Source organism: Metabacillus indicus LMG 22858 (assembly GCF_000708755.2).
In the GTDB taxonomy this organism is placed as follows: Bacteria; Bacillota; Bacilli; order Bacillales; family Bacillaceae; genus Bacillus_P; species Bacillus_P indicus.
Window position 1 is genome coordinate 1 of record NZ_JGVU02000006.1, and the last position, 57671, is coordinate 57671.

Here is a 57671-nt window from a genome sequence, read left to right on the forward strand (position 1 = left end):
GTGACAGCCGAAACCGTCTTTGAATGTCAAACCATGCGGTTTGACATAGTATCCGGTATTAGCTCCGGTTTCCCGGAGTTATCCCAGTCTTACAGGCAGGTTGCCCACGTGTTACTCACCCGTCCGCCGCTGACCGCAGATGCGGTCCGCTCGACTTGCATGTATTAGGCACGCCGCCAGCGTTCGTCCTGAGCCAGGATCAAACTCTCCGAAGAAAATTTGTGACTCATAAATGTTGCTGACTTAAAAATTTAAAACGTTTGGTACGCTTTTGGTTTTGTTTAGTTTTCAAAGATCATTTTCGCTTCCTGCGAAGCTTTATTAGAATAACATTTCACCTTTTCAAAGTCAAGCGTTTTTTTCACTTTTCTTTTTCTCAGGCACCGTTGCTCTCACGCGTTTTTCGCGGCAACGAATAATAATATACCACGCTGATTTCCCCATTGCAATAGCATTTTTATCTTTTTGCAAAAAAAAATGTTATAAATGAAAACGCGCAGAAATCAGCGCGTTTCCAGATGATTTTTTGAATGCAGCAAATCCAGGAGTTTTTGTTTAATTGATACAAATTCAGCTGAAGCGAAGAGTTGGTCCGTTCGCGGCCGGCCGAAAGGAATGTCTATATGTTCAATGATCCTGCCAGGTCTCGGGGAAAACACGGCAATCCTGTCAGAAAGAAAAATCGCCTCATCCATATCATGAGTAATAAACAGGACCGTTTTCCCGGATACCTCGCAAATTCTGATAAACCATTTCTGAAGCTTGTGTCTTGTCATGGCATCAAGCTTTCCAAAAGGCTCGTCCAATAATAGAAGTTCTTTGCCGCTCAAATAAGCCCGGAGGAAGTTCGCTCTCTGCCTCATCCCGCCAGAAAGCATGGAAGGATAGTGTTGTTCAAATCCCTCAAGCCCAAACTGAGAAAAGAAAGATAGAGCTTCGGAACGCGCTTTTTCTTTCCCTGTCCCCTGCAGCTCCAGCGGAAGTATGACATTATCAAGAATTGTTCTCCACGGAAAAAGCACATCGCTTTGAGGCATATACCCGGCGTGGCCTGTTTGATTCGTTATGTCTTTCCCCTTGTAATGAACAATTCCGCCGCTTGGCTTATTTACCCCTGCAATGATATCAAGAAGAGTGCTTTTGCCGCACCCGCTCGGACCAATGATGCTGACAAATTCCCCTTTTTCTACTATAAGATCAGATGGAAGCAGGACTGGCTGATCTTTCGAGTAAGTCTTGCTGACTCCTTTTAGTGTCAGCATGCTACTTTTCAGCCTCCGGAAGGAATTCATTTGTATAAGCCTCTGCCGGATCTATGTTTTCTTCAATCAGCTTTTGTTGATACATCCAGTCAGCGTACCGTTCCCAAACTTCTTCTTTTTGAATCCCCCATTGCTTTGCATCACCCTGATACTGCTTGCTGAGCCACTTTTGACTTTCCTTTGCAAGATCTTTATTTATTTCAGGCACATGCTTAATCAGAATATCTGCCGCTTCAATCGGCTTATCGATGGCAAACTCGTAACCTTTTGCGGTTGCCTGTACAAAAGCCTGTACCGTATCCTTTTCTTTCTTTATCTTTGTCTCGCTTGCAGCGAGTACAGGTGTATAGTAGTTCAATGCTGGATCAAGGTCTTTAAGATAGATGTAATTCAGTTCTATCCCCTTTCTTTTAGCTTCTATCCCGTCCCAGCCCTCAAAGATCCATTGGAAATCCGTATCCCGGCCGATTGATTTAAAGAAATCAGTTGCACCAAGTGTGACATAATCGACTTTGCCAAAATCTGCGTCATCCTGGTTCATAACCGCACGAATCACAGCCTCTTCAGTAGGCGATCCCCATCCGCCGTACCGTTTCCCTTCAAAATCTTCAGGCGAGACAATCTCTTCTTCCTTTAATGAAGCGAAAGCAGAAGTATTTTCCTGAATAATGGCCGCAATAGAAACGATCGGCACACCTGCTGACCGCGCATGTGTGATGTTTTCCTGGTGGCTGACCGCAAAATCGACCTCGCCCGATGCAACAATTTGATCTGCGCTGACTCCCTCGCCAGGTTCTACTATCTCAACTTCAAGACCCGCTTCTTTATAGAACCCTTTTTCAATCGCCGCATAAATGCCTGTATGATTTGTATTCGGAAACCAGTCCAGCATGACCTTCACTTTTTTTGCTTCTTCACTTGAGGCATTCTCAGCAGGAGCGCATCCTGTTAAAAGGATGGATGTGCTGAATAATATGACGAGCATTCTCCGCAGTTTTTTCATCGTATTCCTCCATGTCAGTAGTGTTTATTCGCTTTGTACTTCCAGGGCATCGCCGCTCTTGCCAGCAATTCAATGACTGCAAAAATAACCAGACTTAAAGCAACAATGACGATAATGATGGCAAATACCTTTTCTGTTAAAAAAGATTGAGAGGATCTAGTAAGGATAATTCCAAGGCCTTGACTCGCTCCCAGCCACTCTCCGATAACCGCTCCCATTACACTGTATGTTCCGGCTATCTTGAGCCCTGAGAAAAAATACGGCATGGAAGCAGGAATCTTCACCTTCAAGAAGAGCTGACGTTTATTCGCTCCCATGGTCTTCATCAGTTTGATCATATCCCTGTCAGCCTGACTGAATCCGTCTGCAAGATTAATGGCTATCGGAAAAAAGCAGACAAGTGCTGTTACGATGACCTTCGGCAAGATCCCGAATCCAAACCAGATAATCAGCAGAGGTGCCAGTGCAATAATTGGAACGGTCTGTGAAAGGACAAGGAGCGGTTCAACCGCTTTTCTGATCCAGAGGGAAAGGTCAATTAAAATGGCAATGGCCACTCCTGCAGCTGCTGCTATCAGGAGGCCGAGAACAGCTTCAGTAAGCGTCTGCAGAACGTGCACTCCGAGCGTTCCTCTCATTTCAAACAGGGTGATGAAAATGTCTGTCGGTTTTGGCAGGATCCACTTCTCAATTCGAAAAAGCAAGACTGCCATCTCCCAGAGCAGAAGAAAAACGGCAAGAACGGCTGCAGGCAGCGCTATTCCTGATATAGATTCAGCGATATTTTTGGAGTTTTTCATCCATCGTTACTCCTTCGGCAGGGCGGTAGTGAATTTTGATGTGCGTCATCACTTCACTTGCACCTGCCCCGATACAGGCATCCTGTGCCTGCTTTACAATTTCAAGCAGATGATTGAGTTCCCCCTCCATAACGGTCTCCATCGCGCCGACTTCATATTTGACACCTGACTGCTGCACAACTTCAATGGCTTTGTCGACAATCTCGTATGTATTTCCGTGTGCTGATTTCGGCAGTACTTGAAACGCAAGGTTTACACTGGACATCATGAATTCCTCCCTTTCTTTCTGTGAATCTCTTAGAAAATGCAAAAAAAGGCTGCCGGTTAGGGCAGCCTTAAGCATTCGCAAAGTTCATGGAAAATAGACTCTTTTCCTGTATCCCTCCGCTGGCATTACCCAGATCAGGTTAAAGGGTCGATACAAGAATCAGTATCCTCTCAGCCGAGTTCACTCAGCTCCCCTGCTTCTATAAGATTCATGGAAACTATAGCAAGTTTTACAAGACTTGTAAAGAAAGGAAAAATACTTTCCGCTATTTTCTGAAAAAAAATAGAATTTAGGCTTGTCGAATTTTGCAGTTTCCTGTATAGTAGTGTCTAAATCATATATCGCATTTGACCACTTGGGGAGCCGCCGGCTGAGAGTGAACGTTATGTTCTGACCCGTTGAACCTGTTAAGTTAAAGCTTACGTAGGGATGTGGCGATGGATTCAAGTGATAACCCAACCAAAGCAGTGCGTGGAAACCATCCGACATTCCCCGCATTGCTTTTTTCTATGGAGAAAAGGCCCCGGTCGAATGCCGAAAAGGGGTAAAATCATGCAAACAAATAAGCGCCTGGTTTTTTTATTGGAAGCAGCGATTCTTGCTGCAATCGCCTTTCTTTTAGATTTAGCGACAAGCTTTATCGGCAAAATGCCGCAGGGAGGATCGATTTCACTTGCAATGGTGCCCGTACTGATCATGGGATTTCGCCACGGTCTAAAAGGCGGACTGCTGACAGGCTTTCTCCTCGGCCTGCTGCAGACGGTCATGGGCTATACGACCATTGTTCATCCTGTACAGGGTTTTCTGGATTACTTTGTCGCCTTTACAGCGGTTGGTGCCGGAGGTATTTTTTATAAGCAAATTCAGAACTCTCTCCATTCTTTAAACAAAGGGCGCCTGATTCTTTATGTCACACTTGCCGCTTTCCTTGGAAGCTTCCTGAGATTTGCAGCCCACACACTCGCAGGCGCTGTCTTTTTCGCTGAGTTTGCAGGAGATCAGCCGGTGCTCCTCTATTCAGCAGGGTACAACGCATCCTACATGATTCCGACATTTATCATCTGTACGATCATTCTTGTGCTGATGCTGCTGACATCCAAAGCGCTGATCATAAATAGAAAATAGAGAAAAGCACCGGAAATCCGGTGCTTTTTATCATAATCTCTTCTTTTTCAGCATGTATTAGTAGTAATAGATTTCCTATTGGAGGCCATGAAATGAATCTCACATACTCACTCATGCTGTTTGCCTTTTTTCTATCCATCTTTCATTTTCTGTATGGCTACTTTGAAGCTCTGCGGATCAGCGGCGAAGATGGCCCTGTCAGAGGATGGTCGGTTGTTTTTTCATTTCCGCTCGGATTTGTTTTTGCCTATTTTGCAGCAGTTTTTAACCAGCAAATCTGAACAAAAGCGCAAGCGCCAAGGCCCGCTCCGATAGGCAGATAAGAATCCGGCGGAAAAGTCCGGTTTTGACTTTTTTGACGGATTTGTTCTGACAGAGGATCTAGGCGCTGGAGCTTGCCGTTGATAACTTTGTTATGTTATCAACAGCCTTTTATTTTTTATAATTCCTTTAACAAAAAGCAGAACCCGGCATATGTCTGCCGGGTCTTTTTGATGCCTCTGGCGGGATTCGAACCCGCACTCCTTTCGTAAGCATAGGCTAAGGGGAACACGCTTCCCTACGGATTTTCACCGGCAGGAATTTCACCTGCCTCAGCATAGTTGCTTTTCGGTGCTTCTGAAACCTTTGCCTTGCGACCCGGTTCTACTGTTTTCCGGCGCTCTTCCCTTCTAGAGCTACAGAGGCTTATTAAGAGTCTCTGTTTTCACAGAAACTCCCGCAAGAGTTTACAGCAGCTCTTCTATTAAACTCTCAACATACTCGTTCATGTTCCCAAATGTATATCCTGTCATTTGTGCTTTTGTCACATCCAGCGTCCAGTCACCCGGAAGACCGTACGGGGACGCGTTTTCTTTTGTCACTTCCCCTGTAATGACTGCGGCTTTGTCTGCAGCACTCTCAATCTTGCCGATCAGTTCCCTCAGGGAAAGATTGTCTTCAAACGCTATATTATACGCTCCTGTCAGCTTTTCTTTTCCTATAAGAAAAAGAAAACCTGCAGCATCTTCAGATGAAGTGAAGCTGAAAGAAACATTGTCATTTTTCGCGCCAATTGGCTCTTCCCTTTTCACTTTGTCTACATGAAATAAAAAGCGCTCGGTGTAATCATCGGTTCCGATAACCAGAGCAGGCCTGACAGCTGCAACAGGCACTTTTGCATTCTGGAACAGATAAGCTTCGGCACCGCGCTTTGCCTCCTGATAACCGGTCATTCCCCCGTATTCCTTGCGGTCTTTAAACGTCGGTTCGAACGAGAGCGGGTTAAAATCCGGTTCCCTTCGTCCTTTGCCGAATTCATAGACTGCCATTGTTGATGTAAAGATGTAATGCCCTACTTTATCTTCGAGAGCCTCATAAGCGGTTTTGGCTTCGAGCGGGGAGAAACAGGACTGATCATAGACAGCGTCCCATTGCCTTCCTTCAAAAGCCCGGGTCATTGATTCTTTCTTTTCCCGGTCAATGACAAGGCGCTCGACCCTGTCTCCAAAATCATCCCGGGTTCTGCCTCTTGTTGCGACCGTCACAACCACTCCCTCCTCGAGCAGTTTATGAACAAGCCTCTTCCCAAAAAACTGTGTCCCACCTAGTATTAACGCGGTTTTCAATGTATTTCCCTCTTTCATTATGTATTCAGCCTCGCTGACAAATCCTTGAGATTCCAGCCGTATGCCGTCTCCGGATAATCGGTACCTTCAATCGCGTATGTATCCTCTCCCACTTTTTCAGGGCTGTAGCGCTCATAGAATCCCTTTGACGGGTTGGCATTCATCACCCACAGCATCATCGTTTGATAGTTCAGGTTCATCAGCTCCTCTGCTGCCGCACGAACCAGTCTCTTTCCAACACCTGCACCTTGTGCTTCTTTCAGAAGATAGATGGCGTATAATTCGCCATCATAGCCGAATTCCTGAGATCTGGACGGACCAAATCCCGCAAACCCGACAATTTTGCCCTCTTCATCTTCTGCAACGAACACAGTATCCGGATTCAGATTCCGCCAGATTTTCTCTTTGCTCTCGTAAGTCAGACTATTTAAAAATGAATCTGCTACGATTCCCTTATACGTTGTCCGCCAGCTGTCGACGTGCACAATCGCAATTTGCTTTGCATCTTTTCTGGCAGCTTTTCTTATCAGTATCTTCATTTTTCAACACTCCTTGCTGATGAAAATTCGACAACATTCAATAAAAACCCTGTTTCAAAAGGAGTTTCTTTTTTTGCAGAGAATAAGTTTACTAGACCAAATCAATTGGAGGCCTACAGTGAAAATCGTACTTCATGCCGTCCTGTCCATTCTTTATATCGTGTACTTCACCGCTGTCTTTTACGTTTTGTTTCTTTTTTTAAATATCCCGGCATCTGTGATTTCCGGGACCATTATATGCCTGCTGCTCCTTGGCCTCTTTATCTATTCCGTCTACGAAATGATTCACAGCAAAGAAAGGAATCTTCTTTTTTTCAGAGGGCTGTCAGGAACAATCGCCCTTTCGGTAACAAGCATCAGCCTGATCATTACGCTGTTTTTCGTTGTGCTGATGAACATTATGACCACTCATGTAAATTACCAGAGCATCAGTCCGCGCGAAAAATTCGAATTCCAGGTCAATGCCTTCCTGCCGGTTGATCCTTACCAAGAATACAAAGACAAAGCACTGACAAAAACAATCTCACATTTAACTGTCTTTTACCCGTCACTGAAGAAAAAGGATCTTGAGCTAGTAGAAAATGAATATAAACAGGCAAGAGAAATAAGCACTCGCCTGCTCGGCGAGATTGAGGATCAGCCAATAGACCTTATTCTTTTAGACGAATCGCCTGACTCTCTGCACGAGCTTGATTATCTGGATTATATGGGTTTCTACGACCACATCAAAAAAACGATGGCTGTTGTCATTCCCGATGAATACAATGCCTCATCTCCTGTTGTGATTGAAACGTTTTACCACGAGTATTCTCATTATTATTTAGAAAAGACACTGGAGAAGCTCAGCATTGAGCCTTACAAAATCCCGATCTGGTTTAATGAAGGACTGGCTGAATATGCGGGGTATAACGGGAAAGAGGTACTCATCCCCCTGCAGACTACCGTTCCTTTCTACGATCTCATCAATCCGGGAGACTGGGCAAATGCCCTTGAAAAAAGCACGGAAGCTGACATTTATACTCAAAGCTATTATGCGGTAAAGATGCTTGCCGATGAATTTGGAGAAGAGATCATCCTCCAGCTGCTGAAGGAAACAAAAGCGGCCGGAAGCTTTGAAGAAGCCCTTAAAAATAAAACCGGATATACGTATGAAGAGTTAGAAAGAAAATTAAAAGAGCAATAAAATGGAAAGAGCACCAGGGAACAGCCCGGGTGCTCTTTTCCGTTTTACACGGCTTGTTGTTCAGGAATTTCCGCTCCTGTTTTTTTCTCAGTCATAAAAAGAAGCACACCGGCAACAATGATTCCGCCACCAATCACCTGCGTAAGGAGAACCGTCTCAGCCAAAAAGAAATAGGCCAGGATAATCGAGCCCACCGGTTCAAACAGAATGGCGACCGAGATGACATTTGTCGAAATCCACTTCAGCGACCAGTTAAACAGCGAATGCCCAAGCAGGGTCGGGACTAACGCAAGCAGAAGAAAATATATCCAGTCCTGTTGCGGATAGCCGCCGAGCGGATACTTCAGAGCCAGACAGTAGATTAGAAGTGTCACGGAGCTGACGGCATAGACGATGAACGTATAAAGCGTCAGAGAGTGCCTTTTCCTCACTCCCTGGCCAAAAAGAAGGTACGCCGTGACCATCGCACAGGCTGCCAGAGCAAGAAAGTCTCCGAACAGAGCAAGACCGCTGATTCTGAAATCTCCCCAGCTGATAACAGCACTGCCGGCAATCGCCAGCAGGGCACTGATTACTCCCCTGATTGAAACTCTTTCTTTAAAAAAGAAATACGTTCCGATAAAAGCAAACAGCGGCTGAAGCGTCACGAGAACAACCGAACTTGCCACAGACGTGTAGTTAAGGGATTCAAACCAGAGGATAAAATGAAAGGCAAGCAGCACCCCGGCCAGAGCGGAATAGCTCCAGTCTTTCCGTGACATCGTCTTTAGCTGCGGCAGACATTTTGCCAGAAAAAGAGGCAGAACAAGCAGCGTGGAAAAAAAGAGCCTGTAAAAGGCAATAACCGGCGCAGGAGCAGATGTCAGTTTTACAAAGATAGCGGATGTTGAAACAGCCGCAACCCCCACAGCAAGTGCGATATATGGATACAAAGTGGTTTTATTCATGTTTTTTCTCCTTCACCATTCACTCATTTCCATTATACTGCATGATGGACCCGGCAATTTGCAGAATATTATTTTCAAAACTTTCAAAAAATAGTTATAATGAAAGCGTAACCATTTTAATGTTCCGGGAGGTCCTATGCAATCACTTAAAAACAAAACCATCGGCCAATTATTGAAAGACACTGTTTCTGCATACGGAAATAGAGATGCAGTCGTCTATTCAAAGGAAAACATCCGCTATACCTATGATGAGTTCTATCGCGAGACAACTAAACTCGCAAAAGCGTTAATCGGACTCGGCGTAAAAAAAGGCGAAAACATTGCCATATGGGCTACGAATGTTCCTGAATGGCTGCTCCTTCAGTTTGCATCTGCCCGCATTGGGGCCGTGCTTGTCACTGTCAACACCAGCTATCAAAGCAGTGAACTCAAGTATTTGCTGCAGCAGTCAGACTCTGCCGCTCTCTTTCTGATTGACGGCTATAAAGGAACATCTTACGTTGATCTGGTCCGCTCCATCACGACTGAAACCTCTTCAGAAAACAGCTCACAGCCTGCACTCCCTTACTTGAAGAATCTCATTTACATAGGACAGAATGAAGCACCGGAGGGAATGCTCAGCTGGAACGACCTTCTCCTCCGCGGCATGAAAGTGACCGATGAAGAACTTGCAGAACGTGAGAGCCTGCTCACACCTGAAGGCGTTATAAATATGCAGTATACGTCAGGTACAACCGGTTTTCCGAAAGGTGTTATGCTGACGCATCATAATATCGTCAACAACGGGTTTTTGGTGGCAAGTGCGATGAATTTGACTCATGAAGACCGCCTGTGTATTCCTGTCCCGTTTTTCCACTGCTTCGGCTGCGTTCTCGGCGTGCTTGCCTGCGTTTCGGTCGGGGCGGCAATGGTTCCGATTGTGGAATTCGACCCTGACCTTGTTCTTCAGACGGTTGAGAAAGAAAAATGCACCGGGCTGCATGGCGTGCCAACGATGTTTATCGCGGTGCTGAACTCTCCAAATTTCAAAAAATACGATCTCTCCACGTTAAGAACAGGCATTATGGCTGGCTCCACCTGTCCGATTGAGGTGATGAAAAAAGTGATGAACGACATGGGTATGTCGGAAATCACAATCGCCTACGGACAAACAGAAGCCTCTCCTGTTATTACGCAGACGACAGTAACAGATTCCATCGAACGCAAAGTGGAAACGGTCGGCAAGGCACATCCGCATGTGGAAGTAAAAATTATCGATCCCGTTACAGGAGAAGAAGTGCCAAGAGGCGTGCAGGGCGAGCTTTGCACAAGAGGGTATCTTGTCATGAAAGGGTATTACAAAATGCCGGAGGCTACTGAGGAAGCTATTGATAAACAAGGCTGGCTTCATACCGGCGACCTGGCAACAATGGATGAGCACGGCTATATTGTCATCACCGGACGCCTCAAGGATATGATTATCCGCGGGGGCGAGAATGTCTATCCTCGTGAAATTGAAGAGTTCCTTTACCGTCACGAAGACATTATGGACGTTCAGGTGATTGGTGTTCCGGATGAAAAATACGGAGAAAGAGTGGCAGCCTGCATCGTTTTAAAAGAAGGCGCAGCACTTACTGCTGATGACGTAAAAGCCTTCTGCAGAGGACAGCTGTCCCATTATAAAATCCCTGAATACTACACCTTTGTCAAAGACTATCCAATGACCGCTTCAGGAAAAATCCAAAAATACAAACTCAGGGAGCAAGTGAAAAACGCATTGGCAAGGGAACTGTCTGAGAAAAGCTGAAAAGAGATTTCCTGCAGGCAAGTTTGATAGAATAACGGCAGAAGGGAGAGATCACCATGCTCGACTATACATTGAACGTAAGAGAAGAACTGATCAGAGAAACAGAACAAATGACAGATGAACAGCTGAACATGAAACCCTCACAGGATGTCTGGAGTCCTGGACAGATTCTCGACCATCTGTATCTGATGGAAACCGTCATCACAGGCGGCCTCAAGCACGTATTGATGAACGGCGAAAAAAAAGAGGCCTCTGAAAAACCGCTCCAACTGGTCATTGACCGCTCACGCAAAGTGCCGGCACCTGAAAACCTGAAGCCGGCAGAAGGCCCATTTTCAAAAGAAGAACTATTCTCAAAGCTTGACCGCTCGCGGCGTGAACTCATCAACTTTGCAGAAACAGCTCCTGAACAGGAACTGGAAGAAAAGGCGATGAAGCATCCGCATCTCGGAGACCTTTCTCTCAAGCAATGGATCGAATTCATCGGCTATCATGAGAAAAGACACCTGCTTCAGCTGCTCGAAGTGCGGAGTGCAGTTTCCTAAAAGAGAGACTTCTACAGAAACGCACTAAAAGCGCAGACATTGTCTGCGCTTTTTTTGTTCCTGATTATGTATTCAGGAGCCTCACCAGCAGTACCACTTCTTCCAGATTTCCCATGACTCTTTAGGAATTTGCGGGAAACAGTCTTCCCATTCTTTCTTCGTATACTTTTTCCAGCCCCATCCCCACCAGAACTTGGTCCAGCAATAATAATACTTGCCGTCATATTTGACGGTATTCGGCTGGTACTGATTCTGCTGACTGTTTCCATAGTCATAGTTCTTCGTCTTATCCCCGAAGAAATAAGAGAAAACCGAATCCAGCAACGAATCAAACGAGTTTTGCTGCGGCTGTGAGTAATTGTAGCCTGTCGCTGAAGCGTAAGTCGGAGCAAAAAGGACAGAAATCATAATAAAAGCGATAACAGCATGTTTCCATCTTTTCAGGGTATTCACTTCCTTTACAAAGTTTTCCTGACACTAGTAGTTTACACGATAAGTTCTCAATAGAGAACAAAATAGTTTAATAAGACTATGTAAATTTTCATTCTTTTCACTCATAACAGCCCCAATCACAACCATTAATGGTATTATTTAATAGGTAGTACTTACATAAAAGGAGCTTGGAACTGTGAAAAAAGGACTTAAAATTGCAGCTGCAGCTGTCATGGTGATGCTTGCGGCCGGGGTCATCGGCGTCTGGACAATGGTTTACTTGAAAAACACCAGTGCTGAAGAAAATTCTACCGCCGCTGAAACCAACTGGCGCCCTCAGCAAGTGCAGGATTATGGGGACACAGAAAATCCGGAATACGCTGATGCAGGTGAATTCATCAAAAAATTTCATGAGTTCTACAATCAAACAACCGGCTGGGAAAGAATCAATGATCTGAACATGCCTGACCAAATTGCCCGGGCTGAAGCAGCAAAGGCCTATGCCGGCCATTTCATTCCGCTGACGGAAGATCCTGCTTTAAAAAACGATCTTGAAGCCATCATCATGCATGCCGACAGTGTCATCGCAGGAAACACTGAGACCGTCCTGACTCTTCATCGTTATTTTCATGATTTAGATATTGCTGTAAACGGATATGTCCATGAGCAAATTTTCGGAGTCACCGAAAGCAAATAAAAAACAGTCAAAACTTTTTTCGTTTTGACTGTTTTTTCTATTGCAACATAGTGAATCACGGAGTATAATTTAGTATATCGCCAGGAACAACTGGCACTAATTTTATACGGGGCATTAGCTCAGCTGGGAGAGCGCTACGCTGGCAGCGTAGAGGTCATCGGTTCGATCCCGTTATGCTCCATATCCGGAAACCCTTGTGCAGCAAGGGTTTCTTTTTTTTGCACTCTTTAAAAGCCAAAAGACAGGAAGCACATCATGCGCTCCCTGTCTTTTCTATTCGTTTCAGCTCTTCTATTAAAACTTAAACTTCTTCAATTCTTCCTGAAGCTCTCCCGCAATATGACTCAGTGAGGCGGCAGAAGCAGAAACTTCCTGCATGGCTGTCAATTGTTCTTTTGAGGACACTGCAGCGTTTTGCGAATTTAAGGATGTATCTGTTGCTGCGTTTGCAAGCGAATGGATTCTTCCGTTTACGTGCTTTGAGTCACCCGCCATTTTCTTTGCGGATCTTGAAACTTCTTCGATTTTTTCTGAGACCAGGTGAATGGAAGCGATGATATTTTTAAATGCATGTCCGGCCTCATTCATCGCATCCGTCCCTTTTTTCACTTCGCCTTCACCTTGTGCCATTGATGAGATCGCTGTACTGGCATCGTTTTGAATGTGGCCGATTAATTCATCTATTTGATCTGCTGATTCTTTCGACTGCTCGGCAAGCTTCCTTACTTCATCAGCAACAATGGCAAATCCCCGTCCGTGTTCTCCTGCACGAGCAGCTTCAATTGCAGCGTTCAAAGATAACAGGTTTGTCTGCTCTGCAATCCCTGTAATCATCTCGGCTATTTTCCCGATTTCTTTTGAACGGTTTCCTAAATTAGATAAAAGGTGTGATGTCGTTGCAACTGATGTCTGGATGGCCCCCATTTGCTCAACGGCTTTGTCTACAAGAATATTACCGTCAGAAGCCTGTTTCGCTGCGGTCTGCGACTCTCTGGAAACATCTTCGGATGATTCGGCAATCTGGTAAACTCCTTTCGCCATTTCCTCCATCGACCGCACAGATTCATTGGCACTTTCAGAAGAGGTATTGGCATCTTCGGCAATTCCCTGAATTGTTGCCGTTACTTGCAGGGCAGACGCAGAAGAATGCTCTGCTGATGCGTCGAGCTGCTGAGAGGCTGCCGCTACCTGTCCTGATGTGTCTGAGACTCTCTGCATAAACGCCTTTAAATTGACCGACATTGTATTTGAAGCCACAATGAGGCGGCCGATTTCATCCTGGGACTGCGTCTGAATAAGATCGCCTTTGAGGTCTCCTTTAGAGATGGTTTCGAGTCTGTCCACGATGAGGGCAGCAGCCTTTGAAATTCCATTGGCATTTAAAAGACCAATAATGAGAGCTGCTGCAAAAGCGATCACAGAAGCAATAACAATGATTATTTTAGATTGGTTTGAAGACTCAATCGTTTCAGATGTCTGATCACTTGTAATCTTATTTTGTATTTTTACAACTTCTGCCCAAGCATCAATCGCTTCCTGACTGTACGGGAGACATTTCTCCTCCATCAGCTGCAGGGCTTTCTCTCGTTCTCCGCTGTCATATAGAGGGATAATTTCTTCAGTAACTAGCGTCCTCCATTTGATCGTCTTTTCATCCGCTTCCGAGAGAGCAGATTCCACTTCTTTTGAAATCTTTCCGTTTTGGATAGCCTCTTGCAATACTTTTTCGGTTTCGATCGCTTTTTCCGTTTCTTCTAAAAATTGCTTTTTGAACTCTTCCCTGTCAAATAAAATATAATCACGCGCAATTTTTGCCCTGTACGCCACGCTGAATGTCATCGAATTTGAAGATTCCAGAAACGCCAAATCATTTGCGGTGATCTCCTCTACATCATCAGAGATCCGGTTTATCGTCATATAACTGAACACGGCAATGATGACCAATAAAAGTAAAACAATCGCATAGCTCATTAAGATTTTCCATTTTATACTCTTCATATTTTCCCCCTTTTACCTTCATGCTTACCCTTACTCAATGCTTTTGCTATTTCAGTCCATCAGTCCCGTCTGTGCTGGCCGGTTGCGCTACTTGCTCCCGATCGTTAAAGCGCCCAATTATAAACGATCAATCTCTGCATTCCACTTATTACTTTCTACCTATATTATCGGACGGAAAAATCCTCTATTTAGCGGACAGCGCGTGAAAGCATAAAAAATTCTGAAATTAGTTAAGGCAGTTTTGAACCTGAGAGTTCAAAAAATTGAAAGCAAAAGGGGAGGACGGCTATAAAGTGCCGTCCTCAGTTAGAAGAGATAATCCGATGTTTCTAGTTAAACGACTTTCTTGAAAACTCTTGTAATCTTTTATTGCCAAGCTCAGCTACATACAAATTCCCGCTCTCATCAACAGCAATATCATGCGGAATTTTCATCTGGCCTTCTTTGCTGCCCCAAGTGCCGAATCGCTCCAGTATCGTTCCTTCTTTGTCTAAAACAATGACCTGGCTTGTAAAATTTCCTTCTGCGCCGTTCAGGGAATCGCCGCCGTCAACAACGTAAATGTTTCCGTCACTCGCAGCTTCTACACCAAACGGCCTGCCGATCTCCGGCATGTCCCAGCGGTCAAGATACTGTCCATTTTTATCAAATACCTGTATGCGTGCATTGCTTCGGTCTGCGACATAGATTCTGCCTTCGCTGTCGCTGCTGATTCCGTGCGGCAAGTTGAATTCTCCCGGCTCGTCTCCATGCTGATTAATCTGCCATTCCAGTTTTCCTTCTTTATCAAATTTAGCTATTCTCCGGTTTCTGTAGCCGTCCGAAACAGCGAATGAGCCGTCATCCATGACCGTTACATCTGTAGGGCGCGCAAATGTGTATTCGTCCATGAAAACAGGAAAGTTTGGAAGCAGATTTCGAATGCGGAGACTCCATTCCATACCCGTCCGGTACTCATTTCCGAATGATTGCATAAGCTTACCTTCCGGACTCAATTTAAAAACCTTATTTAAAGAAACGTCTGTCACCCAGATGTTATCCTCGCTGTCGATTTCAAGACCATGCGGAGATTTGAACATGCCTTCTCCCAAAGTTCTCTTAACTTTTTTTGTTTTTCCGTCCAAAACGACAATCGTTGGTTCTTTAATAACATCTTTTCCGCTGTACTCTCCGCTTGCTCTGTGAAAATAGTAAATATCTCCTTCAGAGTTAACCGCCACACCGCTTGCTTCACCAGCTGCGCTTTTCTCTTCAGGCGTTTTCGGCCAGAGAACTTCAGCTGAGTAAGTTTTTGTTTCCGGTATTTCAACCGGCTTTTCTTTAAAAATAACGTCTGATCCTCCCTGGCTGAACCATACGATTAATCCTGTGATGCTGAGTGCCGCCAAAAAGAACGAGTTCTTTTTATTCATTTGAAATATTCCTCCATATAAAATAGTAGTGCTTATCTCTTTGCACAGCCTATGATATCGCGGGATACAGCTTCCTGAAACGGACGCGGGATTGAACCGTTCTAAGACCTGAGTTGCAGAACAATAAAGCCCTCCTCACAAAGAGAAGGGCTTTCACAAGAGGTATTCTGCTATTCAAACAGGTATAGGAGTCAATTTACCCGAGCTCTTCTCCTGCTAAACAGCATCGTTCCTGCTCCAATCATAATCATGACTGCTCCAGCAGCTGTATAATTGTAAGTGGCGGTAGCTGTATCAGGCAGTTCATTTTTCTTAACAGTAACAACCGGAGTCGCGCTTTCTTCTGTTACCGGAGTTTTTTCATCTTTTTCCGTTTCGTTAACAGGTGTTTCTTCCTGAGGTTGTTCTGTCACAGGTTGCTCCTCAGCCGGCTCTTCTTCTTTTGGCGGTTCTTCTTGTGCCGGAGGTTCCTCAGCCGGAGGCTCTTCCACTGGCGGTTCTTCTTCTGCCGGCGGCTCCTCTTCTTCTTTAGAAAGGATGTTTTCGATCTTAAACGTTTTGACAGCTTCAAGCTGCTCCTGCGTTTTAACATACACTGTATAAGTGCCGTTTTCAGGTACATCGAATGTGTTTCCGTTAATTACATTTCCTGCTGCTGAAAATTTATCAGCTGTCTGCTCGCCTGGAAGCCACTTCATCTCTAGTACGTCCTGGTCTGCCGTTACTGTTACCTTGACAGGACCCTCTGTTTTTTCTGTTGTCGAGAAAACTATTTCTACAGTTGGAGCTGCAGGAACCAATGATGCCAGGGCTTGATCAGCAAGTGCTCCAAGAACCTGATGTCCTGCTGCATTAGGGTGGATGTCACCCGGAATGATATAGGCAGCTTGATTACCGGAAAAAGCGCTGTATGTATCCACAAGCAATGACCCTGATGCTGCTGCGATCGGATTTAATACTTGCTGATTAACAGTTAGAGTAATTTGCTCCCCTGCTTGATGCAGCGAAAGTAAAAAGGGATCTTCACTTGCTCCAAAGGGATTGTACATGTTGTAAAAAACGACAGGTGCGGTTTGATTGTTCTGTCTGATTGTTTGCAGGATGTTTTGAAGGTTCTGAGATAGCTGTGCAGATGCTGCAGCAATCTTCTGCTGAAGTTCTGGTGTGAATTCGATAGGAGTTTGGTTTTCGATCAATTCCTGCAGGCCTATTGCCTGAAGGTAATCGTTGCTTCCAATATTCAATGTGATGACATCTGCCTGCTGCAGAGCGAGTAAGGTTTCCTGGTTAGAGAGTGCTCCAAGAAGCTGTAATGATGTCCAGCCCGGAAAGCTGATATTGGCGACTTCTGCATTGCCTTCGTTAATCAAGTAAGGAAATGCCTGGCTTGAAGGCTTTGTTTTATCTTCCTGAAGGTTGTAGCCAAAGGTGATTGAATCTCCTAAAGCTGCGACAAATAGCTTGTCCTTCCCGCTTTCCTGCGCAAAGCCGATAGATGCTGCAAAACTGCTCAGCAACAAGATGAAAACAAAAAGCAATGATCCTTTTTTCATTCTTTCTTTATCCCCCCATATTCACATTTTTTGCAAAGCCTCTTTCATTATAGAGTTAGATTTCAGAATATTCAATACTAATTGCGCATACTTCATGCCATTTCTTCCATTCTTTTTTTCCTATAAATAAAGGATTTATACATACAGAAAAGCAGCGCCCAAAGAACGCTGCCCTTCAATGTTTTATTTGCGAATCCAAACCGCACCGGCGGAGTTGTCTTTCGCTTCTCCTACTACCTGGAATTTCAGGCCGTAGTTTGGAACTTTGCGCCCTGCATCCGGAATGACATCATTGATGTAGGATCTTGAATCATCAAAGAATGTTACTCCCTTTAGTCCGTTGTAGCTGTATTCGCCGCGTGTCGGGCTGTCTACATACCATGAAGGTGACTTGTCATACGAGAATGCTGCATCTGCAATCTGGTAGCGTGTTGATTGAGTAGTTGTCAGTTTGCCGTCAAGCTGGCCGTACAGAGGAAGCGGATGAGAATCTACCACTCCAAGGAACCCTTCACCTGGATGTTCGCCGACCCAGTTGTCTGTGAAGCTGTCATCTGCATACCACACGACCATGCCTGTGTTGTATTTTGGTCCGCGTGAGAACGCAAGAGCTTTATCAGAACCTGCATAGTTTCTCCACTCAAGATAGTAGTGATGTTTAGCAAGATACGTCCCGTCAAATGCGTGGAAACCGTTTAATGTAAACTTCGCTGCACCTTCTGCGTCATCGCTGAAAAGCTGTTCGCCGTCAGCCGTTAAGACCGCGTTGTCGAGTGCAAAACCTTCAGGCGCAAGTCCTCCGTCTGTCGAGTAATCAAAGACAAGCTTCACTTTTTTGCCTGCGAATTCGCTCAAGTCGTATGACTTGTTGATCCATTTGCCGGCAGTTGTTCCTTTAGTAGCATCTCCGTCTGTTACATCTCCGCCGAGGATTTCAAGAACTTTGCTTCCGTCAGCTGTTTCTGCTTTTACAGTTAAAGCATCACATGCACAGCCGTATTCAATTTCATAATTTGCTTTGAAAGTGAATGCTGCACTTGTTTTGCCTGAAAGATCAAATTGGGGTGTTTCCATTACAGTGTGTACGTTATCACCTTTCGTACTGTGATAGTACTTTTCGCCAAACTGCGGCTGAATTGTACTTTTCACTTCTTTTTCAGGAAGGTTTACTTTCACAATACCAGGATTGTTTGACTTCGTTACACTTTGGTCGATGAATGATGCCGTTCCTTCAGCCGTTACGTCCTTGTAATTGATTTCGTGAATGTTGGCCCAGTTTCCGCCCATCATCGTCTGGAAGAATTCTTTATTCTGGGGAGAAAAACTTGTCGGTTCTGTTCCGGCAATCTCTCCGTTCCAGCTCCCTCCGCTCATGATAGACCATGAAGCAACCGGTTCACCCTGGCCTGAATACTGCGTATCATACTCATCTGGAAGGCCTAAATCGTGTCCGAATTCATGGGCAAAAACGCCGACTGCCCCGTCTTCAGGCTGGATTGTGTAATCAAATGCAGCCATATTTCCGCCCCAGTAATCCACATCAGCCTCGGTGCCAGGTACAGGGAATACACCGTCTAATGTCCAGCGGTGTGACCAGATTGCGTTGCTCTCAAGCTTTCCGCCGCCTGCTTCCTGTCCTGTTCCCGCATGGACAATCATCAAGTGGTCGACAAGACCGTCCGGCTCATTTTGATTGCCGTCACCGTCAAGGTCATACAAATCAAATTCATCATAGTCTGCGAGATTCATGCCTGATGAGGCTGCAGCTTTTAGAGATTCTTTTACAAGATCACGAGGTCCAAGCGGGGCAAGGTTATCGTGTCCCCCTGCCGGATTATCATCTCCGTAGTCAGCAGCTTTTCCCGGAACCGTCAGCCACTCAGAAACCGTACCGTCTACTGTGTAGCTGCCGCCGGATTGCTCTTCATAGAATTGCTTAAAGGTAGGAACTTTCTTTCCGTCCAGAAGCTGAAACGGCTTGTCCCCAAACAGCATGTTTTCATAATGCTCCTTGCTGAAATCATTTGAATACATGTAGCCTTCTTCTTTAATGATATTGTTGTGTTTAAAATCTTCAAATTCAACAAGCAAAATCAAGACTTTATCTTCTCTGACTGCACCGTTATAACCTGCTTGTTTTGCAGGTTTCACATTAACAAAACCGTCTTTTTTGCCTTTTTTCAGCTTTTCATGCCCTTTAGCAAGCTGCTTTGTCAGCTGCTTTTTTTGTTTGGTTAAGAAGTCTTTTGATTTTTCATCCAGATCATATTCTCCATGTGAATGACCGTCTTCTTCTGTATGCAAATCAGCAGCAGGCTTTTCACCTTGCTTTTTTTCAATATAGTTTTTCACAGCTGCGGCAGTCTCTTTGTCGCTTGCCTTTTTCGGGATGATTCCCTGTTTCTTCAAAGCGTCAGCCAGACGCTCTTCATTAATAATATTCATATCAATCGGCGCAGACAAAGCCGTTTGTGTGTTTTCCTGCACGGGCTGCTTGGCGAAAGCTGCCGGTGCAAACAGGCCTGCCGTCAAGCTTGCAGCCAGAATCGACGTTCCAAGTTTCTTGCTCCAGTTATTCAAGTGCGGTCCCCTCCCAATTTGTAAGAACATGTAGAATTTTCTGTTTTTTCTACACGTATAAAGATACCATACTATGAAAAACTTGGAATTGGCCTATTATCCTATAATCGGAAATATTTTACTAGTATAATAGATCATCCGATTGGAAAAAGAACTGAAACAATGGACCTACTATAACCTTAAGGCATGAGGGAAAAAGGAAGCATAATCCATCTGCCACCCCCAGAAAATCCGCCTTTTCCTTCAATAGTGTATTGAAATAGACGATGCTTGGAGGGAAACGATGGAGTCCTACGTAAAAGATTCTCTGCAAAAATGGAAAGAAGACATGCTGCAGCAAAAAAATGAAATTGATGCTGAGTACGAGAAAGTAAAAAGCGAGCTTCAGCTGTATTCCTATAAGTTCGGCATTACGAAACAAGTGATTCAATCCACGATCAATGACGAGATCATCAGCACGATCAAAACCACTTACCAGAAGCCATTTGAAGAAAAGTTCAATGAACTGAAACTGTACATAAAAGAATTGGATGAAAAGCGAAGAGTCTATCAGATGTTTGTAGAGAAGATTGAAAAGGTAAGTGAGACGGACGAAAATTAAGCAGATATCCCTGAGGCGGATTTCTGCTTTTTATTTACGAAAAAAAGCCGGTTTCCCGGCTTTAATGAAGATACTTTCCATGACCTGGAATGGCCAGCTTTTCAAAGTCCCTGCTCAAAAGGGCAAGACCTTCACGCAGTTCTTCTCCAGATACCGGCACACCATGCCCCGTTATTGCTGTGGAAGGCTTTAAGGATTCCAGTGTTTTGACAGATTCCCATGCCGCCTGCCAATCTGTGGTGAAGTATCTTGGCGGACCTGAGATTTCCTGTTTTTGTGTAAACACTTTGTAGAGGGAGTCCTGCCTCACGGTTACAAACGCATCCCCTGCGATCAGCGTTCGGTCGGATTCCCTGAAAAATGAGACATGTCCTGGTGTGTGGCCGGGAGTATGAACCCATTTCCAATCTGACAGCCCAGGAATCATCCCGTCTGGTTCAAACGGCTTGATCCGGTCCTTAAGATTGATGGATTCGTTCGGAAACATTTTTGACAGTTTCGCGACCATTCCGCCTTCTGCACTTGGGTCCGGTTCTGGATAATCTTTCTGGCCTGTTAAAAAAGGAATTTCCAGTTCATGAGCATACACCGGCACCTGCCATTGTTCAACAAGTTCCACAATTCCACCTACATGGTCAAAATGCCCGTGTGTCAGCAGAATCGCTTTTGGAGCAGCATCAATTCCGCCATGTGCTTCAAACGCTTTTTTAATGGCGTCTGCAGAGTGGGGCATCCCTGCATCAATGACATACCAGTCGTCCCCGCTTCTCATAAATACTACGTTTACCACCTGGTTTGTATAGCAGTAAATCCCGGGAAGCACATCCATTTCAAGTCCGCTCATGACAGATGTTACCGGGATGAACTTATGCTCAAAAGGGCTCTCCATGTTATCGTCCATCGCTGATACCTCCTGATTTTCATTCAAGAAGATAGTATCCTCACGACCCTGACAATCTATTCACAGACAAGAACCTGTCTTGAGAACATTTGTTTTCGGACAGTGCATCTGTCGATGATGGCAAAGCCTGCTTCGATAATCATGTGATCCATCGTTTCACTCGTGACAATGACTGCGCGATCTGCAATGCGTCTTGCGTGCCTGATGATATCAAGCTGCTCTTCAGGGGTAGCATGTGTATAAAGATTGTAAGGCATATCGATGATGGCCGCGTCATACTTTCCATTTACCTCTGCAATCGGAGATACTTTCACATCACACTCATAGCCGAAATGGGCAATATTTTCTCTGGAGCCATCCACGACAAGAGGGTTGATGTCACGGCCGGCAATATTAATTCCCATTGAAAGAGCTTCAACGAGCACTGTCCCTATTCCACAGCATGGATCGATTGCCTTTACTCCTGCCGGATGCGGGACCGCAATGTTAGCCGCTGCTCTGGCAACCCTTGTACTGAGAGCGGTTGAATATTCCCTGGGCTTTTTCACATGGTGCAGATATACAGGTTCGGCTTTAGTATAGTTTCCAAAATACCAGCGTCCTTCGTGTACTGTAATCCCAAAAACCTGATCAGGATTCCGGACATCTGCTTCTGCTTTAAACGGCCAGCCTACTCTGCGTTCAATCTTCCGCCGTTCGTCATAACTGATTTGTTCTGAGTCATCGAGGTCATTGATTTTAAGAAAAATAATCTTAAACGTATCCGGCCCAATATCAATCTCGCCAACCTGCTGAACGATATCTTCTACTTCATTTCCTTCATATAAAATCTCTATGCGCTCTTTCATAAAAGGGCTTCTGCTTGGATCAATGCAGGTGCTGCTTTTCAGGCAGTGTCCTTCCGGCTGAACGCCAAAAAAAGACCGCATTTCCAGCTTGCATAGTTCAAGCTCTTCTTGTGTGCTTGCAAACGTATAAATATAGGCCGGTTTCCGGCTTTGATTCTGCAATCATTTCCCATCCTTTAGCGTTAAAAATATGCATCTATAAAACCATAGCTGTATTCTAAAAGAAAAGCAATTCTTCCGGCGCGTAAAAATGACTTTCCAGGAGAATCCTACGGATAAAAGGAGAGTGATCGTTCAATGAGAGATAAACACGCTCAAACGTCCGAAGGATTAAATCAAATCGTTGAAATCATTAATGCAAAAGGCGATCAAGGAGAACTGACAGACATCGTGAATCAGGCTGAAGAACATCTCCTCTGCAGCGACGACCTTTTCGACCGGCAGCTTTTTGCAATCGTGGACGATACTGTCAGCGAAAAGGAAGAATGAAAGAGACTGGGCAGAGAACCAAAAAATCCGAACTGTGAAAATAGTTCGGATTTTTTGTAATGGATTAGCTTTCTCGGATCTTTATAACCCTTCAGCTCTCACACATCCGCATGAAGGGTTATTTCTCAGATTCTAATGCCATTCTCCAAAATCATTCACTTTTTTGCTTCATGTACCTTCAGAAGTTTCCCTTTAACAGTGGTCGTTTTCATGGCTTTTAAGACGGAGGGCCCTTTTCCGTTCAGTATATCTACGTATGAAACATTTTCCTGTATGGAAATGATCCCAATGTCATCCGCCGTGATGCCGGGAAGGTTTGAAATCGTCCCGACAAAATCAACGGCTCTGATTTTCTTTTTCTTTCCGCCGTTAAAATAAAGTTTCATGATGCCTTTATTCAACTGCGCACTTTTATCTTTTTTCATTACAGGCTTTGACGTTCGTTTTTCTTCAAAAGCCGGTTTGGCAGCTGCCGTTTCTTCATGAGTTGGAGCATCTGTTCTGCGGATGGCGAATCCGATATAGTCCTCAATCTCCGCTGTCATTCTTTCTTCATTTGGCACGGCAAACGTTATGGCCTTTCCTTTTTTCCCTGCTCTTCCGGTCCTGCCTGTTCTGTGAACATAGCTTTCTTTTTCAAGGGGAAGATCGTAATTGATGACAAGGGATACGTTGTCAACGTCGATTCCCCTTGCCGCGACATCTGTTGCAATTAAGTAGCGGAATGCTCCTTTTTTGAAATCATCCATGACAGAAAAACGATCTTCCTGAACGAGTCCGCCATGAATTTTTCCGCATGGATAGCCAGCACGGCTGAGCTTCCTCTCGAGTAAATCCACTCTCTCCTGCGTTCTGCAAAAAAGAATGCAGCTGTCAGGATTTTCGATCACCGTTACTGCTTTAGCAAGTGAAAACTTATCATCCTCTGAAACAGTGATCAGCGAATGGTCAATGTCAGACGTCGTTAATCCTGATGCCTTTATTTCAATTTGGACCGGATCGTTCATATATTTGTCGCACAGCTTTTCAACATCATCAGGAAGCGTAGCTGAAAAGAGCATCGATATCCGCTCTTTCGGCAGTTCTTCCATAATGGCCGCCACTTGATCGATAAACCCCATATTCAGCATCTCATCAGCTTCATCTATAATTAAAAAGCGCAATTTCTCGAGAGGAAAAGTGCCTTTTTCAATGTGATCAAGAACTCTTCCGGGTGTTCCCGCAACGATGTGCGTCTTCTGCTTCAATTCTGTTTTTTGACGTTCAAATGGCTGTTTCCCATAAATAGCCGCTGCTTTAATTCGTTTGAATCTCCCAATATTTGTGAGATCTTCTTTTATTTGTGCCGCAAGTTCCCTTGTCGGAGTCAAAACCAGCGCCTGGGGCTTATTCTCCTCCCATTCAACAAGCTCACACAGAGGAATGCCGAACGCTGCTGTTTTCCCGCTGCCTGTCTGGGATTTAACCACCAGATCTTTTTGCTGCAGGGCAGCAGGGATCACTTGTTTCTGTACTTCAGTCGGCTGGGTATAGCTTAATTTATCTAAAGCTTTAAGCAGATTAGAGCTTAATTTGTAATCTGAAAATCCGTTTTTCATTTGTCCTGAACCTCAATTTCATTTGTTTTATCACGTGTGCTTCGGGTAAATATTCATTATACCCTTTATTAGACGGAATTAGATTTATGACCGCAAAAAAAAATACCGTAAATCTCCTGGGAGATTCACGGTATCTATCAATCTATCAGTTTAAAACTTTCACATTTACTTCGCGCTTGCCAAATGCAACTGCTGCATCTTGTGTAGGAATGAACACATCAATGCGGTCGCCTTTAATCGCTCCGCCAGTATCCTCTGCTGTTGCATAGCCGTAGCCCTCAACATATACTTTCGAGCCAAGCGGAATCACATTAGGATCAACTGCAATTACTTTCTTGTCAGGATTTGCTCTTAAATCAACGCCTGTAGCCGTTGTTCCTGAGCAGCCGTCACAAAAAGCGGTATAAGCTGTTGCTGTAACTGTCATTTCTTTTGCAACGCTCTCTTCTTTTACATCATTTTCTGAAACCGCGCTTGCAGAAGCCTCATTTACAGACGGGTTTGTGTCCTTAGGCTTTTCGCTAGCTTTTGCAGGAGCAGGGGCAGGCTTGCCATTATCTGCATCACTGTAAACCACCAATTCCTGTCCAGGGTGGATCAGGTCGCTTTGAAGATCGTTTTTACCTTTAATATGTTCAACACTTGCTCCGAATTTTTCTCCGATGCTCCATAAAGTGTCTCCGGCAACGACTGTGTAAACTTCCTCATCTGATACTTTTAATGTATTGTCTGCCATGATTATGTCTGATGATAATCCGTTCCAGCTTTTAATATCTTCTACTGAAACGTTATGTTCTTTGGATAGGCTGTAAAGAGTGTCACCCTTCTCCACTACGACCTCTTCTGCCTGTGCGCTAAATCCTGCTGTCGTTGTTAGTGCAGCTGCTGCTGCTAATGAAAAGATTGTTTTTTTCATTATTTTTCCTCCTCCTTCAGCAATCGATGTTTCCCATCTTAGCATAAAAAAGAGGCTTGTAAAAAACAGTGAGATAATAAATCCATTACAAATGTAACAGCACGATAACAATCACCTTACTAAATAACTGAAAATTCCCACTATATTCCTTAGTTTCCTGCAAAAAATCAGCAGAAATAGTTCGTTTTTCACCATATTCAAATACTAAATTTCTTCTTATCAGGACCTATGATATGGCCCTATATAAGGGATGCATCCTAAAATTTCTTCTCTTTATTTGAAACAAACCGCCATGAAAATCCGTCTTATATGTAAGAAGAAAAAACAAAGGGGAAATGAAAATGGGGAAATTACTTAAAAAGCTGGATATGACAAAACAAGACCTTCTGTTTGGCATTGCAGGGTCATTGCTGATAGCTTCATTCGTGCAGTTTATCGCTTAAAAACGTCAAAAACCCCTTGAACAAAAGGGGTTTTTTCTTTTTATGAGACCACTGCCGCTTCCTCGGATCTTCCTCTGTTGCGTTTCACGGCATATGCTACCGCCGCAGCCCAGCCGATAATGATAAATCCATAAACAAATGGTGTAATCGATGCGTCCGTGTCCCACGTTGTCAGGAGCGTTCTTGCGTTAGTCAGCACGATAAATCCTCCTACAAGGACGCCAAGGAGGTGGCCGGGAAGCTTCCTTACAAGCCAGGCCGCAATCGGGGCTGCGAAGATTCCTCCGATCATTAATGCTCCAACCCACAGCCAGTTCACCTGCTCCCATCCAAGAGAAAGCAAAAATCCAAGTGTTGCAGATACGGCTATGGCAAATTCACTCGTATCGACCGTCCCTACCACCTTGCGTGCTGAAGCTCCCTTTTGTGAAAGCAGCACTGGTGTTGCAATCGGCCCCCATCCGCCCCCGCCGGTTGCATCAGCGAACCCTGCAATCAGCCCAAGGGGAATTGATTTTTTTCTTGTCAGTGCAAGGGATTGATTTTTTTCCCTTTCTTCAAAATGAAATAAGAAACGGACAAGAACATAAAGCCCTAAAGCAAGCAGGAAAACAGCGATAAACGGTTTTGCCAGATCTCCGGGCAAATTACTTAGAAAGCACGCTCCTGCAAATGCTCCGATTGAGCCTGGGATGATCAGTTTATAGACGGCCTGCTTATCCACGTTTCCAAACTTAATGTGCGAAGCGCCGGATGCTGCTGTAGTGACTACTTCTGCCAAATGCACAGATGCCGAGGCAACAGCAGGAGCAATCCCGAAAGTCAAAAGCAGTGTAGTAGATGTGACCCCGTACGCCATCCCCAGTGAACCATCAATTAACTGAGCCAAAAAACCGATAAATGCAAAAATAATGAGCTTTCTCAACGCCTTCTCCCCCTTCTGAATGAAAAAAGGTCCTTAACAGAGTTGTTAAGGACCTTTGGTTATCCAATCAGTCAAATTTTTATAATTTTCAGTTTGCAATTTTATTATACATAATTCCTATGAGTTTACAAGGAATTATGCGATTATTTTTTACTCCTAATCTTTTTGATTACCTAGCTCGCTTTTTTAGCTTTTACCTGAAGCTGTGAAGCCGTGTTCTTTTTTATTGCAGGAACAGGAACGATTAAGTTGTTGAGAGGAAGTAACTGAATAATCCGGATAAGAAGTGTAGAATATAGCATCACTGCTGCAAAAAGCAATGGCAGGTACTCCACCGTCCAATACTGCTGTGGAATTAATTTTGACAATCCAAATAATATTAATGGATGTACTAAATAAATGCCCATTGAATATTTCCCAATAGCAGTTAATGGTTTCTTAATGAAACTAAATTTGGAAAGAAACGGATATAAGCCCACAAGTGATATACAAAGCAAAGGTATATTTAAGATATTCGTAAGTCTCCTATTAGAGACGTATCCAACAACCTTATACTCAACAATTGTACCTATTGTAATCAATAAGGTAATGCCCAAAAAAATCCATGGGTTTTTCCTGGTGAAAGAAAGAATTTCCTCCCAGTAATTAGCCAATATGCAGCCAAAAACAAAATAAAAAATCCATACAGGAAGAAATGCCTTACTCGTAAGAAATTCACCGAGCATCCCGCTTACATTAGGATCAAATTCGTAAAAGGCAACACTTATTACAAGAGAGACTGCAGCTGTGAGAAAGATCAGAATTTTACTTGAAATTAGCTTTTGAACTATTGGAAAGACGAGGTAGAATTGCAGGACAATCGCAACAAAATACAGGTGATAATATGAATTTCCAAGTAAAAGATTAACCGTTTCAGAAGCTGGATCGCCAAAGCTTTTTTCTTCAAAAGCATAACCAAGGAGCCTGTATACGACACTCCAGACAAGAAAAGGAATCAATATTTTTGTGAAACGCGATTTAATAAACTTCCCAAGCATAAATCCTCTTCTTTTAACTTGATAGAACAGCAAAAAACCACTTAAAACAGCAAAAATAGTTGTGCCGAATCGGCCATACTGGTTAAAGAAATACGATAGCCAGTGCCAAGGCTGATCGAGTATCCCATAGTGAGTTGCTGTCAAATGGACTCCTACCACTCCCATACATGCAAGTGCTCTGAGGAAATGTATTTCAAACAAATACGTTCGGTTATTTTGATTTGTCTGAGCAAAGGGTTGAGTAGACATATTTATATCCTCCTTTTCAGTACATATAGAGTGTATTGTATATGCCAAAGCGTTACAAGTGTCGATTTTTGTCAAAATAAGTACTAATGAACGAAATTGGAATGCGTGACATTTCCTGCATGATTTTCAATAATCCTTTCAATACCAGTATGTCAGTGCCTGAGCGTATTTCCTCATAAAAGAAGACTTCCGGAAAAATGAATAACAGGACCCTCTTTTATGTAAAAAGTTTCTAGGAATAACTTCCCGGTTTAATTCCTGCTAAGAGAAAAGACTTACGTGTGAATGAGGTTGTTTAATTGAAGCATCCTATAGTCTATACATAACCGAAGGCGTGTTGCTGATGAACGAGATTTACGAGTGTTTGATTATTGGGGCAGGGATTGCCGGGCTTCAGGCAGCTATTCAGCTTGGACGCTACAAAAGAAATGTACTTGTCATTGATTCCGGTGAAGGACGTTCTTCCCTTTGCAGAAGTTACCGCAATATTCTGGGCTGGCCTGACGGAATCAGCGGAGAGGAACTGAGAGCGCTTGGAAAAACACAAGCTGAAAAAACAGGTGTGCACTTTTTAAGCGGCCGCGTTGTCGGGCTGAAAAAAGGAGAAAATGCTTTTGAGGCTGAAACGGCGTCAGGAGCCGTCTATTACGCAAAGAGAATTCTGCTTTCGACTGGCCTATCTGACAGAATGCCCGAGCTTCCCGGTCTAAAAGCATGCCTTGGCCTCAGTGTTTATGTGTGTCCAGATTGCGACGGCTATGAGGTCAGGGATAAAAAAACCATTGTGCTCGGCGCGGGAGCTGCCGGTGCAAACATGGCGCTGACCCTTTCTTATTGGACCGATTCTATTGTGTATGTCAATCATGAACAGCAATCCATTCCTGAAGACCTGATTTTGAAACTTACACACAAAGGAATTATGACCGTGGATAAGAAAGCTGATGAAGTTTTGACGGAAAACAAATCTGTGTTTAAGGGAATTCGTTTTGCAGACGGGACGCTGCTTGAGGGTGACCGCGGCTTTCTTGCTTTCGGAGGGAACACTGTCCACACCGGGCTTGCAGCAATGCTCGGGGCTGAACGGCTTGAAAATAAGCATGTCCTGACAAATCCCCGGACGAAGGAAACAAGTGTAAAATATGTATGGGCTGCAGGCGATGCAGGCGTGCATTCTGAGCAGGTGACCATTGCTATGGGAGAAGGATGTCAGGCTGCGGTCTGGATCCATAAAAGCCTGATGGACGGAGAATAGCAGCGGGCTGCTGTTCTCTTTTGTTTTGCAGGTGTCATTACGGTGTCTTGAAATCGCACCTTATCATTGAAAAAATAGTTTAAAAGACTTAGTATTTAAAGAGAGTGATTTTTTACTAATTTTACATAATTTAAGCAACTTTACAGAAACCTATTTAACTTAAGGAGTGGATGGACGTATGGGTGTGACGCTCAGTAAAGGTCAAAAAGTGGATCTAACAAAATCAAATCCCGGCCTTCAGAACGTAATTGTCGGACTTGGATGGGATGTAAGCAGGCACGGGGCTTCCTACGATCTTGATGCATCAGCATTCCTGGTCGGTCAATCCGGCAAGGTGGGCAGCGATCAGGATTTTGTTTTTTACAACAATCCCTCAGGCGGAAACGGTTCGATTCTGTACACGGGAGATAACAGGACAGGTGCAGGGCATCAGGATGATGAGCAGATTCAGATTAATTTAAGCGCTGTCCCTCAGCACATTCACCGCATTGCATTTACAATTACAATCCATGATGCACAAGCAAAGCAGCAGAATTTCGGACAGGTTGAAAATGCCTATGTCCGCATTTTCAATCCGCTAAACAATGATGAGCTGATCAGGTTTAATCTTGGCAGAGATTTTACTGTCGAAACCGCGATTGTTGCAGCTGAGCTCTACCGCCACAACGGCGAGTGGAAATTTAATGCAATCGCAAGCGGATTTCAGGGCGGCCTTGCAGCCTTGTGCCGCAACTTTGGGGTAACGGTTGATGACGAACCGGCACCGGCACCGGCAGCGGGAATTCATTCAAGCGGATTTCAGCCGCAGCAGCCAAGCTATTCCCAGCAGAATACGTATCAGCCGCCGCAGCCAGCCTATTCTCAGCAGTCCGCGCCATCGTACACTCAGTCTACTCCGGCCTATTCTCAGCAAAGCTACAGCCAGCCGCAGCAGACATATGGTCAAGGTTCGCAGACATACGGCGGGGAAACAATCAGCTGCACACGCTGCAGTTCAACGAACGTACGCACAGGCGAAAAGGGCTTCGGTCTTGGAAAAGCTGCTGTAGGCGGTTTGATTCTTGGTCCTGTAGGACTGCTTGGAGGATTTATCGGAAAAAACAAGCTGAAGTTCACGTGCAACAGCTGCGGTAATTCCTGGTCTCCAAATCAGACGGATTACGCCGAGTGGGCTAATCAGCAAAAAAACAAGGCTATGGAGCTTTTCCAGAAATATAAGAGTCAGGACGTGCTTGAAGCCGTTGTTGCCGCCTGTGCACTCGTAGGCACGGCAGATGGCCGCCTTGATCAGACTGAACGCCAAAAAATGATTGAGTTTGTGAATCAAAGTGAAGAGCTTCGTGTTTTTGACACAAATAAAGTCATTCAGCAATTTAACGTATATGTTCAAAAAATGGAAAGAGATCCAATCATCGGGCGTGCTGAAGCCTTTAAGGCGCTTGGAAGAGTGCGCACGAAACCGGAAATCGCGAGGCTTGTTGCCCGCTACTGCATCGCCATCGGCTATGCGGACGGCCACTTCGATCAGAATGAACAAAAAGCTGTTGCAGATATCTGCTATGAGCTTGGACTGAATCCGAACGAGTTTTTGGCCTGATTAAAAAAATGCCTGCGGGACTTTGTCCCGCGGGCATTTTTTTCACGCTGAAAACTTCGTCATATAATCTCACAAACTAGAAGTCTTTCTGATTTTTCTATTGTAGAATAAAAGAAAAAGAAAAAATTTTTTTATCCTTCCCTTACCATATATACTCCTCTTCTCGGTTTTACGACTGAAGGATACCGTTCAATTACCTTTACCATGAATGCGGATGGAGACGATACCCGTTTTCCGGTCTGCGCTTCCAGATCGTCTGCAATTTGTTTGGGTGTGGCCACTTTCCTGGCCCTGAGCAGATGAAAAGCAGCCGCAATCAATTCATTAGACTCTTTTTTCGTATATCTCACAGTTCTCCATTCCCTTCTGATAATTGTGCTATTTCATTTATTTTACTTTGAATGGCGCCTTAAATCTACAACGTTTTAAACCACTAAAGCGTCAAATGGATTATTTACTATACTCCTATATTTTCTAAGGGCAGCCCTTTATGGGAAAATTTAATAGGCCAATGCTATGAACAGATTTGACAGAATCAGGTATAATAGGTTCATCACAAACAGAAATGGGTGACAGATTCTGAAAGAATTTATTCTTCTCATGGCAGAAGCTGTGAATAATATACACGACCTCATCAATTCAATGGCCTATCAGACCTTTGGGTTAAATGTGACGGACAAAGACCTTCACTTCTGGATTATGGGCTTCATTGGAATGGCTGTGTTTCTCTTTGTCTATCTTCTTTCGAAATGGCTGTCAAAGCTTCCTTTTGGAATAACAGCTCTTTCCTTTCTATACACAATGACGTTTATGTTCGTTCTTGTTTTCGGCATTGAAATTCAGCAGGCTCTTACAAGGCGCGGGAACATGGAGTTTATTGATGCCATTGTCGGACTGTGGGGCTTTGTCGCACTATTTTTAGTTTATATAGCGCTCATCATCGTTGGTTTGGTGATTAGAAGTCTTTTCAGAAGAATAACCAATAAAGACGATATAGATGCATAATCGTAAGCCCTCAAATAGAGGGCTTTTTTTGTATGGAGATTTTTCCGATTGCTCACGGAGTGTTACAAACTGAGTGAAAAAGCCGCATCTATGCCGCCTCTGCCTGAGCAGAGCACTACTTCCTTATCAGACCCTTCCGGAACCAGATATAGAATATGCGGATAATGATGATGATGGAAAGGTTAATGAAGAATGTCAGAAACCAATGATACTTCCTGTACTCCATTAAATCTGTATACTCTGCAAGAAGCCAGGCCATGAGCTGGATGCCTAATGCGCTCGCGATGAAATATGCTGCTTTCAGTGAAAGCCTTTTTTGTTCCGGATAATTCAGGTTAAACCAAACGGCAATTGCAGGATAAAATAAATAGAAGAGCGTCAGGCTCATCTTTGTCGCATCCGGAAACTCCCTGAACGGAAAAACCATTCTGCCTGACAGGGTTTGGATGTACACATACAGCCAGCCTACAGACTGTGAAAACAGGAAGATTATTTGAGCGTCTCTTCGTTTGCCTTTTGGAACCTTCAGCAGGAGATACAGAATGGCAGCTCCCCAAAGAGCAGCAAGGACAATGATTTCACGCATGACTGTCACCGCCCGAAACCATTCCCTTTCTGAACCATTTTACGTACTGGTGGTTTAGCATCAGCACAAGCAAGACGGAAAAAAAAGTCCAGTGCCATTTCCATTCGTCATATTTGACTAAGTTTGTATAGGCCTCCAATATGACTTCTGCAACGGTGAATACCCCGGAAAAGACAATAGCGTAGACCCATTTTACAATCAGGCTTTTCCGTGATGGATAATGGATGCTGAAAAGAATGGCCAGCACGGGAAATAAGAAAAACTCAAACGTAAAGCTTGATTCGTTCACTTTGTTTTCGATGCTTAAAAGCTGCACCGGGTAATGGATCCAGCCCTTTTCGACAACAAAAAGGCCTGCAATCCACGTAATGGAGCCCAGGGAAAGAAACGGAACCCATGCTTCCCTTGCCCTCTCTTTCGGTACAAACTTTCCTATTAATAGGATGCTGAGCACAATGGCTCCGGCAATAATCCATCTCTCATGTATCATAGCGGCCCTGTCCATTTCTGTTTTTGTTCATTCCTCTTTAACCATCTGTCATTAGAGGAGGATCCTGGTTTTCCTCTGTTTTATTACTATTGGTTCATCTTTTGACAATTATGTGAGAATAAAATAGGATGTTGGAATTTTTTATGATAAAGTGAGGGTACAAAGGGCTTTTACTTTTTGATACGGGAGAGAAGTTGATGAAGACTAAGGCTTTGTGTCAGTTTTTAAGAGAGCAGTCTGGATCTATGTCAGACAAATGGCTCAGTGCAAGAACCATTGAACCAGTATCTGTTTATTCCATTAATGTACCTGATAAAGTCACAGCAGATCTTCGCGAACAGAATCAGCATTTCATTCATACCCTTATCAATCTCCTTGAGAACCCCGCAGCTGACCGTATGAGCAGCTGGGCTCAGGAAATCGCTGTAAAACGCGCCGCTTCAGAAACTCCTCTGTACCGTACCATTCAGCAATTCAGGCGCTTCAGGCTGATTTTTCTGGAAACTGCCGAAGCCTATATCTTAAGCCATGAAGACGAATTTTCCATCCATGACCTTCTATCATTCAGCAAACAAGTTCACTCAGCGTTTGATCACGCTATTGAACTCTTTACCCGCTATTATCATCAAGTATCAGACGCAAGAATGGAAGCCCATAAAACCATGATTTACAAGCAGACAACGCCCGTTATTCCAATCTCGGATGAAATCGGGGTTTTGCCCATTGTCGGTGATCTTGATATGCACCGCGCGGCAATGATTACAGAAAGTGCCATTTCAAAAGCAGAACAGCTTAACCTGTGCCGCATTGTGATTGACCTCTCCGGCGTTTTGGTCATTGACACGATGGTTGCAGGGCAGCTTTTTAAAATGATGCAGATGCTGAAGCTGCTAGGAATTCAGGTAACCATTACGGGCATCCGTCCCGAAATCGCTCAAACTTCTATCCAGCTTGGAATTGATTTTGGAGATCTCGCTACATTTGGACAGCTTAAGCATGCACTGAAGTATTTATATAAGGAATGATCCCTTTCTAAACTGCAGCCCCATAACTCCTTCTGCGAAAGCAGATTCTTCACGCTGTTCCCTTCTCCAGAAAAGTGATAGATTAATAGGAAAGGAGGAGAACCGAATGATTCTTACTGGAATGATCCTTGATACTGAAACGACAGGCCTGTCCCCTGTTAATGATGAAATAATCGAGATTGGCTATGTCCTTTTCACTTATGATGATGAGCGGGACCTTTACTTAGATACACTGGAAGAAGGCACTTATCTAAGAGAACCGCTCTCTGCCTCTGCCAGAAAAAATTATCCATTCGCTTTCCGCATTCATTCCATTCCGTTTGAAGACGTGAAAGGCAAGTCATTTGATGATGAAAAAGTAAAAGCGGCCATTAAAAAAGCAGATTTTATCATTGCCCACAATGCTTCGTTCGACAAAAGCTTTACGGTCAAAATGTACCCTGAGCTATTTTCAAAAAAGTGGTACTGCTCCGCCCGTAACATCCCTTGGAAAACATACGGATACTATAGCGCGAAGCTTATCAGCCTGCTGCACAGCCATAAGCTTGCATCTTCGCAGACTCACCGTGCCCTTGATGATGTCAGGCAGCTGAAGCAGCTGCTCATGAGTTCCAATTATGAGGGGAAATCCTATTTGAAGGTTGCCCTTTCCTCTGCATCGCCTGTGAACAAGACGGTCAAGTGCCCGCTCTCAGGCGTAAAGCAAAAACAGGCAGACGGGACGAGCCCTCAGACTTATATTCCTTCTCTTTCCGCAAAAGACATCCTTTCTCTGCTTAAAGAGGAAGGAAAAGACCGGTATCTTGTCTACACGGAAACTGGCCGCTATATCGGCTTTATCGGCGCAGCAAAAAGCAGACAAATAGAAGCCTCACTTCGTGAAGGTTTGGGGATGAAGGCAGAAGTAAAAGAGCTCTCGGTGAATGAAAAAGGAGAGCATCACTGCTTGATTTCGGTTACCATTGAGCCTGTTAAGAAAAAAGAGGCTGCGCGGTAATTGGACGAAAGTCTTTTTACAGACAGGCCGCATGCCTGTAGATACAAAAAGATCGGTGCATCGGCACCGATCTTTTTTACTGCTCGTTCAGGATGTTTTCTTCAAGCACAGCCGACTTGTCACCATACACTCTTTCAATATGCTGCAGACCCCATGCAGACAGCGATTCTAGAATGCCTGTTACTGACCAGCCGTATTCTGTAAGCTCATATTCGACTTTTGGCGGCACCTGATTGTAGATGATCCGGTTTATGATCCCGTCCTCTTCAAGCTCCCTGAGCTGTTGTGTCAGCATTTTCTGGGTAATGCCTGTCATCAGCTTTTTCAGCTCTCCTGTCCGCTTTTTCCCCCTCATTAAATGGCAGAGAATCACACATTTCCATTTACCGCCAATGACTTCAAGAGCAGCTTCTACGGGAATGTTGTACCGCTTTGCTTTCACCTGATCCTGCCTCCGCATTCACTTATTTTTTATCTGCCGGGTAAACGACGCCGATTTGTTTTCTTGCTTCATCCATTACGTTCATTACGGAAATTGAATGTTTATAAGTGTTGATCGTCGATTCATAAAGGTCATTTTGAATCAAATCAATAAATTCCTTCATTTCATAATACATCGTTTCTTCTTTCTGCGGACGCGTAATGTCTTCGATTCTGCCGTCGCGGTAGTGGATCTCCACTTTCCCGATTGTGCTGATTCTGTCAATGACGATCGTCCCGTCCTCTCCCTGTATTTCTGAAGGAAGGGCGGAATCAGATATTTTCGAGTACATCATGACAGCGTCCATGTCCTTGTATTGAAGAAGGATGCTTCCTTCTCCGTCAACGCCGGATTCGAGCATCATCCCGCTTGCTTTAATCGTCTCCGGTTCACCGAACAGCACAAGGGAAGGATACAGCGCATAAATACCAATATCCATAAGAGAACCATTCGAGAATTCGGGTTTGAATGCATTCAGAACTGTTCCCGAGCGGTATGCGTCATACCTTGAAGAATACTGGCAGTAGCTTGCCGTGTATCTTCTTACCGTTCCGATTTTATGAAGGTTTTCCTGGATGGCTTTAAAGTTTGGCAGGAAGGTGGATTTCATTGCTTCCATGAGCAGGACACGGTTTTCTTTTGCTGCCTCAATCATCTTTGTCACTTCTGCCGTGTTGGAAGCGAGCGGCTTTTCACAAAGAACATGCTTTTTATGATTCATAAATAAAATGGCCTGCTCTCCATGCAGCGAATTTGGACTTGCTATGTAAACGGCATCAATCTCATCGCTTTTTGCCATGCTTTCTAAATCTGTGAATGTTGTTTTCACGTTATATTTTGCCGCAAATTCTTCCGCTTTTTCGCTTGATCTTGAGTAGACGGCAGTCAGCGAAAAATCTTCAACCTGCATAGCTGCCTGAAGCAGGCGGTCTGTAATCCAGTTGGTTCCGATAATTCCAAAGCGTATCAACGTTAGTTCCTCCCAAAAATCGATTTCTGTAATACCTTACCATATGTATGGGCAAACGTCTCCGCTGACGCCTGCTTAAATTAATTCCACCTCTACAGATTCAATGCCCTCAACTCTTTTTATATCTTCATACACATCAGACGTATAGCGGTCATTTTTTATCAGCAGGATCAAGTCAACGGTTCTCATTTCGCGGTCAACAACATCCTTGATTTTGACATATTTGATTTTCATATCGTAATCACGGAGAATTTTCAGCACGTCAGATATACTTACGTTCACCGGCACGGTCAGTTTTACTTTCAGTTCTTTAAGGCGCAGTGTGCGGGGTCCGAGCTTCTTCACCAGCGGCGCAATGATTTCAATTGAACCAATCATAAAAACAAGCGCAATTAAAGCCTCCTGATAAAAACCTGCACCAATGGCAATTCCAAGCCCTGCAGCTCCCCAGATCATCGCTGCAGTCGTCAGGCCGCTGATGACATCATTGCTTCTCCGGAGGATCGCACCTGCACCAAGAAAACCTACTCCTGATACAATTTGAGCGGCAAGTCTCAGCGGGTCCATCGGCCGGTTGTAATCACTTGAAAAGGTATAGGCTGCCTCTATTGAAATAACGGTCAACAGACACGAGCTTACTGCGATAATAATGGTCGTTTTAAGTCCGAGAGGCTTTTTCTTAATCTCACGCTCAAGCCCGATGATAATTCCGACAAGCAAAGATAAAAACAATTTAAGAATGGTATGCTGATGAACGATGATATCCTCCAACTCTTTTCCCCCTCTCTCTTTTTTATAGTGTACTCATTTAATGTTTGAAACATTATACCATTCGCAGGCATGTGAATATATGTGATTTTACAAATAAGGCCGCATATTCTCATGACAGACAGCAAAAAGACACCCTGCATCGCAGGGTGCCTTGCGTACCGCTTATTCTTCTTCAGCGATTGCTGGTTTTTTACGCTTGAATTTGCTCATGATTTCATAAACGATCGGTACGATGATGAGAGTAAGAAGCGTTGAACTTGTCAGTCCTCCGATAACCGTTACTCCAAGTCCTTTTGAAATAATGCCGCTTCCGCCTTCAATGCCGATGGCAAGAGGGATCAGCGCTCCGATCGTAGCGATGGCGGTCATCAGAATCGGGCGCAGACGTGTTGTTCCTGCTTCAAGCAGTGCTTCTCTTGTTGAAAGTCCCTCACGTTCTTTGTGAATAACGCGGTCAATCAGCACGATTGCATTCGTTACAACAATCCCTATCAGCATTAGAGCTCCGATCATGGAGTTGATGCTGATTGTTTCTCCCGCAATCCAAAGTCCAACTAGAGCTCCGATTACTGTAAACGGAAGAGAGAACAGAATTGCGAACGGCGCAAGTCCTCCCCCAAAGGTAATGACAAGCACAAGATATACGATGGCAACAGCTGCAAGCATCGCCAGGCCAAGCTGAGTAAAGGATTCCTGAATATCTTCTGTTACCCCGCCTGTGTCGATATCAGCGCCTGTTGGCAAGGAGAGTTTATCCACTTCCTTCTGTACTTCACCCGATGCTTTTGCCACATCATCAGTTGTCAGTTCTCCGGAAACCTGAACGTAAATTCGTCCGTCGCGGCGTGTCACTGTATCAGAGGTTTTCCCCTCTTCAACTGAGACAACATCTCCGATTTTCACTTCTTGACCCAGTGGGGACATAATGGTTTTTTCCGTCATGTCGTCTACATCTTCGAATGTTTCTTTTTCTGTCTGCAGATAGACGTTGATGTCTTCCCCGTCTTTTTCAACCTGAGTAAGAACCGGACGGTCGCGCTGAGGCATTAGTTCCATGCCGATTTGACCGGCAGTCAGCCCAAGCTTGCCGAGTTCCTCCTGGTTTGCGACAAGAGTGAACTCATCGTATGTTTCAGCAAGACTTGAACTTACGTTTTTAAAGCTGCCATTGTCCTTCATGATCTTTTCAATCTCTCCGACAGTCGGTTCAATGTCTTTCAGTTCGTTGCCATACACGAAGAACTGAACTTCATTGCTTCCGGCGCTTTGAGTGAAATCCTGTGCAGCCCACTCGCCTTGTTCTGTGTCTGCCTGAAGGTCTTCAATGACTTTCTCTTTTTCTTTTTCGAAGTTTTCTGTGTCGTCTTCATATTCAATGAAGAATATCGCACTGTTCGTATCTCCCGGATTCATCGGGTTTTCGCTTCCAAGCGAGTATTGGACAAGCGAAACGTTTTTGCGGTCAAGCAGCATGCTTTCTGCGTTTGCGACTACATCTTCAACCTGTTCCTCTGTTTCGCCAGGTGCAGGTTTATACGTCGCATAAACAAGCTTCTGTTCTTCAGAAGGCAGGAAGCTGACTCCGATGACAGGCACCAGGAACAAGCTTCCGACAAGAACCAGGACCGCAAGAATGGATGTGATCCATTTGTGGTTCAAGGTCCAGTTCAAAATACTTCTGTAGGCAGCCGTCATTTTCCCCGGCTTATGTTCATCATGTTTTTTAGCGGTCTCTCCGTACAGTCCTTTCTTAAAGAAACTGTGTGCAAGCATCGGCACGATTGTGACAGCTACAACAAGAGAGGCAAGGAGGGCAAAGACAATCGTTAAGGCAAATGGAAGGAATAATTCTCCGATGACTCCATTTACAAGTGCAAGCGGAAGGAACACCGCGATTGTTACGATCGTTGAAGACATAATCGGAACAAACATTTCTTTGGTTGCTTCTCTTACAAGCGCCATGCCTTTCAGTTTTTCACCCTGCAGAGACATTCTGCGGTAAATATTCTCGATGACGACGATCGAGTCATCGACGACACGTCCGATGGCAACGGTCATCGCTCCAAGTGTCATAATGTTCAATGTTATGTCCATTTGTTTCAATAAGAGAATCGCAATCAATAAAGAAAGCGGAATGGATACAACCGAGATTAGCGTTGATTTTATATCCCTCAGGAATAAAAGGATAATAATGACGGCAAATATTGCTCCAAAAGCCGCTTTGCTCAGCATCGTGCTTACGGATTCCTCGATCGGCTCTGCCTGGTCAAGAGTCGTCTGCACATCAAGGTTTTTGTATTCCTTTTCGTATGTTTTAAGTTCTTTCTTAACAGCATTTGCTACATCAACTGTATTTGCATCAGCAGATTTTACAACCTGAATGCCGATTGCTTCTTTGCCGTTTGTACGGGAAATCGATTCGGCCTTCCCGACTGATTGAATGTCTGCAATCTCTGAAAGTTTTACTGTCGGCAGCTCGGCAGTCTGAGGAGCCTGTGCTCCGGGTGCTGTCTGAGTCTGTCCTGCAGGAGGCGCTCCTCCAGCAGGTGCCTGTGCACCAGGGTTCTGCCCTGCAACAGGGTTCTGTCCTGCCCCAGGTGCTGCCTGCTGCATGCCGGCATCTGCTCCTTTAGGCGTGACAGGAATTTCAAGGTTTTTAAGGTCATCTATTGTGACGATATTTCCATCAACGACAACAGACTGCTCTTTCTCCCCAAACGTATAAAGCCCAAGCGGGAAGTTAACATCTGCGCCTTTAATGATATTCTGGACCGTTTCCTGATCCAAATTGTATTCTTCAAGCTTATCTTCTTTAAAGGTGAACTGAACTTCTTCTACCTGCTGGCCGGATACCTGAACAGAAGAAACGCCGTCAAGACCCTTCAAAGAAGGCACGATGTCATCCTCCACGAGTGTTGTTAATTCGCTGAGTGACTCCCCATCCTCTGAAATGCTTAATGCAAGAATAGGAAATGCGTTAATGCTTAGTCTTGAAATATCCGATTCATTGACTCCTTCAGGAAAAGACAAGTCTGCTACAGTGCTTTTCACTTCTTCTTCAGCTTTATCCATATCTTTTTCAAACTCATATTCAATTTGAATGGATGAGGCGTTCTGGAAGGATGTGGAGCTTACTACGTTTACTCCGCCAAGATTCTGGACTGCCTGTTCAATCGGTTCTGTTACTTTTTCAGCAACTTCTTCAGGAGTAGCTCCAGGATAAACCGTTGTCACGGTTACAATGGGAGTTGTAATATTCGGGATTGTCTCAAGCTTCATGTTTATGCCTGAGTAGAGTCCTGCCACTGTCACAATAATGGTCAGCAGCCATACAGCAAATTTGTTCTTCAGGACAAAATTAATGATGGAATTCATGTGATCCTCCGGAGATGATTTTTTTAAAGTTTATTGACTGACTGGTCATAATAATTAATAATATAAATGACCAGTCGTTTGCAGTCAATTATAACAAGCTAGTTCCAGTATGAATTTTATGTAAATGTGAACATTCAGTCATAAATCAGCTGTACTTCAGGAACATTATGGTGAGAACAGAAGACGGCCAATGCACGTGTAAGGAGAATCAGCGAATGAAGGAAAAAGAAAAACGGATCATTGAAGCGGCGATGAGCCTTTTTGCCAAAAAGGGTGTAACCTCAACTTCCATTCAGGATATCGTCAATGAATGCGGTATTTCAAAAGGGGCTTTCTACCTTTACTTTAAATCCAAGGACGCTCTTTTGCTTGAGACGTTCAAGTATCATTTTGAGCTCATCCATTCAAAAATGCAGTCTGTCCGAGAAGAAAATCTTGAACCCCGCGCACTCTTGATTAAGCAATTATCCTGCCAGTTCAGTGAAATTAATAAACATAAAGATTTCATCATTATGCAAATGCGTGAAAATGCCGTGCCGAACAATCCGTCTGTCGCAGCATTTATTCAGAAAATGAATGCTGAAGCAAGTCTCCTTGTTAAAAATGGACTGGCTTCTATTTACGGAGACTCCATAAATCCATTCATCTGGGATATGACGGCAATCCTGCAGGGGATGATCCATTCCTATTTGAAGTACATTATTTTCGATAAAGCGGAGCTAAATTTTGAAGCACTCTCTGTTTTTCTTGTAAACCGGATCGATGATATGGTTTCAGGACTGATCCGTTCAGACGAAAAGCCTATTCTTTCGGGAGATGAACTGACTCTTTTTTCTCCATGCTCGGGTATTAGCAAAGAGGATCTGATCCATGCTATATCCCACTATAAACAAAAAGTTTCAGGAGACTTGCTTGTGACACTGGAAGTTCTTGAGGCGGAAATACAGGAACCCGAACCGAGAACAGCCGTTATTCAAGGGATGCTTGCAAACTTCAGCCAGGATTCTGCTTTATCTGAATTAAAAGAGAGCATTGCTTATTATTTCCAAATTAAGTAGCAAAAAAACAAGAGAGGCCTCTTCTATTTCCTGAGATCTCTCTTTTTTTATGGAGCTAATGGAATCAGCTTCTTTTTATAAAGTGCAGCAATGACGTTCATTAAAGCTGCAGGAATTTTTTTAGGGAAATATGCTTTTCTGTAATATTTGTGAAAAGCGGTTTTCAGGTCATTCCACTGTGTACAGTCTTTCTTTTGGCGAAACCTGGCAACATCAATCATCATGATGCTGCCGTCTGACGTGATGAAAATGTTGCGGAGGTGAATATCGGACGGATTTAATCCTCGCATTTTTGCAGACAAAAGGGCACTGTCCACTTCTGCAATGTGTTCGTCTGTAATGGAGATTCCGCTGCTGACACATTCAAACAGGGTGCTTCCTTCAATGTAATCGATGACCAGAAAGTTTTTACCTGCTTCATACAAGGAGGGATAGTACTTAATTCCTTGTAGTGTCCTGTAAATGTCAGCTTCCTCCTGTGCAATATGTGTAAAATCAGGAAAGAATACTTTTAACGCTTTTTCTTCGCCGCTGAGCTTAAAGACGAATGCACTCCTGCCTGCTCCAATGAACGTCAGGGACGGGTCGTGGCCCAAAAGCTTTGCTCTCGTTCCTCTGCCGCCGATTTTCACGCTGTCAGCGAGCTTGCTCCAGACTGTCATAGGAAAACCTCCATTCGTTTTAAACGTCTTTTACAAAGTGCGATCATTGCGGGATACCGTTCTATTACGATCCAAGCTGCTCGATCTGATCCAGAATCTGCTTCATTTCATTTATATTTCTCATCATTTCTGAGTCTTCCAGCATCTGCAGGGTATATTCTCCGTTCTCCACCTGCTGCAGAGCTGAATCAATGCCGCTTTCGAGTGATTCACTGTACTTTATGAGCTGACTGTGGGCATCCTGAGCTGCACCAGGTGCCTCAATCTCTTTAAAGGTTTGTATTTCTTCTTTCATATCCAGGAGGCTTTGCTTCAAATCCTCTCTTGCCTGAATGCTCCCTGCTGCTTTTTCAGCAAGCGCAGGTGCCTCTTCAGCAAAAGCTGCTGCCTCGTTCATGTAATCTTTTGCCTCATTGGCGTACTCAAGCGTTGAATTAACCTCCTGGAGAAAAGAACATCCGCTTAGTAATACGACGGTTAAAACAGCCGTAAGTTTCATCATCCATTTCATTTAAACCGCTCCCTTCTTTTATACACCTGCTATTCCATCTGTAAATGCAAAAAGACGCTGCGGCCGATGAATTGGCCGAGCGTCTTTTTAAAAGAGACTTCACCAATAAATCGGCAAAGGTCTCGCTAACAGCGGATGCTGCCAGCAAAGCCGGGGAAACGGTCCCGTAATGACGACTTTGCTGTTAAAGCTACTCCCCTTTAAGGAATAGATATGATGTTGCTTTTATTATACCGTGAATGACCAGAATCAGTCAATTTCGGCCTCTCTGAATCACACAGTTACTTTTTCGCCCATGACAAAATAAAAACCTGAAGATCTCATATCACTTGCTACGCTGTGAAGTCCTTCTTCCTCAAGTTTTGAACACAGCTTTTCAGCATTCTGAAGATCAAATGCAAGCATCTCTTCTTTACCGAGACCTGAGATCCGGACATCGTCCAGAAGATGAGTAAAGTCTTCATCTGCAAATACATTGATGCCCACTTCATACGCAATTGCTCCAGTATCAGAGCCGTTAAGATTGATTTCTTCTGATTTTAAATACCAGAAATCGTAATAGATAATGTCAGACATAATCGCATTCCTCCATGAATGGTTGGTGAATGCATTGTACCAGAAAAAGGGCCGGTGTGTAAAAAACTGGCGCCGGTTCGTTCAGCGCCAGTTTCAGGATTATTCTTTTGCGTCTTTCTTGAGGACTCCAACCATTACTGCCGTGATGACGGATCCTGTTAAAATAGCCGCGATGTAAAGCAATGGATTTCCGTCAACAATCGGAATGACAAATGCTCCTCCGTGCGGGGCACGAAGTCCGATGCCGAAGATCATTGTCAGTGCTCCTGCAGCAGCAGAACCAATGACAGCTGCCGGAATGACTCTGGCAGGATCTGAGGCTGCAAACGGGATCGCTCCTTCTGTAATAAAGGTTGCTCCCATTACATAATTTGTTTTCCCGGCTTCTCTTTCAGCTTTTGTAAACTTCTTTTTAAAGAATGTCGTAGAAAGGGCAAGCCCAAGCGGAGGCACCATTCCGCCTGCCATAATAGCGGCATGAGGAGCAAAGTTGCCGGCATCGATCATGGCGATTCCAAAGGTGAAGGCCGCTTTGTTAATTGGGCCTCCCATATCAACTGCCATCATGCCTCCAAGAACCAGTCCAAGCAAGACGAGGTTGCCTGTTCCCATGCCTTTCAGCCAGACAGTCAGCCCGTCATTAATGGCCTTTACCGGTTCAACGACAACAAACATCATAATCAGTCCGGTCAAAAGGATGCCAAACAACGGATATAGAAGCACCGGTTTAATTCCTTCAAGGGAACCCGGCAGACCGCTGAACGCCTTTTTGAGTCCGACAACAAGATAACCTGCAAGAAATCCGGCAATAAGCCCCCCAAGGAACCCGGCTCCGCCAGTTGCCGCCATCAGGCCTCCGACCATACCAGGTGCAAATCCCGGCCTGTCGGCAATACTCATCGCGATGAAGCCTGCAAGTACAGGAATCATGAGATAAAACGCATTGCCTCCGCCAATCGTGCTGAGCGCTTCTGCAATGGGATGATAGGAAGGATCTTTCGGGTCAGCCGCATTAATGCCAAAAACGAACGAAAGGGCTATTAAAATCCCGCCTCCGACTACAAACGGCAGCATGTTGGAAACACCGCTCATTAAATGCTTATAAAAACCGGATCTTCCGGACTTGCCTTCTGCAGATTTTTTTGGTTCTCCGCTTGCTTTGAAAATTGGAGCATCCTGGTCAAGAGCTTTTTGAATGAGCTCCTGCGGCTTGCGGATACCTTGTGCGACAGGAACCTGTATCACATGCTTGCCTGCAAACCGGTCCATCTCCACCTGTTTGTCTGCAGCGACAATAATGGCGGCAGCTTCTGCGATTTCTTCCTCTGTCAGAGCATTTTTTATTCCGCCTGAACCGTTTGTTTCTACTTTGATGGGGACATTCATTTCTTTTGCTTTCGCCTTGAGGGCATCAGCTGCCATGTACGTGTGGGCAATTCCTGTCGGACAGGCAGTTACGGCAAGAATCATTTTTCCTGAAGCAGCAGGTTCTGAAGCTTCCTCCTCTTCCATTTCCTGTTCTTTTTCATTGATTGCGTTCAAGATTTCCTCTTCTGTTTCGGCATCCTCAAGCTTCTTCTTAAAAGCAGGATCCATCAGAAAGCCGGACAGTCTGGAAAGCGTTTGCAAATGCTCGTTATTTGCGCCCTCAGAAGCAGCAATCATAAAGAACAAATGGGCAGGCTGACCGTCGAGAGATTCATAGTCTGCTCCCTGCCTGGAACGGCCAAAGGCGATAGCCGGTTCTGCCACTGCATTCGTCTTCGCGTGAGGAATGGCAATTCCTTCGCCGATTCCTGTTGTACTTTGTTCCTCTCTGGCCAGAATTGCTTTTTTATACGCTTCTTTATCTTTAAGTTTTCCAGAGTTGTGAAGAATCTCAATTAATTCATCTATCACTGCCGGTTTTGTGTCGGCGCGCAAATCCAGAATGATTGTATCCCGTGTCAATAAATCTGTAATTTTCATTGTTTCTTCCCCTTTCCCTCTTTATATCTCTCTGACTGTTATCTTTTCTATTAATTGCCGGACAAGTTCCTCTTTTGCCAGATCCTCTGAAAAGGCAGTAGCACTTCCGGCTGCAACTCCCTGACGGAATGCTTTTTTCACATCGCCGTGCATCGTATATCCTGCAAGAAAACCAGCTACAACTGAGTCCCCGGCTCCTACTGAATTTTTTACTTCTCCAGCTGGTACATTTGCAATGAACGCCGATTCCTGATTGATAAATACAGCACCGTCTCCCGCCATGGAAACAATGACATTCTGAACACCCTCTTCAAGAAGCATGCGACCGTATTTTACAGCCTCATCTGCACTGTGTATGTCTGTGCCGAACAATTCCCCAAGCTCATGATGATTCGGCTTGATCAGAAACGGTTTCATGCTGAACGTGTTCTTTAATGCATTGCCGAAGGCATCTATCACCGTTTTTGCACCGGCATCCCGGGCAATTCGTGATGCCTCTCTGTAAAAATCTTCTCCAAGGCTTTTTGGTATGCTGCCTGCAAGGACAAGAATATCCCCCTCCTGCAAGCCAGATATTTTCTTCAGCAGCTCCTGCTTTTGGGTTTCCCGGATTTCCGGACCTTGACCGTTTATTTCCGTTTCAGCGCTGGATTTGAGTTTAATATTTATCCGCGAATAACCATCTGCAGGGATAAAATGGCTTGTGATTTGTTCTTCAGCCAGAAAATCCTCTATAAAGTTGCCGGTAAATCCTGCGGTAAAGCCGATGGCCGTGCTGTCTGCCCCCTGGCGCTTCAGCATCCTTGATACGTTGATGCCTTTTCCGCCCGGAAACATATTCTCGTTTTTCGTGCGGTTAATTTGACCTTCCTTAAAATCATCCACCCCTATCACGTAATCGATGGAGGGATTCAGCGTACATGTATAAATCATGGTGCCACAACCTTTATCACTGTTTTTTCCACATATTCATAAGCTGCATCTTCTTCAAGTTCATTTGTGAGAATAACAGCCTCACTGAGGTCTGCAATTTTTGCAAAAGACCATTCGTTGAACTTCGACTCATCTGCAAGTACATATGCCTCCTGAGACAGAGAAACAGCAAGCCTCTTCATTGCCGCTTCTTCCGGGTCTGGAGTCGTAAATCCCGCTTCGGGGTGAATGCCGTTCACACCCATGAAACACTTATCAAAACGGTACGAACTTAACCCTTTCTGAGCTTCACTGCCAATTAATGCCCTTGTCTTAGGCTTAACCATTCCTCCTGTCAGGAAAGTCGGAATGCCCTGTTCAAGGAGCGGTTCGAGATGGGAAACCCCATTTGTCACAACTGTTATCTCTTTATCCTTCAAGTAGGGAATCATCTGCATTGTCGTCGTTCCCGCGTCTATATAAATACTGTCGCCGTTCTTCACAATCGCCGCGGCTGCTTTGGCAATCCGCTCTTTTTCTTCCGAATTTCTCAGGGCCTTTTCGCTTACACTGAGTTCTTCGCCCTTTTGATGGAGAAGAGATGCCCCCCCATGAACACGCTTAAGCTTTTTTTCTTTCTGAAGCTGGCTCAAATCCCGTCTGATGGTTGATTCTGATGAATCTGTCGCATCTACCAGCTCCTGAATAGTCGCTACTTGCTTCTCCTGCAAAACCGACAGGATCAAGCGGTGCCGTTCTTGTGTAATCATAGCGCCCCTCCGTCTGTTTCAACTTTATGCCCTAATAGTAACGTAAGCCCTTTCAAAAATCAATCAAAAACATCCAAAAACAATCAAAAATGTTCATAATATTTTATAATGCGGTCAAAATCAATCAAAAAAAACTGTCCGATCTCTCAGACAGTTCCATTTAATCCTATATTCTGAAGCTTCAGCTGCTGAACAGCAAATTCTCTGTACATCGCATGCGATTCGAGCAATTCTTCATGTGTTCCCGAACCGGTCACTTTTCCTTTGTCCAAAAAGATGATTTTATCAGCATCAATAACCGTTGACAGTCTGTGGGCAATAACGAGCGTTGTTCTGCCCATCATCAAATTGCCGAGTGCTTTTTGAACGACGATTTCTGAGTGGCTGTCAAGGCTTGATGTTGCTTCGTCAAGGAGCAGGAGCTTCGGATCGCGCAGCAGTGCTCTTGCAATTCCGATCCGCTGCCGCTGTCCGCCGGAGAGCTTGACGCCTCTCTCTCCGACCTGTGTATGATAACCTTCCGGAAATTCTTCAATAAACTGGTGGGCATACGCCATTTCAGCAGCCCGGATGATTTCTTCGTCTTTCGGCTCACGGGTTAATCCGTAGCAAATGTTTTCTTTGACCGTCCCTGATGTAATGGGACTTTCCTGCGGAACATACCCGATTTGCTCTCTCCATGACTGTAGGGAAAACTCTTCAATTCGATTTTCTCCAAGGATGATTGCTCCGCCGGTTGGCTTGTAGTAGCGTTCCATCAATGAAAATAACGTTGTTTTGCCGCTTCCGCTCGGACCTACAATGGCGGTCGTTTTTCCAGGTTCAATTTCCATTGCCACTTTGGTTAGTATCGGGTCATTTTTATAGGCGAAATCAACATCATGAAAGATGATCGGCTTTGCAATGCTCTTTACTTCTTTTCCTGCAGATAAGCTTTCTTCTTCTTCCCCAAGGATCTCAATCATGCGCTCTGAGGCTCCCATTGCTTTTTGAAGCTGAGTAAAAAACGCCGTAAACTGAGTCATCGGGATGACAATTTGAAACAAGTAGAGAATAAACGCGACGAGATCTCCGGATGAGATGGCGCCGGACTGCACTCTGAGTCCGCCGTATCCGAGGATAATGACTAACAGCGTCATAATGACAAAAGAAATCAGCGGTCCGATCAGTGCATGAATTTTTGCTTCTGAGAGGCCGAAGGTAAACAGGCGGAAAGCTCCCTCTTTACCTGATTCATATTCTTTTGTTTCAGCGTTCGATGATTTCACGAGGCGCACATGGGACAGCACTTCACTTAACAGAGAAGTAAACCGTGCTGTTTCATCCTGAAGCCCTTTTGATACCTTGTACATTTTTCTTCCAAGCGGAAGCAGAATCAGGATTGAGAGAGGAATCAGGGCAAGCATAATCAGCGTCATCTGCCAGTCAAGGTAAAGCAGAATGCCGAACGAGCCGATTATGGCGATGATGCCTGTAAAAAAATTGGTGATGTGATCTGTGATCAGTCCTTTTAAAATGGCTGTATCATTTGTCATCCGGCTGATCATTTCACCTGTCTTATGCTGATCGTAAAATGAAACCGGAAGATGAATGTGCTTCTTCCATAAACGTTCTCTAAGCTTTGCAACCACATGCTGTCCGACATAATTCAAAAGATATATGGAAATGCCGCTCGTAATCGCCTGTGCGACAAAGGCTGATAACAAGAGCAAAATATGGAACGCTCCAATGCTCTCAAAACTGAAATCGTCAATCAGATTTTTTGTAAAAAGCGGAATAACAAGACCTGCAAGCGTGGAAATAACGCTTAGAATGCCTGCAGCAGCCATTCTCTCTTTCGACGGTTTTGTGTCGCGTATCAGTTCATAAAAAAGCCGCAGTCTGTCACCGTATCTTTGTTCTTTCATTGTTTTCTTCCCCCATCATGCATACTCATCATCTATTATACAGATATCTCCAGAAAAGAATAAATACAAGCCCTTCTGCCTTCCTGCATGTATTCCATAATTAAGGAAATGATAGTACTCAAGTATAACTAACCAAGAAAGCAGCGTAGAAGATGGAAAATTTCACTGGATCCAATCAGCACAGGCGGTATAAAGCTCATTTGAGCATGTTTGGGACAACTCAATTCCACTTAAGAAACCCATACATTATTGCATGGTGGTCCGCGGCTTTTCCCGGATTCGGCCATCTCCTTCTGTCCAAATATTTCAGGGGGCTGCTCCTTTTCGTATGGGAAGTCTTTATTAATATGCAGTCTCATTTGAACATCGCGATGGTTTATTCGTTCTGCGGAGAAATTGATAAAGCGCGCGAAGCCCTTGATTACCGGTGGACCCTCTTATATATTCCCGTCTACATATTTGCCATCTGGGACAGCTACCGCACAACAGTCGATTCCAACCGGGTCTATCTGCTTGCCGAACGTGAAAACGCACCCTTTAACACCTTTACAATCGGAGCCATGGAAATCAACTATTTAGACAAGCGCAATCCCCGAATGGCTGTCGTCTGGTCCTTTCTGATGCCTGGAACCGGGCAGCTGTATATTCACCGCCTTATTACCGGATTTTTCGCCCTGATCTGGACGGTTGTTTTCGTCTATTATTCCAAGTGCCTTCTCGCTGTTCATTTTCTGTTTTTGGGAGAGATTGAGCAGGCAACAAACATACTGAATCCATCATGGCTGATGTTTGTTCCCTCTGTATACGGATTCGCTGTTTATGACTCATACATCAATACAGTCGAGAACAACAAGCTGTTTATAGATGAACAAAGAAATTTTTTGATGACTAATTACCAGAAATACCGGGTCAGCTTTCCTGACAGAGTTTGAGGGGTGATTTCCATTGCAAGTATTTGCTGCGTTTGATCACTGCACATATCTGGAGCTCGCGATTTCCAAAATCGAGCAAGAAGGTATACATAAAGAAAGAATCCTTGCTGTGCCTTTAAAGGCGAATGATGATTCCGTCAAATTGATGGATTCTATCCATCACTCGGATGGCATCAGTCTTTTTGATACAGGTGCAGCCCTTGCTACTGCATTTGCCGTCATTGGCGTCAGCATAGGGTTTAAGCTGGCATGGGGACCTGTTTACTGGGGACTGATAGGGGCAGGCAGCGGGCTGCTTTTGGGTTTTGCCATCAATTTGTTCTACTATACGGTCATAAAAAAAAGAAAACTTAAAATTGGCGGGAGCGCCAAAAAAACCGAAGTCGTCCTGGTTATTGAATGCCGCGAGGAAGTGTTTTCACGCGTGGAAAAAATATTGAAAGAACACTATGCACTGGGGATTGGCTATATAAAATAAAAAAGGCAGCCGCAATAAATCCGGCTGCCTTTCTGTGTGTTCTAAATCGTTAAAATGGCTGCTGCATCAGGCTTCAAGTTCAACTTGAGAAGAATCGCCGTTATACACATCCGTATCAAGTTCATTTGTCGCTTTTCCAGTAAGCACTCCGGCTGTCATGCTTCCACTGACATTCAGCGCTGTACGGCCCATGTCAATTAAAGGTTCAACTGAAATTAAAAGCCCTGCTAAAGCAATCGGCATATTCATGGTTGAAAGAACGAGAATGGCCGCAAATGTAGCCCCTCCCCCAACGCCTGCAACACCGAATGAACTGATGGCCACAACTGCAATCAGGGTGAAAATAAATGACGGGCTGAGCGGATCAATCCCCACTGTCGGCGCAATCATAACCGCCAGCATGGCCGGATAAATGCCGGCACATCCATTTTGCCCGATTGTAAGACCAAATGAACCTGCAAAGTTTGCAATACCTTCAGGCACACCAAGCTTTTTCGTCTGCGTGCTGATATTAAGCGGCAGAGTACCTGCACTTGTACGTGAAGTAAACGCAAATGTAAGGACAGGAAATACTTTTCTGACATACGTAACCGGGTTTAACCCTGCAAGTGTAAGCAGAAGCAAGTGGATAATAAACATAACGAGAAGTGCGACATATGAAGCGATAACAAATTTTCCAAGCTTCAAGATGGAATCAAGGTCACTTGAAGCAACTGTTTTCGTCATAATAGCAAGCACGCCATATGGAGTCAGACGCAGAATCAATGTAACGACGCGCATAATGACGGCATAAAAAGCATCCACAATTTTAGCAAACAGCTCTGCATGCTGAGGCTCTTTGCGTTTTACTCCAAGAAATGCAAGTCCAAGAATAGCTGCAAAGATCACAACTGCAATGGTTGAAGTCGGACGGGCACCTGTGAAATCAAGGAACGGATTGCCCGGAAGAAGTTCAAGAACCTTCTGCGGGAAGGTCTGATCCTGAATTTCCGTATATGTAGCGTCAAGGGCTTCCCCTCTGGCTGTCTCAGCCTCTCCCTGCTCAATTTGAACTGCTTCTAAATTAAATCCAAGCGACGTTCCAATGCCGATTGCGGCGGAAATGGCTGTTGTTCCAACGAGAATCCCCAAAATCAGGATGCTGATTTTTCCGATATTTCCCGAAAGCTTCAGTTTCGTAAACGCACTGAGGATTGAGATGAAGACAAGAGGCATCACAATCATTTGAAGCAGCTTGACATAACCGCTCCCCACGATGCTGTACCAGCCGATTGATTCAAGAAGAACCTCGTTTTCCGGCCCATAAATAAATTGAAGGGCAAAGCCCAGCACAATCCCGAGACCAAGAGCTGCAAACACCCTTTTAGAAAACGAAACGTGTTTCTTTTGCATATAAAAAAGCAAGAATATGAGTCCAAGAAGAACGGCAATATTCACAATTAACAAAAATGCTGACATAGCATTTCCCCCCTAACTTTTTCCTTAAGTATTAGAAAAATATAAAGCAATTAAACCAATCAGTCAAGTAGGAATTACCGGTGGCCAACACTCAAAGGTTATGTCCGCTTTTAAGGAATTATGCCTTAATGGTTCCGCTTCAGCCCGCAATCTCATAATTTATGAGAGCAGCTTTAAAAGGAGGCGCGTGTCTGACGTGATAAAAATTAAAAACGCCTATCAAAATGACAATATCTTAAATACGAGTGTATTAACCGCCGAGCAGAAAGAGATTCTTGATCTGATGGTAAAATATGAAGAGGTTTATTCATATGAGCATTTCAGCCAGTTTAAATTCGAAATGGATCTGCGGACCGAAATTGTAAAAGCATCCTCTGCCCTCTATCAGAGCGGGGTCAAGTTTACGACGTTTGAGTATTCCAAATGCAATCCGGCTTTTTGGGACCTGACGAGCCAGGGAGCCATAGTCATCAAACCCGGCGTTCCTCCTTCAGCCGCCTTGATGGACGTCTACAATAATGGGACCATGTATGCATTTGAATGTGCGACTGCCATGGTAGCCGTTTTTTACAGAGCCGTACTGGAAATGATTGAAGAGCCCTACTTCAACCGCCTGTTTGACGGGATGATTCTATACGACTGGCACTATGATGACGATCTTGGAGTTTTTACGAGAAGAGGAAATGACTATCTTCCAGGTGATTGCCTGTACTTTAAAAATCCTGATTTTGACCCTGAAAAGCCGCAGTGGCGCGGGGAAAATACAATCGACCTCGGCTATGATCTTTACTACGGACATGGCATCGGCATTAAAGATTCTGAGGGCATCATAACCTCCCTCAACAAATACAGAAAACAGGGAGCTACGAGATCAGCCTACCTTCTTTCCCAGGTAACGCGCCTCGATTATAGATACTTGTATCCGTATAAACGGAGTGACAGAGAAGAAACAGGCGCCTATCCGCTTGCAGATGGAACCATTACGGCAACGAGACTTGGGGACGTATACTATTTAAGAGCGTAATTTACCACCAAAAAAAAGCCGCCATTATTTCGGCAGCTTCAGCTGATCATTATGAAAATATTTGCGCTGCAAGTAGTACTGTTCACGCCCAAGATATTTATTTACCATCAGCTCCATTTCGCCAAGGTCAATTCTTGTCACGAGCGGATCGAGCTGATTCCACTTTACAACTCTAATAAAGTAATAGTCTTTAATGGGGGTGAACACAACAGGGGAATTCGGCCATTGATCAAACCAGAATTCAATTCTTCCCCTTTTCTTGTACGAATAATGAATAATCTTCATTTTCATCACCTGTTATAAGAATACATGTTCTGATTTGAAAAAGAAAGCTTTAATCGGCTGACCCGCTTCTTAGGATCGCTCTGACCGGACTTCCGTCACCGTCCGTAAGTTTCAGCGGCAAAGCAATCAGCTCATAGCTTCCTTCTTCAGCCGAAGTCAGGTCCAGCCCCTCTAGAATAAAGATGGACTGCTGAAAAAACGAGTGATGGGCAGGCAATTCTTTGCTTTTCATAAAATCGACCGATGGGACATCCACTCCGATCAGCTTAATGCCAAGACTTCCAAGGTACTCTGCAGCATCGGGGTGAAAATAAGTGAACTCTTCGGGAAACCTGTTTGAATCCTCCCAGGAATCAGTCCGGATGAGCAGACGTTCTGTTCCCGCAAGATCCATTTTCTTTAGAATATGAGCAGTAATGACCTCCTGGCCTCGAATGTGAATGACTTTTGCTGTGCCGCAGTAAATGGAGAGATCAAGTTCATGAATCCGTTTCCCTTCCGAGTCAAAATGATAGGGGGCATCTACATGAGTTCCTGTATGGGTGCTCATCTCCACCTTTCCGACATTAACGGACCCGCTCGCTTCTTTCGTCCACATAAGTTCAAAATCAAATGGAGTATCCCCCGGCCAGACAGGCGTGCTGTTTTGCAGCGGTCTTGAAATATCAATGATTTTCATGCAATCACCTCCCGAATATTTTCAAACTGCTCATATCGTTTTTCCCTCATTATCGTTTTTAGAAACTGCACAGTCTTCCAAATCTCTCCATAAGAAGTGTAAAAAGGTGCAGGGGCCAGCCTGATAATATTCGGAGACCTGTAGTCTGGAATCACTCCATCCTGTTTCAGCGCTTTGCAGATTCTTGCAGCCTCAGGATGCATGAGAGCAACATGTCCTCCGCGCCGTGCATCTTCTTTCGGGTTGACAATCTCAAAAGAAAAACCTGAAAGCTCTTCTTCGATTAAATCCATCATCACCCTGGTCATACTCAGCGATTTCCTGCGGATGGCAGCCATCGTTGCTTCCCTGAACATGTCAAGAGAAGCAGATAAGGGCGCCGAACTGAAAATATGCGGAGTTCCAATCTGATAGGCTCCTGCAGTGTCTGCCGGCGTAAAAGTATGCTCCATATCAAACTGCTGCTCTTTATTTGAGCCAAACCAGCCGCCAAGCCCCGGTCTCTTTTTGCCAAGATGCTTTTCATGGACAAACAGTCCTGCTGCGGCACCGGGTCCTCCATTGACATATTTATAGTTGCACCAGTAAGCAAAATCAGTCCCCCATTTGTGCATCTCATGTGGAATTGCCCCCACTGAATGGCAGCCGTCAAAGCCGATGATAATCCCCCGTTCGTGAGCGGCTTTCGTAAGCCTTTCAATATCAAGCAGCTGGCCGCTTCTGTACAGAACAGTCGGCAGAACAGCCATCGCCACATCTTCTGTCATGCAGGCAATAATATCGTCTTCATCAAGCGTCTGACCGTCTTTGCTTTTCACCTTGACTAAGTGTGTATCAGGATCTAATCCTTTCAGAGACAGCTGACTTTGAAGAGCGTATATGTCAGAAGGGAAATTCAGTTCATCCGCAAGAATCTTTGTCCTTTTTCCTTCCGGCTTAAAAAAACTGGCTGCAAGCTGATGGAGGTTTACCGTAGTAGAACCTGTCACAATGACCTCATGCGGCTTTGCCCCCACTAAAAAAGCCGATTGCCCGCCAAGTGTTTCAGACAGGTAGTACCAAGGTTTATCGCCTTTCGTCCAGCCGTCAATTCCGTGCTCCTTCCAGGCCTCAAGCATTTCAAGCAACGCAGCTTCAGTCCGCTTTGAAGGGAGGCCAAGAGAATTGCCATCCATATAGATAACGCCTTCTTTTAAATAAAACTCCTGTCTGTAGCAGGCAAGTTCATCCTGCTTATCAAGTGCTGCCGCTTTATCTGGATCCATAGCGGGAAGCCTCCTTCATCCTGATTTCAGTTTGACTGATTAACTGATTTAAAAAAACGTCTGCCGGCACTTTTTCATGAATCATCCTTAAACCCTGGCCAGCCCAGACAGACATATTTTCAGTGTTTCCCGCTTCAGCAGCCTCGCTCCTAAGCCGCTTTGTCAGATTGTTTTGCAGAGGATAAGGGAGGACATCTGATTCATGCGGCTCCATTTTCCGGATAAAATCATTTGTAATTCCCCGCGCATATTTTCCTGAGAATGCTTTCGTCAGTACCGTCTGATCTTCTGTGCTTGAGACTATTTTGTCTTTATAAGCTTCCGCTGCACCGCTTTCAGTACATGGAATAAACGCGCTCCCCATCTGCACTCCTTCTGCACCGAGCATAAATGCCGCTGCCATTCCTCTTCCATCAGCTATGCCGCCGGCAGCAATCACCGGCACCCGAAGCGCATCTGCTGCCTGCGGAATAAGTGACATGGTTCCGACCCCTGCATCCTGAGAGTGATGGAAGGTTCCGCGGTGACCTCCTGCTTCACTGCCCTGCATGACAATCAAATCTGCTCCAAGTTCTTCAAACATAAGCGCCTCGTCAACGGATGTCGCCGTACCAATTACTGTCCTGCCTGCTTTTTTCAATTCTGCTGCAGCTTCTTTTGAAGGCAGCCCGAAAGTAAATGAACAGACAGGCACCCCCTGCTGAAGAATGACTTCAAGCTGCTGTTCATAATTATGGCGGTTTTCTTCATTTGAATAAGAAAGGTACTCCACAGGAAGTCCCCATTGCTTAAATCGATCCGTCATCCTTTTTATCTCTGCCTCACTGGCATAGACCTCTTTTTCAGGCACAAAAAGATTGACGCTGAACGGTTTCCTCGTCAAACCCTTTATTTTCACAACATGCTCCTTAAGCTGTTCCGCCGTTAAATAACCTGCTCCGACAGACCCCATCGCCCCGAAGCCGCTGACAGCAGCCGCCAGTTGGGGTGAACTAATTCCTCCCGCCATCGGTGCCTGAATAACCGGATAGGTGATGCAAAGCTTGCGGCTTACAGCTGTTTCATTCCATCCCACGCATACTCCTCCTCATCCAGAAGTGAACTGCCTACCTTCTTCTACAAGCATGCAGCCGTTCCCTGCCGGATTCAGGAGGAATGATCCGGAGCAAAATCCGTTCTCCTTTTACCCGGTTGTGCTAAAATGGTAAAAAATAGACACTCAAAGATAGGAGCTGTTGAAGTTGGATGAGCTGTGTCCCCTTTGTAATCCTCAAATGATAGAAGATCAGAAAATTGTCCTGTCCAACGACCATTGTCTCTTTCTTCAGATGCCCCAAAACATCCTTATTGGATCAGGCCTGATCGTACCAAGAGAGCACCGCCCTACCATGTTTGATTTAACGCAGGATGAATGGAATGCTACATACAGTCTGCTTCAGGAAGTGAAGGAACTGCTCGATCAAGAGCACGAGCCTGATGGCTATACAATCGGCTGGAATACAAACGAGGCCGGAGGGCAGCATATTTTTCACACTCACCTTCATATCATCCCCCGCTTCAAAGACGAAACGTATGCCGGAAAAGGCATCAGATCCTGGCTGAAGGGCAAAGAGAATTTGCGGCCTTCCCTCTCGGACGAAGATTAAAATGGACCGAACTTGGGTAAAAAAAGAGAAAGACCGCTGACAAAGGAGTGTTACCGATGATCATTGTATACATAAGCATTGCGCTTGTTGTCCTTGCCCTTATCTATCTAGGTGTCTCATCCATCCGCACCTTCAAAAAATCACAGCCTGTGCTGCAGGACCTTCAGGAAACGGCAAACCGCCTCCAAAAACAAACCGAAAGCATTCAAAATGAAACAACCAGACTCTCCGCCACCCAGGAAAAAATCATGTCTGACGTAGAGTACAAAAAGAAAACCGTTCAGGAAACAATCGAAATTGCGAAAGAAACACCGGAAACTTTGAAAAGCTTTAAAGAGTTTATACCATCTAAAAAAGAAGAACGCGCCGCACACAGAGTTCGGGGCTGAGAGGTGCAGATCACTTTGGTGGTCTGTTTTTTTGTGTGGTGGAGGAGCTGTCGGAGATGATATTAAACCAGGTACTAAGTTTTAGTTCTACCATGCTTCTGTTGATGGTTCTTATCACGCTGTTGAGTGCCATCAATCACGAGTTTTTTTCTGTTGGTGGTTCTTATCACGCTGTTAAGTGCCATCAAGCACGAGATTTTTTCTGTTGGTGGTTCTTATCAAGCTCTTAAGTACCATCAAGCACAAGATCTTCTCTGTTGATGGTTCTTATCAAGCTGTTGAGTGCCATCAAGCACGAGATTTTTTCTGTTGGTGGTTCTTATCACGCTGTTAAGTGCCATCAAGCACGAGATTTTTTCTGTTGGTGGTTCTTATCAAGCTCTTAAGTACCATCAAGCACAAGATCCTCTCTGTTGGTGGTTCTTATCACGCTGTTAAGTGCCATCAAGCACTAGATCTTCTCTGTTGGTGGTTCTTATCAAGCTCTTAAGTACCATCAAGCACAAAATCTTCTCTGTTGGTGGTTCTTATCACGCTGTTAAGTGCCATCAAGCACAAGATTTCTCCTGTTGATGGTTCTTATTAGACTTATTAATTCCATCAAACTCGAAATCTTTCCGGTTGATGGTTCTTGTCCTGCTGTTTTCTGCCAACAACCTCAGGCTCCTTCCCCGATGATGGTTTTATTTTTCCACAACAAAAAGAGCACTGAATCTCATCAATGCTCATACCCACCATGTTTCACCAATTTTCATTACGTTTAGCTTTTCCGGGTCAAGTGCACGCTTTTCCCATTCTGCAAGCAGCCTCTCCAAAGCTTCAGGTCCTGTATCGTCGGCCAGCCTGAATGCACCGTAA

The 57671-nt window shown here is 44.6% G+C and carries 57 protein-coding genes, 1 tRNA gene, 1 rRNA gene and 3 riboswitches (1 of these 62 running past the window's edge); of the genes, 20 read left to right on the forward strand and 39 right to left on the reverse strand.

Going from position 1 to position 57671, the window contains the following annotated elements:
* The 5 genes from AZ46_RS14530 to AZ46_RS14550 all read right to left on the reverse strand — a co-directional run.
* Positions 1–215, reverse strand: a 16S ribosomal RNA gene (locus AZ46_RS14530); the annotation flags it as partial.
* Between the two features lie 288 nt (positions 216–503).
* The gene (locus AZ46_RS14535) at positions 504–1262 is read right to left on the reverse strand and encodes an ABC transporter ATP-binding protein (RefSeq protein ID WP_029283869.1); all 759 of its coding nucleotides are present in this window, start codon (positions 1260–1262) and stop codon (positions 504–506) included.
* 1 nt (position 1263) lies between these two features.
* Positions 1264–2265, reverse strand: a complete 1002-nt coding sequence (locus AZ46_RS14540) for an ABC transporter substrate-binding protein (protein WP_029283871.1) — start codon at positions 2263–2265, stop codon at positions 1264–1266.
* A gap of 14 nt (positions 2266–2279) precedes the next feature.
* Positions 2280–3065 carry an ABC transporter permease gene (locus tag AZ46_RS14545; protein WP_051865571.1) on the reverse strand — a complete coding sequence of 262 codons (786 nt, stop codon included), beginning with the start codon at positions 3063–3065 and terminating at the stop codon, positions 2280–2282.
* A complete protein-coding gene (locus AZ46_RS14550) occupies positions 3040–3333 on the reverse strand; it encodes a thiamine-binding protein (protein ID WP_029283875.1) in 294 nt (97 codons plus the stop codon). Before AZ46_RS14550 ends, AZ46_RS14545 begins: the two co-directional genes overlap by 26 nt.
* Positions 3334–3426: 93 nt before the next feature.
* Positions 3427–3538: riboswitch (TPP riboswitch) on the reverse strand.
* Between the two features lie 141 nt (positions 3539–3679).
* Positions 3680–3780, forward strand: a riboswitch (TPP riboswitch).
* A gap of 105 nt (positions 3781–3885) precedes the next feature.
* Here AZ46_RS14550 and thiT point away from each other — a divergent pair.
* On the forward strand, positions 3886–4458 hold the full coding sequence (gene thiT / locus AZ46_RS14555; RefSeq protein WP_029283877.1) for an energy-coupled thiamine transporter ThiT: 573 nt from the start codon (positions 3886–3888) through the stop codon (positions 4456–4458).
* A 92-nt stretch (positions 4459–4550) separates the two neighbouring features.
* Positions 4551–4739: a hypothetical protein gene (locus tag AZ46_RS14560; RefSeq protein ID WP_029283879.1), complete on the forward strand. Its 189-nt coding sequence runs from the start codon at positions 4551–4553 to the stop codon at positions 4737–4739.
* A 447-nt stretch (positions 4740–5186) separates the two neighbouring features.
* On the opposite strand, the gene AZ46_RS14565 is transcribed toward AZ46_RS14560, so the two are convergent.
* Positions 5187–6083 (reverse strand): NAD-dependent epimerase/dehydratase family protein, encoded by an 897-nt coding sequence (locus tag AZ46_RS14565; RefSeq protein ID WP_081870204.1) that lies wholly within the window; start codon positions 6081–6083, stop codon positions 5187–5189.
* Entirely contained in the window at positions 6083–6604 is a 522-nt protein-coding gene (locus AZ46_RS14570) for a GNAT family N-acetyltransferase (protein ID WP_029283883.1), read from the reverse strand. The genes AZ46_RS14565 and AZ46_RS14570 overlap by 1 nt, the downstream gene beginning before the upstream one ends.
* Positions 6605–6722: 118 nt before the next feature.
* Between AZ46_RS14570 and AZ46_RS14575 the strand changes: the two genes are divergently transcribed.
* Positions 6723–7787, forward strand: a complete 1065-nt coding sequence (locus AZ46_RS14575) for a peptidase MA family metallohydrolase (protein ID WP_029283884.1) — start codon at positions 6723–6725, stop codon at positions 7785–7787.
* A 44-nt stretch (positions 7788–7831) separates the two neighbouring features.
* Here AZ46_RS14575 and AZ46_RS14580 read toward each other — a convergent pair whose 3' ends face one another.
* The gene (locus tag AZ46_RS14580) at positions 7832–8734 is read right to left on the reverse strand and encodes a DMT family transporter (protein ID WP_029283886.1); all 903 of its coding nucleotides are present in this window, start codon (positions 8732–8734) and stop codon (positions 7832–7834) included.
* A gap of 136 nt (positions 8735–8870) precedes the next feature.
* Between AZ46_RS14580 and AZ46_RS14585 the strand changes: the two genes are divergently transcribed.
* The gene (locus AZ46_RS14585) at positions 8871–10520 is read left to right on the forward strand and encodes an AMP-binding protein (RefSeq protein ID WP_029283889.1); all 1650 of its coding nucleotides are present in this window, start codon (positions 8871–8873) and stop codon (positions 10518–10520) included.
* A 56-nt stretch (positions 10521–10576) separates the two neighbouring features.
* Positions 10577–11065: a DinB family protein gene (locus AZ46_RS14590; protein WP_029283891.1), complete on the forward strand. Its 489-nt coding sequence runs from the start codon at positions 10577–10579 to the stop codon at positions 11063–11065.
* 81 nt (positions 11066–11146) lie between these two features.
* Here AZ46_RS14590 and AZ46_RS14595 read toward each other — a convergent pair whose 3' ends face one another.
* Positions 11147–11518: a hypothetical protein gene (locus AZ46_RS14595; RefSeq protein ID WP_029283893.1), complete on the reverse strand. Its 372-nt coding sequence runs from the start codon at positions 11516–11518 to the stop codon at positions 11147–11149.
* 175 nt (positions 11519–11693) lie between these two features.
* Here AZ46_RS14595 and AZ46_RS21020 point away from each other — a divergent pair, with 175 nt between their 5' ends.
* Together AZ46_RS21020 and AZ46_RS14605 are read left to right on the forward strand one after the other, a co-directional pair.
* The gene (locus tag AZ46_RS21020; protein ID WP_029283895.1) at positions 11694–12194 is read left to right on the forward strand and encodes a hypothetical protein; all 501 of its coding nucleotides are present in this window, start codon (positions 11694–11696) and stop codon (positions 12192–12194) included.
* A 108-nt stretch (positions 12195–12302) separates the two neighbouring features.
* Positions 12303–12375, forward strand: a tRNA-Ala gene (locus AZ46_RS14605).
* Between the two features lie 113 nt (positions 12376–12488).
* Here AZ46_RS14605 and AZ46_RS14610 read toward each other — a convergent pair.
* The 4 genes from AZ46_RS14610 to AZ46_RS14625 all read right to left on the reverse strand — a co-directional run bounded on the left by AZ46_RS14610 (position 12489) and on the right by AZ46_RS14625 (position 19737).
* Positions 12489–14192 (reverse strand): methyl-accepting chemotaxis protein, encoded by a 1704-nt coding sequence (locus AZ46_RS14610; RefSeq protein WP_029283897.1) that lies wholly within the window; start codon positions 14190–14192, stop codon positions 12489–12491.
* Between the two features lie 67 nt (positions 14193–14259).
* Positions 14260–14341: riboswitch (cyclic di-GMP riboswitch) on the reverse strand.
* A gap of 180 nt (positions 14342–14521) precedes the next feature.
* Complete coding sequence (locus AZ46_RS14615; protein WP_029283899.1) at positions 14522–15604, reverse strand: peptidyl-alpha-hydroxyglycine alpha-amidating lyase family protein; 1083 nt, start codon at positions 15602–15604, stop codon at positions 14522–14524.
* A gap of 191 nt (positions 15605–15795) precedes the next feature.
* Positions 15796–17157: a GDSL-type esterase/lipase family protein gene (locus AZ46_RS14620; protein ID WP_029283901.1), complete on the reverse strand. Its 1362-nt coding sequence runs from the start codon at positions 17155–17157 to the stop codon at positions 15796–15798.
* Between the two features lie 183 nt (positions 17158–17340).
* Entirely contained in the window at positions 17341–19737 is a 2397-nt protein-coding gene (locus tag AZ46_RS14625; protein ID WP_029283902.1) for an immune inhibitor A domain-containing protein, read from the reverse strand.
* Positions 19738–20020: 283 nt separating this feature from the next.
* On the opposite strand from AZ46_RS14625, the gene AZ46_RS14630 reads away from it, so the two are divergent.
* Positions 20021–20338, forward strand: a complete 318-nt coding sequence (locus AZ46_RS14630; RefSeq protein WP_029283903.1) for a hypothetical protein — start codon at positions 20021–20023, stop codon at positions 20336–20338.
* A gap of 61 nt (positions 20339–20399) precedes the next feature.
* On the opposite strand, the gene AZ46_RS14635 is transcribed toward AZ46_RS14630, so the two are convergent.
* Positions 20400–21239 carry an MBL fold metallo-hydrolase gene (locus tag AZ46_RS14635; RefSeq protein WP_029283904.1) on the reverse strand — a complete coding sequence of 280 codons (840 nt, stop codon included), beginning with the start codon at positions 21237–21239 and terminating at the stop codon, positions 20400–20402.
* A 56-nt stretch (positions 21240–21295) separates the two neighbouring features.
* Positions 21296–22249, reverse strand: a complete 954-nt coding sequence (locus tag AZ46_RS14640; RefSeq protein WP_029283905.1) for a TRM11 family SAM-dependent methyltransferase — start codon at positions 22247–22249, stop codon at positions 21296–21298.
* A 135-nt stretch (positions 22250–22384) separates the two neighbouring features.
* Here AZ46_RS14640 and AZ46_RS14645 point away from each other — a divergent pair, with 135 nt between their 5' ends.
* Positions 22385–22576, forward strand: a complete 192-nt coding sequence (locus AZ46_RS14645) for a hypothetical protein (protein WP_029283906.1) — start codon at positions 22385–22387, stop codon at positions 22574–22576.
* Positions 22577–22731: 155 nt separating this feature from the next.
* Here AZ46_RS14645 and AZ46_RS14650 read toward each other — a convergent pair whose 3' ends face one another.
* The 4 genes from AZ46_RS14650 to AZ46_RS14665 all read right to left on the reverse strand — a co-directional run bounded on the left by AZ46_RS14650 (position 22732) and on the right by AZ46_RS14665 (position 27744).
* The gene (locus AZ46_RS14650) at positions 22732–24174 is read right to left on the reverse strand and encodes a DEAD/DEAH box helicase (RefSeq protein ID WP_029283907.1); all 1443 of its coding nucleotides are present in this window, start codon (positions 24172–24174) and stop codon (positions 22732–22734) included.
* 145 nt (positions 24175–24319) lie between these two features.
* A complete protein-coding gene (locus AZ46_RS14655; protein ID WP_029283908.1) occupies positions 24320–25090 on the reverse strand; it encodes a LysM peptidoglycan-binding and 3D domain-containing protein in 771 nt (256 codons plus the stop codon).
* Between the two features lie 483 nt (positions 25091–25573).
* Entirely contained in the window at positions 25574–26458 is an 885-nt protein-coding gene (locus AZ46_RS14660) for a sulfite exporter TauE/SafE family protein (RefSeq protein ID WP_029283909.1), read from the reverse strand.
* A gap of 173 nt (positions 26459–26631) precedes the next feature.
* The gene (locus AZ46_RS14665) at positions 26632–27744 is read right to left on the reverse strand and encodes an acyltransferase (protein ID WP_029283910.1); all 1113 of its coding nucleotides are present in this window, start codon (positions 27742–27744) and stop codon (positions 26632–26634) included.
* Between the two features lie 343 nt (positions 27745–28087).
* Between AZ46_RS14665 and AZ46_RS14670 the strand changes: the two genes are divergently transcribed.
* Both AZ46_RS14670 and AZ46_RS22520 read left to right on the forward strand, forming a co-directional pair.
* The gene (locus tag AZ46_RS14670) at positions 28088–28996 is read left to right on the forward strand and encodes an NAD(P)/FAD-dependent oxidoreductase (RefSeq protein ID WP_029283911.1); all 909 of its coding nucleotides are present in this window, start codon (positions 28088–28090) and stop codon (positions 28994–28996) included.
* Positions 28997–29174: 178 nt separating this feature from the next.
* On the forward strand, positions 29175–30593 hold the full coding sequence (locus AZ46_RS22520) for a TerD family protein (protein ID WP_029283912.1): 1419 nt from the start codon (positions 29175–29177) through the stop codon (positions 30591–30593).
* A gap of 131 nt (positions 30594–30724) precedes the next feature.
* Here the strand turns inward: AZ46_RS22520 and AZ46_RS14680 are convergent, their stop codons facing one another.
* Positions 30725–30943: a Rok-like winged helix domain-containing protein gene (locus AZ46_RS14680; RefSeq protein ID WP_029283913.1), complete on the reverse strand. Its 219-nt coding sequence runs from the start codon at positions 30941–30943 to the stop codon at positions 30725–30727.
* Positions 30944–31193: 250 nt separating this feature from the next.
* Here AZ46_RS14680 and AZ46_RS14685 point away from each other — a divergent pair, with 250 nt between their 5' ends.
* On the forward strand, positions 31194–31598 hold the full coding sequence (locus AZ46_RS14685) for a hypothetical protein (protein ID WP_235728224.1): 405 nt from the start codon (positions 31194–31196) through the stop codon (positions 31596–31598).
* Positions 31599–31713: 115 nt separating this feature from the next.
* Here AZ46_RS14685 and AZ46_RS14690 read toward each other — a convergent pair whose 3' ends face one another.
* Both AZ46_RS14690 and AZ46_RS14695 read right to left on the reverse strand, forming a co-directional pair.
* Entirely contained in the window at positions 31714–32184 is a 471-nt protein-coding gene (locus AZ46_RS14690) for a CBO0543 family protein (RefSeq protein WP_029283915.1), read from the reverse strand.
* Complete coding sequence (locus tag AZ46_RS14695) at positions 32177–32674, reverse strand: CBO0543 family protein (protein WP_029283916.1); 498 nt, start codon at positions 32672–32674, stop codon at positions 32177–32179. Before AZ46_RS14695 ends, AZ46_RS14690 begins: the two co-directional genes overlap by 8 nt.
* 197 nt (positions 32675–32871) lie before the next feature.
* Between AZ46_RS14695 and AZ46_RS14700 the strand changes: the two genes are divergently transcribed.
* Both AZ46_RS14700 and AZ46_RS21025 read left to right on the forward strand, forming a co-directional pair.
* Positions 32872–33699 (forward strand): STAS domain-containing protein, encoded by an 828-nt coding sequence (locus tag AZ46_RS14700; protein WP_029283917.1) that lies wholly within the window; start codon positions 32872–32874, stop codon positions 33697–33699.
* 106 nt (positions 33700–33805) lie between these two features.
* On the forward strand, positions 33806–34696 hold the full coding sequence (locus AZ46_RS21025; protein ID WP_051865576.1) for an exonuclease domain-containing protein: 891 nt from the start codon (positions 33806–33808) through the stop codon (positions 34694–34696).
* 76 nt (positions 34697–34772) lie between these two features.
* Here AZ46_RS21025 and AZ46_RS14710 read toward each other — a convergent pair whose 3' ends face one another.
* The 4 genes from AZ46_RS14710 to AZ46_RS14725 all read right to left on the reverse strand — a co-directional run bounded on the left by AZ46_RS14710 (position 34773) and on the right by AZ46_RS14725 (position 40293).
* Positions 34773–35138 (reverse strand): winged helix-turn-helix transcriptional regulator, encoded by a 366-nt coding sequence (locus tag AZ46_RS14710; RefSeq protein ID WP_029283919.1) that lies wholly within the window; start codon positions 35136–35138, stop codon positions 34773–34775.
* Between the two features lie 22 nt (positions 35139–35160).
* Positions 35161–36147, reverse strand: coding sequence for a Gfo/Idh/MocA family protein (locus tag AZ46_RS14715; RefSeq protein ID WP_029283920.1), 987 nt, complete (start codon positions 36145–36147; stop codon positions 35161–35163).
* Positions 36148–36222: 75 nt separating this feature from the next.
* Entirely contained in the window at positions 36223–36909 is a 687-nt protein-coding gene (locus AZ46_RS14720; RefSeq protein WP_029283921.1) for an MgtC/SapB family protein, read from the reverse strand.
* A 171-nt stretch (positions 36910–37080) separates the two neighbouring features.
* Positions 37081–40293, reverse strand: a complete 3213-nt coding sequence (locus AZ46_RS14725; protein ID WP_029283922.1) for an efflux RND transporter permease subunit — start codon at positions 40291–40293, stop codon at positions 37081–37083.
* 215 nt (positions 40294–40508) lie between these two features.
* On the opposite strand from AZ46_RS14725, the gene AZ46_RS14730 reads away from it, so the two are divergent.
* Positions 40509–41351, forward strand: coding sequence for a TetR/AcrR family transcriptional regulator (locus AZ46_RS14730; protein ID WP_029283923.1), 843 nt, complete (start codon positions 40509–40511; stop codon positions 41349–41351).
* Positions 41352–41398: 47 nt separating this feature from the next.
* Here the strand turns inward: AZ46_RS14730 and AZ46_RS14735 are convergent, their stop codons facing one another.
* The 7 genes from AZ46_RS14735 to AZ46_RS14765 all read right to left on the reverse strand — a co-directional run bounded on the left by AZ46_RS14735 (position 41399) and on the right by AZ46_RS14765 (position 48657).
* Positions 41399–42013, reverse strand: coding sequence for a serine/threonine protein kinase (locus AZ46_RS14735; protein ID WP_029283924.1), 615 nt, complete (start codon positions 42011–42013; stop codon positions 41399–41401).
* Between the two features lie 64 nt (positions 42014–42077).
* Positions 42078–42524: a DUF6376 family protein gene (locus tag AZ46_RS14740; protein WP_029283925.1), complete on the reverse strand. Its 447-nt coding sequence runs from the start codon at positions 42522–42524 to the stop codon at positions 42078–42080.
* Between the two features lie 273 nt (positions 42525–42797).
* Entirely contained in the window at positions 42798–43100 is a 303-nt protein-coding gene (locus AZ46_RS14745) for a hypothetical protein (RefSeq protein ID WP_029283926.1), read from the reverse strand.
* A gap of 99 nt (positions 43101–43199) precedes the next feature.
* A complete protein-coding gene (locus AZ46_RS14750) occupies positions 43200–45068 on the reverse strand; it encodes a PTS fructose transporter subunit IIABC (RefSeq protein ID WP_029283928.1) in 1869 nt (622 codons plus the stop codon).
* Positions 45069–45089: 21 nt separating this feature from the next.
* A complete protein-coding gene (gene pfkB / locus AZ46_RS14755) occupies positions 45090–46001 on the reverse strand; it encodes a 1-phosphofructokinase (RefSeq protein WP_029283930.1) in 912 nt (303 codons plus the stop codon).
* Positions 45998–46750, reverse strand: coding sequence for a DeoR/GlpR family DNA-binding transcription regulator (locus tag AZ46_RS14760; RefSeq protein WP_029283932.1), 753 nt, complete (start codon positions 46748–46750; stop codon positions 45998–46000). The genes pfkB and AZ46_RS14760 overlap by 4 nt, the downstream gene beginning before the upstream one ends.
* Before the next feature lie 146 nt (positions 46751–46896).
* A complete protein-coding gene (locus AZ46_RS14765) occupies positions 46897–48657 on the reverse strand; it encodes an ABC transporter ATP-binding protein (protein WP_029283934.1) in 1761 nt (586 codons plus the stop codon).
* Between the two features lie 152 nt (positions 48658–48809).
* Here AZ46_RS14765 and AZ46_RS14770 point away from each other — a divergent pair, with 152 nt between their 5' ends.
* Positions 48810–49589, forward strand: a complete 780-nt coding sequence (locus AZ46_RS14770; RefSeq protein WP_029283936.1) for a hypothetical protein — start codon at positions 48810–48812, stop codon at positions 49587–49589.
* Between the two features lie 13 nt (positions 49590–49602).
* Entirely contained in the window at positions 49603–50067 is a 465-nt protein-coding gene (locus AZ46_RS14775) for a hypothetical protein (RefSeq protein WP_029283938.1), read from the forward strand.
* Positions 50068–50133: 66 nt separating this feature from the next.
* Here the strand turns inward: AZ46_RS14775 and AZ46_RS14780 are convergent, their stop codons facing one another.
* The gene (locus AZ46_RS14780) at positions 50134–51525 is read right to left on the reverse strand and encodes an L-cystine transporter (RefSeq protein ID WP_029283940.1); all 1392 of its coding nucleotides are present in this window, start codon (positions 51523–51525) and stop codon (positions 50134–50136) included.
* 196 nt (positions 51526–51721) lie between these two features.
* Between AZ46_RS14780 and AZ46_RS14785 the strand changes: the two genes are divergently transcribed.
* Entirely contained in the window at positions 51722–52549 is an 828-nt protein-coding gene (locus AZ46_RS14785) for a protein-glutamine gamma-glutamyltransferase (protein ID WP_029283942.1), read from the forward strand.
* A 24-nt stretch (positions 52550–52573) separates the two neighbouring features.
* On the opposite strand, the gene AZ46_RS14790 is transcribed toward AZ46_RS14785, so the two are convergent.
* From AZ46_RS14790 to AZ46_RS14805, 4 genes are read right to left on the reverse strand one after another with little or no spacing between them, the layout of a single operon-like run.
* The gene (locus AZ46_RS14790; RefSeq protein ID WP_029283944.1) at positions 52574–52834 is read right to left on the reverse strand and encodes a hypothetical protein; all 261 of its coding nucleotides are present in this window, start codon (positions 52832–52834) and stop codon (positions 52574–52576) included.
* 49 nt (positions 52835–52883) lie between these two features.
* Positions 52884–53513 (reverse strand): arylformamidase, encoded by a 630-nt coding sequence (kynB, locus tag AZ46_RS14795; protein WP_029283954.1) that lies wholly within the window; start codon positions 53511–53513, stop codon positions 52884–52886.
* Positions 53510–54778 carry a kynureninase gene (gene kynU / locus AZ46_RS14800; protein WP_029283956.1) on the reverse strand — a complete coding sequence of 423 codons (1269 nt, stop codon included), beginning with the start codon at positions 54776–54778 and terminating at the stop codon, positions 53510–53512. Before kynU ends, kynB begins: the two co-directional genes overlap by 4 nt.
* A complete protein-coding gene (locus tag AZ46_RS14805; protein ID WP_029283958.1) occupies positions 54765–55853 on the reverse strand; it encodes an NAD(P)H-dependent flavin oxidoreductase in 1089 nt (362 codons plus the stop codon). The genes kynU and AZ46_RS14805 overlap by 14 nt, the downstream gene beginning before the upstream one ends.
* Before the next feature lie 166 nt (positions 55854–56019).
* On the opposite strand from AZ46_RS14805, the gene AZ46_RS14810 reads away from it, so the two are divergent.
* Together AZ46_RS14810 and AZ46_RS14815 are read left to right on the forward strand one after the other, a co-directional pair.
* Positions 56020–56424 carry an HIT family protein gene (locus tag AZ46_RS14810; RefSeq protein ID WP_029283960.1) on the forward strand — a complete coding sequence of 135 codons (405 nt, stop codon included), beginning with the start codon at positions 56020–56022 and terminating at the stop codon, positions 56422–56424.
* A gap of 56 nt (positions 56425–56480) precedes the next feature.
* Positions 56481–56813, forward strand: coding sequence for a DUF948 domain-containing protein (locus AZ46_RS14815; RefSeq protein ID WP_051865584.1), 333 nt, complete (start codon positions 56481–56483; stop codon positions 56811–56813).
* Between the two features lie 725 nt (positions 56814–57538).
* On the opposite strand, the gene AZ46_RS14820 is transcribed toward AZ46_RS14815, so the two are convergent.
* Positions 57539–57671 carry the 3' portion of an MBL fold metallo-hydrolase gene (locus tag AZ46_RS14820; RefSeq protein WP_029283969.1) on the reverse strand. It continues 785 nt past the right edge of the window, so the window shows 133 of its 918 coding nt (coding positions 786–918); its start codon lies beyond the right edge, outside the window — the gene reads right to left on this strand; its stop codon occupies positions 57539–57541.

Excerpts from the sequence above, each read along its gene's own strand:
- AZ46_RS14535 (WP_029283869.1), bottom strand. The coding sequence starts at position 1,262 with ATGCTGACACTAAAAGGAGTCAGCAAGACTTACTCGAAAGATCAGCCA.
- AZ46_RS14540 (WP_029283871.1), bottom strand. The coding sequence starts at position 2,265 with ATGAAAAAACTGCGGAGAATGCTCGTCATATTATTCAGCACATCCATC.
- AZ46_RS14545 (WP_051865571.1), bottom strand. The coding sequence starts at position 3,065 with ATGAAAAACTCCAAAAATATCGCTGAATCTATATCAGGAATAGCGCTG.
- AZ46_RS14550 (WP_029283875.1), bottom strand. The coding sequence starts at position 3,333 with ATGATGTCCAGTGTAAACCTTGCGTTTCAAGTACTGCCGAAATCAGCA.
- thiT (WP_029283877.1), top strand. The coding sequence starts at position 3,886 with ATGCAAACAAATAAGCGCCTGGTTTTTTTATTGGAAGCAGCGATTCTT.
- AZ46_RS14560 (WP_029283879.1), top strand. The coding sequence starts at position 4,551 with ATGAATCTCACATACTCACTCATGCTGTTTGCCTTTTTTCTATCCATC.
- AZ46_RS14565 (WP_081870204.1), bottom strand. The coding sequence starts at position 6,083 with ATGAAAGAGGGAAATACATTGAAAACCGCGTTAATACTAGGTGGGACA.
- AZ46_RS14570 (WP_029283883.1), bottom strand. The coding sequence starts at position 6,604 with ATGAAGATACTGATAAGAAAAGCTGCCAGAAAAGATGCAAAGCAAATT.
- AZ46_RS14580 (WP_029283886.1), bottom strand. The coding sequence starts at position 8,734 with ATGAATAAAACCACTTTGTATCCATATATCGCACTTGCTGTGGGGGTT.
- AZ46_RS14585 (WP_029283889.1), top strand. The coding sequence starts at position 8,871 with ATGCAATCACTTAAAAACAAAACCATCGGCCAATTATTGAAAGACACT.
- AZ46_RS14590 (WP_029283891.1), top strand. The coding sequence starts at position 10,577 with ATGCTCGACTATACATTGAACGTAAGAGAAGAACTGATCAGAGAAACA.
- AZ46_RS14610 (WP_029283897.1), bottom strand. The coding sequence starts at position 14,192 with ATGAAGAGTATAAAATGGAAAATCTTAATGAGCTATGCGATTGTTTTA.
- AZ46_RS14615 (WP_029283899.1), bottom strand. The coding sequence starts at position 15,604 with ATGAATAAAAAGAACTCGTTCTTTTTGGCGGCACTCAGCATCACAGGA.
- AZ46_RS14620 (WP_029283901.1), bottom strand. The coding sequence starts at position 17,157 with ATGAAAAAAGGATCATTGCTTTTTGTTTTCATCTTGTTGCTGAGCAGT.
- AZ46_RS14630 (WP_029283903.1), top strand. The coding sequence starts at position 20,021 with ATGGAGTCCTACGTAAAAGATTCTCTGCAAAAATGGAAAGAAGACATG.
- AZ46_RS14635 (WP_029283904.1), bottom strand. The coding sequence starts at position 21,239 with ATGGACGATAACATGGAGAGCCCTTTTGAGCATAAGTTCATCCCGGTA.
- AZ46_RS14645 (WP_029283906.1), top strand. The coding sequence starts at position 22,385 with ATGAGAGATAAACACGCTCAAACGTCCGAAGGATTAAATCAAATCGTT.
- AZ46_RS14650 (WP_029283907.1), bottom strand. The coding sequence starts at position 24,174 with ATGAAAAACGGATTTTCAGATTACAAATTAAGCTCTAATCTGCTTAAA.
- AZ46_RS14655 (WP_029283908.1), bottom strand. The coding sequence starts at position 25,090 with ATGAAAAAAACAATCTTTTCATTAGCAGCAGCAGCTGCACTAACAACG.
- AZ46_RS14665 (WP_029283910.1), bottom strand. The coding sequence starts at position 27,744 with ATGTCTACTCAACCCTTTGCTCAGACAAATCAAAATAACCGAACGTAT.
- AZ46_RS14670 (WP_029283911.1), top strand. The coding sequence starts at position 28,088 with ATGAACGAGATTTACGAGTGTTTGATTATTGGGGCAGGGATTGCCGGG.
- AZ46_RS22520 (WP_029283912.1), top strand. The coding sequence starts at position 29,175 with ATGGGTGTGACGCTCAGTAAAGGTCAAAAAGTGGATCTAACAAAATCA.
- AZ46_RS14685 (WP_235728224.1), top strand. The coding sequence starts at position 31,194 with ATGGCAGAAGCTGTGAATAATATACACGACCTCATCAATTCAATGGCC.
- AZ46_RS14690 (WP_029283915.1), bottom strand. The coding sequence starts at position 32,184 with ATGCGTGAAATCATTGTCCTTGCTGCTCTTTGGGGAGCTGCCATTCTG.
- AZ46_RS14695 (WP_029283916.1), bottom strand. The coding sequence starts at position 32,674 with ATGATACATGAGAGATGGATTATTGCCGGAGCCATTGTGCTCAGCATC.
- AZ46_RS14700 (WP_029283917.1), top strand. The coding sequence starts at position 32,872 with ATGAAGACTAAGGCTTTGTGTCAGTTTTTAAGAGAGCAGTCTGGATCT.
- AZ46_RS21025 (WP_051865576.1), top strand. The coding sequence starts at position 33,806 with ATGATTCTTACTGGAATGATCCTTGATACTGAAACGACAGGCCTGTCC.
- AZ46_RS14725 (WP_029283922.1), bottom strand. The coding sequence starts at position 40,293 with ATGAATTCCATCATTAATTTTGTCCTGAAGAACAAATTTGCTGTATGG.
- AZ46_RS14730 (WP_029283923.1), top strand. The coding sequence starts at position 40,509 with ATGAAGGAAAAAGAAAAACGGATCATTGAAGCGGCGATGAGCCTTTTT.
- AZ46_RS14735 (WP_029283924.1), bottom strand. The coding sequence starts at position 42,013 with ATGACAGTCTGGAGCAAGCTCGCTGACAGCGTGAAAATCGGCGGCAGA.
- AZ46_RS14740 (WP_029283925.1), bottom strand. The coding sequence starts at position 42,524 with ATGAAATGGATGATGAAACTTACGGCTGTTTTAACCGTCGTATTACTA.
- AZ46_RS14745 (WP_029283926.1), bottom strand. The coding sequence starts at position 43,100 with ATGTCTGACATTATCTATTACGATTTCTGGTATTTAAAATCAGAAGAA.
- AZ46_RS14750 (WP_029283928.1), bottom strand. The coding sequence starts at position 45,068 with ATGAAAATTACAGATTTATTGACACGGGATACAATCATTCTGGATTTG.
- pfkB (WP_029283930.1), bottom strand. The coding sequence starts at position 46,001 with ATGATTTATACATGTACGCTGAATCCCTCCATCGATTACGTGATAGGG.
- AZ46_RS14760 (WP_029283932.1), bottom strand. The coding sequence starts at position 46,750 with ATGATTACACAAGAACGGCACCGCTTGATCCTGTCGGTTTTGCAGGAG.
- AZ46_RS14765 (WP_029283934.1), bottom strand. The coding sequence starts at position 48,657 with ATGAAAGAACAAAGATACGGTGACAGACTGCGGCTTTTTTATGAACTG.
- AZ46_RS14770 (WP_029283936.1), top strand. The coding sequence starts at position 48,810 with ATGGAAAATTTCACTGGATCCAATCAGCACAGGCGGTATAAAGCTCAT.
- AZ46_RS14780 (WP_029283940.1), bottom strand. The coding sequence starts at position 51,525 with ATGTCAGCATTTTTGTTAATTGTGAATATTGCCGTTCTTCTTGGACTC.
- AZ46_RS14790 (WP_029283944.1), bottom strand. The coding sequence starts at position 52,834 with ATGAAGATTATTCATTATTCGTACAAGAAAAGGGGAAGAATTGAATTC.
- kynB (WP_029283954.1), bottom strand. The coding sequence starts at position 53,513 with ATGAAAATCATTGATATTTCAAGACCGCTGCAAAACAGCACGCCTGTC.
- kynU (WP_029283956.1), bottom strand. The coding sequence starts at position 54,778 with ATGGATCCAGATAAAGCGGCAGCACTTGATAAGCAGGATGAACTTGCC.
- AZ46_RS14815 (WP_051865584.1), top strand. The coding sequence starts at position 56,481 with ATGATCATTGTATACATAAGCATTGCGCTTGTTGTCCTTGCCCTTATC.